Origin of the sequence: Ralstonia mannitolilytica, from assembly GCF_905397375.1 — a bacterium.
GTDB classification, from domain to species: domain Bacteria; phylum Pseudomonadota; class Gammaproteobacteria; order Burkholderiales; family Burkholderiaceae; genus Ralstonia; species Ralstonia mannitolilytica.
The window spans coordinates 1-56,460 of the sequence record NZ_CAJPVG010000006.1 but is presented as its reverse complement, the minus strand read 5'-3'; the positions used below and the strand labels follow the sequence as shown (position 1 = coordinate 56,460).

Sequence of the window (56,460 nt, the reverse complement as noted above, 5' to 3'; positions counted from 1 at the left end):
TTTCTCTTCAGCGGCTTCCAGCTGACGGCGCAGTTCGGCGACATCCACGTCCGCCACGGCTTCGGCCACCGCGGCTTCATCACCGGCGACGGCTTGGGCCTCGGCGCTCGCGCGCTCTGCCTGGCTCGAATAGGCGTTGGCGGCCTGGCTGGCCGGGTCGGTCGGCTGGGCTTGCGTGTCCGGTTGCGATGGGGTTTCCGAAGTGTGTTTCATAGCGCTGGATAGAGGGACCGACGCACGGCACGTGCCGCGACAGGATCCACTGGATTTTTATGAACAATTTCTCCCCGATATGGGGCATTTGAGGCGCCTTTCAAGGGCGCAGGATGCCCGGCATCTGTGCGCCGTGCATCACGAAATACCGCGTTACAACTTTCATCCGCCTGCAACGGCACGGCAATTGCGGCACCACAATCGGCTGCCTATGATGCAAGAAAAAACTGGGGGGCGCGAGCTTCTACGAGGGTTCGTACCATGCATAACAAACTGCCTGTCCTGACCGTGCTCCTGCTGTTGACCCTGACCGCAGCCACGACGTTCATCTGCCTGTCTGGCGCCGTAACGCCGCGCTATACGGAATACGGCAGCGGCAAGGCGTTCTTCAAGCACTACATCGTCAAGCCGCCGCAGATGCAGCAGTTGCCGCGCGCCCTGAGCCTGTCAAGTTAGCACACACTCGCGCCGCATGCGTTATTGCCCGCCGAGCTTGTCGATGCGGCGCCGGTCCCGCTTGGTCGGGCGGCCGGCGATCTGCGTGGCCGGCTCACGATACAGCCGGCGCCTGTCGGCATCGGCTTCACGTTTGAGGCGGCTCGCGTCGGTCTCGGCGTAGAGCGTTTGCGCAACGGACGCGGGGCCGCGCACTTCGGCCAGCGCCAGCACCTGCACTTCCCACTGCTGTTCATGCGCGTGCACCCGCACGTGGTCGCCAATCTTGACGTCCCTGGACGGGCGGACCGGCTGGTCATTGATGTGCACGCGGCCGCGCTCCACGGCGTCGGTGGCCTGCGAGCGCGTCTTGAAGAAACGCGCCGCCCAGAGCCACTTGTCGATGCGCACGCGGTCTGCGGCGTCGGTGCTCACCTTCATGCCGCGGCTCCCTTGCTCTGGGCGCGCGTGCGGCTCGCTTCCAACACATGCGGATGTGTCAGCTTGAGCGGCCAGCCCTGCAGATGCGCCAGCGCAATATCGGCCATGCCGGCAATCCACGCCTCGTTGTCGTTGAGGCACGGGATGTAATGGAATTCCTTGCCACCCGCGACACGGAATGTCGACTGCCCTTCCATGGCGATCTCCTCCAGCGTTTCGAGGCAGTCTGCAGGAAAGCCTGGGCAGAACACATCGACGCGATGGGTGCCGACGCGGCCAAGCTCTTCGAGCGTGGGCGCGGTATACGGCTGCAGCCACTCGGCGCGGCCAAAGCGCGACTGGAACGTCACGAGGTACTGCCCCGGCTGCAGGCCCAGCGCTTCGCCCAGCAAACGGCCGGTCTTCAGGCACTCGCAGTGATACGGATCGCCCAGTTCCAGGGTCCGTCGCGGCACACCATGGAACGACAGCAGCAGCTTGTCGCCGCGGGCAAAATCCGGTGCGCCGTGCTGGGCCCAGTACGCGCCCACCTGCTGGTGCAGCGCGTTGATGTAGGCCGGGTCATCATGGAAATGCTTCACGAGCCGCAGTTCAGGCTGATTGCGCATCTGGCCCAGCACGCGAAACACCTCGTCGAACGCCGTGGCCGTGGTGGTGCCGGAATACTGCGGGTACATCGGCAGCACCAGGATGCGCTCCACGCCCTGCTTGCGCAGCGCCTGCATGACGGATGGAATCGACGGATTGCCATAGCGCATCGCACAGGCGACCACCACATCGTGGCCCTGCGCGTTCAGCAGCTGCTGCAGCGCATGCGCCTGGCGCTCGCTGTAGACGAGCAGCGGCGAGCCCGTCATGTTGGCCTCGCGCAGCCAGATGCTTTCGTATTTGTGCGCCGACGTGCGCGAACGCAGCGGCACGATCAGTCCGTTGAGGATGAACCACCACGCCGCGCGCGGAATTTCCACAACGCGGGGGTCGGACAGGAACTGACGCAGATAGCGGCCGACCTCGCGCGGCGAAGTGCCGTCAGGCGTGCCGAGATTGACGAGCAGGATCGCCGTGCGATCGGGCTGGCCGTGCTGGAACAGGGGTTCGGGCAAGAAGGGCATTGGGCGCGGTTCGCGGTAGACCGGTCGATTATACGAGCCGGTCCGCCGCGTCTGGCTTACGCCACTGCCACGCCATCCTTGACCACGCCCACGCTGGGGTTGAAGCCCATCGCATAGGCGAGGTCGGCGGGGCGGTCGATGCGCCAGAGTGCGAAATCGGCGGCGTAACCGGGGGCCAGCACGCCGCATGTGCCGGACAGCCCGAGCGCGGCGGCGGCATGGCGCGTGGCGCCCGTCAATGCCTCAAGCGGCGTCAGGCGGAACAGCGTGCAGGCCATGTTCATTGCGAGCAACAGCGACGTGAGCGGCGACGTGCCGGGATTGCAGTCGGTGGACACGGCCAAGGGCACGCCTGCCTCGCGCAGGGCGGTCACGGGCGGCAGACGCGTTTCGCGCAGGCAGTAGAACGCACCGGGCAGCAGCACCGCCACGGTACCGGCCCGCGCCATGGCGGCGATGCCCTCGGCGGTCAGGCATTCGAGGTGGTCCGCAGAGAGGCCGCCGTAGCGCGCCACGAGCGCGGCACCGCCCTGGTCGGAAAGCTGCTCCGCATGCAGCTTGACCGGCAGACCGAGGCGCTGGGCCGCGTCGAACATGCGCGCCGTCTGCGCCGGTGAAAAGCCGATGGTTTCGCAGAACGCGTCGACCGCATCGACGAGGCCGTCGGCGGCGAGTGCGGGCAGCACGTCGGCGCAGAGGTGGTCGATGTAGTCGTCGGCGCGACCGGCAAATTCGGGCGGCACGGCGTGTGCGCCGAGGAACGTCGTGCGTACGCGCACCGGCAAGGTCTGGCCGAAGCGGCGCGCGACACGCAGCATGCGGCGCTCGGTTTCCAGATCGAGGCCGTAGCCGGATTTGATCTCGACGGTGGTAACGCCTTCGGCGCGCAGGGCATTCAGGCGCGGCAGGCTGGCCTCGGCCAATGCCTCTTCGCTGGCCGCACGCGTGGCCCGCACCGTGGAAACGATGCCGCCGCCCCCGCGCGCGATCTCCTCATACGGCACGCCGTTCAGGCGCGCTTCGAATTCATTGCTGCGGTTGCCGGCGTAGACGAGGTGCGTGTGGCAATCGATCAGCCCCGGCGTCAGCCACGCGCCGCCGCCGTCGTGCTCGCCTGTGGCGCGGGCATTCGGCGGCAGATCGGCGCGAGCACCGAGCCACGCGATGCGGCCATCCTTCACGGCGATGGCGCCATCGCGGATTTCGCCGTAACCGTCGGCATGGGCTGCCAGCGTGGCGAGGTGGACGTTGGTCCAAAGCGCATCCCAGTGCATGTCAGTCACGCGCCGCTCCTTGCAGGCCAATGCCGTCGGCCACCCGCGCGACGAGGCGCGCCGCCACGCGTGCGGTGTGGTTGTCGATGTCGAGCGATGGGTTCAGTTCCGCCACATCGGCCAGGCGCAGCTTGCCGGAACTGATGGCGCGGTCAACGATGGGCTCAATCACGTCCATCGACACGCCGCGTGCCGACGGTGCGCTCACGCCCGGCGCGATGCTGGCCGGCAAGACATCCAGGCACATCGTCAGGTAGACATGATCGACCTGGCTCAGGAACAGCTCGACGACCTGCAGCACGTGGCCGAGCTGGAGGATGTCCATCTCGTCGTCATGCATCCAGCGCACACCGAGCTGGCGGGCGCGGGCAAACAGTGCTTCGGTGTTCGCGTACGTGCTCACACCGAGGCACGCGTAATGGAATGGCCAGCCGCGTCTTGCGCAGTCTTCTGCGATCTGGCGGAACGGTGTGCCGGAGCTGCCGCGCTCGCCCGCGCGCAAATCGAAATGCGCGTCAAGATTCAGGATGCCGATGCGCGGCGGCGGTTCCGATTGGCCAGCCAGATGCCGCGCCAGGCCGTTGAACGACGCCCATGCAATCTCATGTCCGCCGCCCAGCGCGATCGGGAACGCACCGCGGTCGAGCAGGTCGTGCAGCACGCCCGACAGTTCCTCCTGCGCGGCTTCCAGCGCATCGCCCTGGCACGTCACGTCGCCCGCATCGACGACTACCCTGCCCGCCCGCGCAGGCAGGTTGGCCAGCATCTTGCGGATGGCGTTCGGGCCTGCCTGCGCACCGGTGCGCCCATGGTTGCGCGCGACACCCGCGTCGCAGGCGAAACCCGCCAGCGCAACGGTATTGGCCAGCGGCGTCGATGCATCGATGCGGCGCACCGTCTGGTGCCAACGCAAGCCGAGCGGGCCTTCCTCCGCATCGACACGGCCTTGCCAGACGGTAGGTTCGGCTTGGACGAGCATGGTCAGGCGAGCGAAAGATCGGCGAGGTGGTCGCGGCACGAATCGCCCAGGTCGCCATCGAGCACGAGGCGGCGGGCGGCTTCGATGTCGGGGGCGAACAGGCGATCTTCACCGTAGTACGCCACACGCGCGCGGATGCAGCCATGCGCACGCTGCAGCGTGGCGGACGTCGCCAGTGGCTTGTGGAAATCGATGCCCTGTGCCGCCGCCAGTGCTTCGATGCCGACGATGGTGGCGGTGTTCTCGGCCATGTCCTGCAGACGGCGGCCCGCGAAGGTCGCCATGCTGACGTGGTCTTCCTGGTTGGCCGAAGTCGGCAGGCTGTCGACGCTGGCCGGGTGGGCGAACGTCTTGTTTTCCGAAGCCAGCGCCGCAGCCGTGACGTGCGCGATCATGAAGCCCGAGTTCAGGCCCGGCTGCTCGACCAGAAACGGCGGCAGGCCAGACAGCGTGGAGTCGATCAGCAGCGCGATGCGGCGCTCCGACAGCGCACCGATCTCGGCGATCGCCATGGCGAGCATGTCGGCCGCAAACGCCACCGGTTCGGCATGGAAGTTGCCGCCCGAGATCACCTCACCGGCGTCGGCGTAGACCAGCGGGTTGTCGGTGACTGCGTTGGCTTCGGTGAGCAGCGTGGCGCCGGCCTGGCGGATCAGGTCGAAGCACGCGCCCATGACTTGCGGCTGGCAGCGCAGGCTGTACGGGTCCTGCACGCGCTTGTCGCCCACAAGGTGCGACTGGCGGATGGCGCTGCCGGCCAGCAGGTTGCGGTACACGGCGGCGGTGGCAATCTGCCCCTGCTGTCCGCGCACGGTGTGCACGCGTGGGTCGAACGGCGCGTCGCTGCCCTTGGCGGCGTCCACCGACAGGGCACCGGCCACGGTGGCAGCCTTCAGCAGGCGCTCGGCCAGGAACAGGCCGTTCAAGGCGAGCGCGGTCGACACCTGCGTGCCGTTGATGAGTGCCAGGCCTTCCTTGGCGGCCAGCGCGATGGGCTCGATGCCAGCGGCGGCCAGGGCTTCCCGCGCCGGCGTGCGCACACCGTTTACGCGCACATGGCCCTCGCCCAGCAGGGCCAGCGTCATGTGCGCCAGCGGCGCCAGATCGCCCGAAGCGCCGACCGAACCCTTGGACGGGATGCACGGCACGATGCCGGCGTTCAGCAGTGCCAGCAGCGTGTCGATCACGACACGGCGCACGCCGGAGTAGCCCCGCGCGAGGCTCGCCGCCTTCATCAGCAGCACGAGGCGCGCAACGTTGTCGCTCAGGTCTTCGCCCGTGCCGACGGCGTGCGAGAGGATCAGGTTGCGTTGCAGGCGCTCCAGCTCGTGCGTGGGGATCTGTGTCCTGGCCAGCAGGCCGAACCCGGTGTTGATGCCGTAGGCCGGGTCGCCCTTGGCGACGATGGCCTGCACCGTGGCGGCCGATGCCTCAATGGCCGCTGCGCAATCGCCCGACAGCACGACGGGCGTGGGCGCGAGCCACACGCGGCGCAGGTCATCGAACGTCATCGCGCCGGGTTGCAGCGTGAGGATGGGGGGCGTGGTCATGGTGTTCATGGAAATCTGCGTACGTCTGTGTCTTTAACTTAGCCGATCATCGGGAGGTTCAAACCGTTGCGCTTGGCGCAGGCGATGGCGGTTTCGTAACCGGCATCGGCATGGCGCATGACGCCCGAGCCCGAATCGTTGACGAGCACACGGCCCAGGCGCTTGGCCGCCGCGTCGGTGCCGTCGGCGACGATCACCACGCCCGAGTGCTGCGAATAGCCCATGCCGACACCGCCGCCATGGTGCAGCGACACCCACGTCGCACCGCCGGCCGTGTTGAGCAGCGCGTTGAGCAGCGGCCAGTCCGACACGGCGTCGGTGCCGTCGCGCATCGCTTCGGTTTCGCGGTTGGGGCTGGCGACCGAGCCCGTGTCGAGGTGGTCGCGGCCGATCACGATCGGCGCCTTCAGCTCGCCATTCTTGACCATCTCGTTGAAAGCCAGACCGGCCAGGTGACGCTCGCCCAGGCCCAGCCAGCAGATGCGCGCGGGCAGGCCCTGGAAGGCGATGCGATCACGCGCCATGTCGAGCCAGCGATGCACGTGCGTGTTGTGCGGGAAGAGTTCCTTGATCTTGGCGTCGGTCTTGTAGATGTCTTCCGGATCGCCCGACAGCGCCACCCACCGGAACGGGCCCTTGCCCTCGCAGAACAGCGGACGGATGTAGGCCGGCACGAAGCCCGGGAAGTCGAAGGCGTTCTTCACGCCCTGGTCGAACGCGACCTGGCGGATGTTGTTGCCGTAGTCGACCGTCGGGATGCCCATGGCCTGGAAATCCAGCATGGCCTGCACGTGCACGGCGCAGGACTTGGCGGCCTCGTCGGTCAGGCGGGCGTGCTGCGACGGGTCACGTTGCGCAGCACGCCATTGCTCGACCGTCCAGCCAATCGGCAGATAGCCGTTGACCAGATCATGCGCCGAGGTCTGGTCGGTCACCAGATCCGGCTTCAGGCCACCGGCGCGGGCACGCTTGACCAGCTCCGGCAGGATTTCCGCCGCATTGCCGAGCAGGCCGATGGACACGGCCTCGCCGCGCTCGCAATGGTGGCGAATCAGGTTGAATGCGTCGTCGATGTCCTTGGCCTGCTTGTCGAGGTAGCGCGTACGCAGGCGGAAATCGATGCTCGATTGCTGGCACTCGATGTTCAGCGACACGGCGCCGGCCAGCGTGGCGGCCAGCGGCTGGGCACCGCCCATGCCGCCCAGGCCGGCGGTCAGGATCCACTTGCCGGCCAGCTTGCCGTCGTAATGTTGGCGGCCGGCTTCGGCAAACGTCTCGTACGTGCCCTGCACGATGCCCTGGCTGCCGATGTAGATCCAGCTGCCGGCAGTCATCTGGCCATACATGAACAGGCCCTTGCGATCCAGCTCGTTGAAGTGTTCCCAGTTCGCCCACTTCGGCACGAGGTTGGAGTTGGCGATCAAGACACGCGGCGCATCGGGGTGGGTCTTGAACACGCCCACCGGCTTGCCCGATTGCACGAGCAGCGATTCGTCGTCGTTCAGCTCGCGCAGCGTTTCCAGGATCTTGTCGAAGCAGGCCCAGTCGCGCGCGGCGCGGCCGATGCCGCCATACACGACGAGGTGCTTGGGGTTCTCGGCCACATCCGGGTCGAGGTTGTTCTGCAGCATCCGGTAAGCCGCTTCGGTCAGCCAGCTCTTGCAGTGCAGCTCGGTGCCGCGCGGGGCGCGGATCTCCCGCGAAGCGTCGTAGCGCGGGTCGTTGGTCAGGTGGACAGCGTCGATGGGGGCGTTCATGTGAGGTCTCCTGCAAACTCCAAAGGCATGCCGCACATCCTATGTTGTATATACAAATAAAGCAAGAAAACTTTACAACCTGGAGGCAAACCCCGATCATGGCTGCCATGCCTCCATCACATCGGTCCGCCATGCCGCGCCCCAAGGTCGCCCCCATGTCACAAGACGCACCCGCCAGCACCCCTGCCTTCCAGCGCATCAAGGAAGACATCCTGTTCCGCATTCGCAGCGGGGAATGGAAAGAGGGCGAGATGATTCCCGCTGAAGTCGCGCTCGCGCAGACGTTTGGCGTCTCGCGCATGACGGTCAACCGCGCGCTGCGCGAGCTGACCGCCGAGCAGATCCTCACGCGCGTGCAGGGGCTCGGGACGTTCGTCGCGCAGCAGAAGTACCAGGCGACGCTGGTGGCGATCCGCAACATCGCCGAGGAAATTGCCGCGCGCGGCCACCGGCACCGCGCCGAGCTGCATCAGCTCGAACGTGCGCGCGCCAATGAAGCGATGGCCGCGGCGTTCGGCGTGTCCACCGGGACGCTGCTGTTCCATTCCCTGATCGTGCACTTTGAAAACGACGTGCCGATCCAGGCGGAAGACCGCTGGGTGAATGCCGCGCTGGCGCCCGAGTACATGGAGCAGGATTTCACGCAGACCACGCCCAACGCCTACCTGATGCGGGCCGCACCGCTGCAGGGCGTGGAATACGGCATCGAGGCGCGCCTGCCCCCGCGCGAGATCGCCGAGATGCTCCACATGGACGCGCGCGAGCCGTGCCTGATGCTGCGGCGCAAGACGCTTTCCCAGGGCCAGGTCGCCTCGGTGGCGACCATGTGGCACCCGGGCGGGCGGTATCAGTTCACGGGGAGTTTCTGAGGCCTGGGCGGCCTAGGTGCGGCCCTTCCAGGGCACCACGCGTGCTTCGATGGCGCGCATGGCAAGGTCGAACGCCCACGCAATCGCACCGATGAGGACGATGCCCATCACCACGAGGTCGGTGCGCAGAAAGCTCGACGCGTTGAGCACCATCTGCCCGAGGCCCACCGTGGCGGCTACCATCTCGGCGGCCACCAGCGTGGTCCAGCCGAACCCGATGGCGATGCGCAAGCCGGTCAGGATCTCGGGCAGCGCCGCCGGCAGGATCACGTGGCGCACCACTTGCGTGAAGCTTGCGCCGAGCGCATATGCGGCGTTGATCTGCTCAAGCGTGGCGCTGCGTACGCCGGCACGCGCGGCCATGGCAATCGGTGCGAAGCAGGCAAGATAGATGACGACAATCTTCGCCCGCTCATCAATGCCCAGCCAGATGACCACGAGCGGCAGGTATGCCAGCGGCGGCAGCGGGCGATAAAACTCGATGGGCGGATCCAGTAAGCCGCGCGCGGTGCGGGAAACGCCCATCGCGAGGCCGATCGGTATGGCCGTCACGGCAGCCAGCGCAAACGCGCCGAAGACGCGCAGCGCGCTCCAGCCCAGATGCGACGCCAGCGGCTGGCCGCCTTGAATATCGCCATGCCAGGCATCGATGAACGCGCGCCCGACGGCCTGCGGTGAAGGCAGGAACAACGGCGGCACCCAATGGAAGGTGGTTGCCGCCCACCAAAGCACGACCAACGCCGTCACCGACAACACACTGAGCCGCAATGCGCTGCCCTCGCCCGGCAGACGATAGCCGCGCAGCCTGTGCGCCGGCCTGCTCGAAGGCGGCGCTGCAACGACGGAGGCGCGCTGCAGCACGGGAGTTTCGAGCGCGCTCATGCGAGCAGCTCCTCGGGGGCATGGTGGATCAGCGCCAATACACGCTCGCGCCAGGCAATGAATTCCGGCGACGATTTCACCGCGCGGGCGTCGCCGCCTGCCAGCGCCTGCCGCGAGAACGGCAGATCGAATGTCTGCACGATGCGGCCCGGCGATGGCGACATCACGATCAGGCGCGTCGCCAGGAACAGCGCCTCCTCCACGTCGTGCGTGATGAAGAAAACGGTCGTGCCGGTGCGCTGCCAGACATCGAGCACCAGCGTCTGCATGGTCTCGCGCGTCAACGCGTCGAGCGCGCCCATCGGTTCGTCCATCAGCAGAACGCGGGGCTCCGTCGCCAGCGCGCGGGCGATGCCGACACGCTGCTGCATGCCGCCGGACAAGGCATACACCGGCGACGCGGCATGCGCTTCCAACCCGACCAGCCGCAGCAGCTGCAGCGCCCGCGCATGCCGCGTCCTGCGATCGACACCGCGCAGCTTCAGGCCGAGGGCCACGTTGTCGCGCACGTTCAGCCACGGCATCAGGCCGTAGCGTTGGAAGACCACGCCGCGCTCGGCCCCCGGTCCATCGACCTCGCGCCCGTCGAGCAGAATCTGCCCGGCCGTGGGCGCAACGAAGCCGGCCAGGCAGTTCAGCAGCGTCGTCTTCCCGCATCCCGACGCGCCGAGCGCGACGACGAATTCGCCAGCCTGGATCGACAGGTCCACGCCGCCGAGCGCCTGCGTCGTGCGGCCTTGCGCATCGGAGTAGTCGACACGCAGGCGGCGTACTTCAATGCGGCTCATCGCGCTGCCGTCGCCACGGCCTTCGCCCCACCGGCGACGCGCTGCACGAAACGCGCATCGACAACCGGGCCGTAATCCGGCAGCACGGCCTGGATCGTGCCCTGCGTCTTCAGGAACTGCGCGGTGGCCAACAGCGATTGCGCCGCGCCCGATTGCGCGCCGCCGCCCAGCCACCGGTTAGACGCCTGTTCCGCCGCATCCGGGAACGCATACAGCGCCAGGCTTGCCGGCACGTCAGCGGCCGTCGCGCCAGAAGTCTTGGCCACTGCCGCCACTTGTGGCGAAGTGGCCGTCCACGCTGCCTTGTTGTCACGATAGGCCGCATCGGCCTTGGCCAGCACCTCGACGAACTTGGCGAGGAAGTCGGCATGGTCGCGCGCGAACTTGCGGTCGGCCACGAAGCCGTCGAAGGTGGACTTGCCGGTGGCGGCGGCGATCCTGCCGGAGGTGGTCAGCACCGTGCCGGTCTTCTTTACCTTGGCGAGCACCGGATCCCAGATGAACGCGGCATCGACGTCGCCCCGATCCCACGCGGCCGACAACTCCTGCGGCCGCAGGTTGACGACCTTCACATCGCGCGGGTCCAGGCCGGCCTGCTGCAGCGCCACCAGGGCGTGGAAATGCGACGTCGACACATACGGCACGCCCAGCGTCTTGCCCTTCAGGTCGGCCACGCGCGAGACGCCGCTGCCGTTGCGCGCGACCAGCGCCTCGGCGTCGTTGATGTTGTCGAGAATCCAGAACAGCGACAGGCCAACGCCCTGCGACACGCCGGCTGCAATCGGGCTCGATCCCGCCTCGCCAATCTGCACCGAGCCCGCCGCAATGGCGCGCACGACATCCGCGCCGCTGGCGAGCTGGCGGTAGGTCACCTTGTAGCCGGTGGCGCGCTCCACTTCGCCGGTAGCCTGGGCGTAGCGCCACGGCAGCACCATGTCCTGATACGCGATGACGACCTCGCGCTCGGCCGCACGCGCCGGGGCGGCGCCGAGCAAGGTCAACGAAACGGCCGCGGACAGCGCCGCGGCAAGCCAACGGAAACGGGAAGAACCAGCCATGAAAGACTCCGGCAGAAGAGAACCGCGCACATGCGCCGGAGTCGATTGTGTGAGACGGCAGACCGCGCTGTCGTCGAAGAAAATCGGCTGAGCTTATGCCTCTGGCTAAGAAGCCGCTTCAGGGCCGTTCTTGGCAGGCGTGCAGCCGCGGACGGTCCAGCCCTGCAGCACCTCCGAATCAATACTGGCTGAGCGTGCTGGACAGCAGCTTGGCCGTGATGTCCACGATCGGGATCACGCGCTCGTACGCCATGCGCATCGGCCCGATCACGCCCAGCGTGCCGACGATCTTGCCGTCCACCTCGTACGGCGCGGTGATGACGGCCATGTCTTCGTGCGGCACGAGGCTGCTCTCGCCGCCGATGAAGATCTGCACGCCTTCCGCGCGGCTGGACACATCCAGCAGCTGCAGCAGGCCGGTCTTCTGCTCGAACACGGCGAACAGGCGGCGCAGCTTGTCCATCGAAGACGACAGGTCTTCCACATCGAGCAGCTTGCGCTCGCCCGAGATGACCACCGGGTCCTCTTCCGACACGGCGCTGCTGCCGGCTTCCACCGCCGCCTGCATCAGCGTGGTCATGTCGGCCTGCAGCGCGGACAGCTCGCCGCGCAGGCGTTCGCGCACGGCATCGAAGGTCATGCCGCCGTAATGCGCATTGATGTAGTTGGCCGCCTCCACGAGCTGCGACGGCGTGTACGGCGTCTCGGTATGGATGATGCGGTTCTGCACGTCGCCCTCGGGCGTGACGACGATCAGGAGGATGCGCGTCTCCGACAGGCGCAGGAATTCGATCTGCCGGAACGCATGCGTGCGGCGCGGCGTCATCACGATGCCGGCAAACTGCGAGAGGTTCGACAGGGTCTGCGCGGCCGCCGCAATCACCCGCTGTGACGATTCGGAGCCATGCGAGGCGAGCTGCGCACGCACCTGCTCGGCAATCGCGCCCGCCATCTGCTGTGCCATGCGGTCTTGCGAGCTGAGCACATCCAGCGGACTGGCCGTCAGCATGGTGTCGACGAAGAGCCGGTAGCCCCGCGGCGTGGGCACCCGCCCGGCCGAGGTGTGCGGGCTGGCGATGAAGCCCATTTCCTCCAGGTCGGCCATCACATTGCGGATGGTGGCCGGCGACAGATCAAGCCCCGAATACTTCGACAAGGTGCGCGAGCCGACAGGCTGGCCCTCGGCGATATACCGTTCGATCAGGGTCTTGAGAAGGATGGTGGCGCGCTTGTCCATGATTCTCCAATTTTACGCAAAATCGCCCCCAGACAACCGGTGACGTTGGCGTTTCCCGCCAAACTTCCTCAGACGTGGCGGGGGTCATATCGATATGGTGTAATGCGCGCATGTCGATTCCCCCGTCCGCCGTGGCCCCGCAAGCTCCCGCCGCCTCGCCCGCCTCCCCGTTCAAGACCGTCGCGCTGGTCGGCCGGTATTCGGCCGCCAACATCGCCGGGCCGCTCATGGAGCTGGCGTCATGCATTGCGGCGCGCGGGCATGACATCGTGTTCGAGCGCGATACGGCACTCAACATCGGCGTCCAGGACTACCCTGCCCTGCCGCCCGAACAGATGGCGCGCCAGGCCGACGTGGCGGTGGTACTGGGCGGCGACGGCACGCTGCTGGGCATCGGCCGCCACCTGGCCGGGGCGAACGTGCCCGTGATCGGCGTCAACCACGGGCGGCTCGGCTTTATGACCGACATCCCGTTCGAAGACGTCCACACCGTGCTGCCCGACATGCTGTCCGGTCGCTACGAGGCGGAAATCCGCACGCTGCTGCAGGCCCAGGTCGTGCGCGACGACGACATCATCTTCTCGGCGCTGGCGTTCAATGACGTGGTGGTCAACCGTTCGGGCTTCTCCGGCATGGTGGAGCTCGCCGTGTCGGTCGATGGCTTCTTCATGTACAACCAGCGTTCGGACGGCCTGATCGTCTCCACGCCCACCGGCTCGACCGCCTATGCGCTGTCCGCCGGCGGGCCGATCCTGCATCCGGCACTCTCGGGGCTGGTGCTGGTGCCGATCGCGCCGCACTCGCTGTCGAACCGGCCGATCGTCATTCCGCACGATGCCGAGGTCGTCATCCAGGTGACGAGCGGGCGCGACGCCAGCGTCAACTTCGACATGCAGTCGCTCACGTCGCTGCTGCCCGGCGACCGCATCGTGGTGCGCCGCTCCGAGCGCACCGTGCAATTGCTGCACCCGGTCGGCTACAACTACTACGCCACGCTGCGCAAGAAGCTGCACTGGCACGAGTATCCGACCGAAGACAACCGTCTTTAAGACCTGCCCATGATCCTGCTGCGCGGACCGATCCTGAACATGCGATGCTCGCCGTACCCTTGTGCGGCAGCGTCGTCCACTTCACCGTCGGCCGCTCGCTACGGGTCCTGAGCCGGTTCCAGCCACAACCCTTCCCGCCATGCTGCGCAGTCTCACCATCCGCGATTTCGTCATCGTCCATGCGCTGGATCTCGACCTGGCCGACGGCTTTACCGTCTTTACCGGCGAGACGGGCGCGGGCAAGTCCATCCTGATCGACGCCCTGGCCCTGACCCTGGGTGAGCGCGCCGATGCCGCCGTGGTGCGCGAGGGCGCGCCACGCGCCGACATCACCGCCGCGTTTGACGTGCAGCCCCACGTGGCCGCCTGGCTCGAGGCGCACGAGCTTCATGATGACGACGGCATGATCCTGCTGCGCCGCACCGTCGATGCCGCCGGCCGCAGCAGGGCGTTCATCAACGGCGCGGCCGTCACGCTAGCGCAGTTGCGCGAGGTGGGGGAGCAGCTCGTCGATATCCATGGTCAGCACGCGCATCAGCTGCTGCTCAAGACCGACGCGCAGCGCAGCCTGCTTGACGCCCACGCCGGCCTCGAAGACGACGTGCGCGCGGTGAGCGAACGCTATCGCGCCTGGCAGACCGTGGTGCGCCAGCGCGAAGCGGCCGAGCAGCAATCGCGCGAAGCGCAACTCGAACGCGAGCGCATCGAATGGCAGGTCAATGAGCTGCAGAAGCTCGCCCCGCAACCCGGCGAGTGGGAAGACGTGCAGGCCGAGCACCATCGCCTGTCGCACGCGGCAAGCCTGATCGAAGGCACGCGGGCGGCGCTCGATGGCCTGTCGGAATCGGAAGGCGCGGTGCTCACGCAGCTCGGCGCGACGCTGCATACGCTGCGCGAGCTCGCCGAGATCGACCCGTCCCTCGCCGACGTGCTGGCGGCGCTGGAGCCGGCCGAGGTGCAGATCCAGGAAGCCGTGCATACGCTTGCCCGCTACGCCGATCGCGCCGAACTCGACCCGGAGCGGCTCGCGGAAGTCGATGCGCGCATGCAGGCGCTGCACACCATGGCGCGCAAGTACCGCGTGGCGCCCGAGACCCTGCCTGCGGAGCTCGCAGACCGCGAGGCACAGCTCGCTGCGCTGCAGGCCGCCGCAGACCTCGACGCGCTGCAGGCGCAGGAAGCCCAGGCCCGCGCCGCCTACATGGAAGTCGCACAGGCGCTGTCACGCGCCCGCACCAAGGCTGCGCGTGAACTGGCCGAGGCGGTGACCGGCGCCATGCAGGGCCTGTCGATGGCCGGCGGGCGTTTCGACATCGCGCTGCATGCCCTCGAACATGGCGGTGCGGCAGGGCTGGAGCAGGTGGAATTCCTCGTCGCCGGGCATGCAGGCGTTTCGCCGCGGCCGCTGGCGAAGGTCGCGTCGGGGGGCGAACTGGCGCGTATCAGCCTGGCCATCTCGGTGATTGCCAGCGAGGCCAGCCCGACGCCGACGCTCATCTTCGATGAGGTCGACTCCGGCATCGGTGGGGCGGTTGCCGAAGTCGTGGGCCGCCGTCTGCGCGAGCTTGGTACGCGCCGCCAGGTGCTGTGCGTGACCCACCTGCCGCAAGTGGCTGCGCTGGCCAACCACCACATCCAGGTGGCCAAGCGCACCGTGGCCGGCAGCACGCGTTCGGACCTCGTCGTCCTGGACGCCAGCAGCCGTGTCGACGAGATCGCGCGCATGCTGGGCGGGGCGTCACTCACCGACACCACGCGCCGCCACGCCGACGAGATGCTCGCCGCGGGCCGCGCACAACCCGCGCCGGCCGCTGCGGCGCGCAAACCCCGCCGCGTGGCACAGTGATCGCCTATACCGGAGACAAGGGCGTCGACATGGGCGCCCACGCGCGTGCGCTGCCGCGTGCCAATTCGATCCAACACTTCCTAGGAGAACCGCATGGCCCAACCGGCTGCTCGACCCCGATCCCTGCTGTCACGTGCCAAGCCCGCGCTGGCGGTGGCCGTCGGCCTTTGCCTGCTGGCCGCGTGCAAGTCGGTGCCGGCCATTGATCCGGGCAAACCGCCCGCCATGGACCCCACCTCGGCCAACACCCAGCCGCCCGCTTCGGTCTCGGCCGCGCATCCCCTTGGCGACATCATCGTCGGCCTGAGCACGCCGACGACGGCCTCCACCACCGTGCAGAGCGTGGTGGACGCAGCCGGCGCGCGCGCCACGCCGCGCCTGGCGTTTGCCGTCGTGCGGCCGATGTCGGGCGGCTTCTGGGTCGTGCGGGCCAGCTCAGGCGATGCCTCGGCCACTCTGGACGGGGCCGTCGCAGCGCTGCGTTCAGCACCAGGCATTGCCTCGGCCGATGCGGATCGCGTCATGAAGCTCCAGCGCCAATAGGTGCCTTCCCACTGTGAATCAACAAGGGCGCTCGGGGCGCCCTTTTTTGTGCCCACGGCCTGCAGGCGGGTCCGTTTTCTGCTGATTCCACGGCGGCGCGCTGGCCATCCCCGCCATGCACTGCATACGACGACGTGATGGCATCAGGACAGGCTGCGTGCTACCTTTGGTTTTGTGTAACGTTCTGTCAACGATTGCATCGAGCCAGCGTTTCACAACAGACCCAGATGCCACGGAGCGCGCACCGATGACCCCTTCCCTCTTCCGGCTGAAGTCCTGGCTCCGTGCAGGCGCCAGCGCCATGTGCATCGCCGCGGTGCTGGGGGCCCAGCCGGCCACGGCGGCCACGCCGCAGCCGGCGTACACCGGCGACGTGATCATCAAATGGCGCGACGATACCGGTGGCACGCGCAAGACGCTGTCCGCCAGCGAGGCCGGCAACCGGCTGCTGTCGGTCGCACAAGCGGCGGGCAGCACGCTGCAGGTCAAGCGCACGCTTGGCACCAACGCGCAACTGCTGCGCACCGGCCTCACCGATGCGGCCAGCATCGAAGCCACGGCGGCAAAGCTCGCCCAGGACGCGCGCGTGGCGTACGCCGTGCCGGATCGCATCCTTCGGCCCAATGTCATCCCGAACGACACGCGGTTCGCCGTGCAGAACAACCTCGCGTCGCCCACCGTCGTGCCGGGCGGCATCAACGTGGCCTCGGCCTGGGACATCACGCAGGGTTCGTCCAGCATCGTGGTCGCGGTGGTGGACACCGGCTACACCGACCACCCCGATCTGACGGGAAAAATCCTGCCCGGCTACAACTTCATCTCCGACCCCGTGCGCGCGGGCAACTCGTCCGGGCGCGGGTCGGATGCGCATGACCTTGGCGACGGGGTGACCAGCGCAACGCAGTATCCGAGCCTTGGCTGCTCGACGTCGGACACGTATCCGCAGCCCAACAGCTGGCACGGCACCGAGGTCGCCAGTGTGCTTGCCGCCGCGACCAACAATGGACGCGACATCGCCGGCGTGGGCTGGAACACGCAGTTCGTACCGGTACGCGTGTCCGGCAAATGCGGCGCGCTGCTCTCCGACACCGTGGACGGCATGCTGTGGGCCGGTGGCCTTGCCGTTGCCGGCGCTCCCACGAACAACCACCCGGCGCGTATCGTCAACGTCAGCCTTGGGAGCACGGGCCAATGTTCGGCGGCAGAGCAGGATGCGGTGAACCAGCTCGCCGCGCGCGGCACGATCGTTGTGGCAGCCGCAGGCAATGAGGCGGCCCAAAGCGTGGACGCGCCAGCCAACTGCACGGGCGTCATCGCCGTGACCGCGCACGTCGACAGCGGTGAAAACGCCAGCTACGCGAATGTCGGATCGCAGGTTGCACTGTCCGCCCCGGGTGGGGGCTGCGGCAACTCCAAGGTCATCACCGCCACCGATCCGCCAACCTGCGCCGAGGCGCAATCGGTCATTCAGGCCGATTCCAATGACGGCACGCAGAGCCTTGGCAACTACGTGGTCAAACAGGTCGCCGGCACCAGCTTCTCGACGCCGGAAGTCGCCGGGACCATCGCACTCATGCTGAGCGTGCAGCCGCAGTTGTCGAATGCGCAGGTGCTGGCCGGGCTGCAGCAGACAGCGCGGCCGCATCCGAGCGGCACGTTCTGCGCCAACAACCCCGGCGTCTGTGGGGCGGGGCTGCTCGATGCGGCCGGTGCGGTGGCCTATGCCCAGCGCACGGCGGGGGCAGGGATCGGCAGTGGTGCGGTGGTGAGCGGTTCTGGTGGGTCGGGCGGAGGTGGGGGCACCGTCCCGCTCGTCGGTGCGGCATTGCTGCTGGCGGGTGGCATGGCCTGCGGCAGGCGTCGCCGGACGGCCACTTAGGCGCACACCGCTGCACCCGGCGAGGCGCTCACCGTTGAGCCCCCCGAAAGTTGGGGATGAATAGAGATATAAAAATTACTAAACAGCGCACTTAGCCTGTTTAAGCAGAAAAACGCGGGAATCTTGGGATAATTCCGGCTCATTTTTCTACAACAACAGGGTTCATTCAATGAAGTCGATCGCCCAGGGGGGTATCGTCCGCGCGCTGATCGCGCTCGGACTCGTTTCGTATCAAGCTGCGCCAGCGCTGGCCGGTGACCGCACAGCCAACTCAAGCACTCAGACGCAATGGGTGTCGCAGTTGATCGTCAAGGAAAAAAGCGGCACGAATGGCCCGCTCCAATTGCAGTCCGCAGACACAGACGGGCGCACGATGCGCGTCGACGTTGCGACCGTACAACGCTGGTCTGCCGCTGCTCAGTTGCCCGTGACGTACAAGCGCGCCATGTCGGGCGATGCCCATGTGGTCGCGCTGCCCACCACCATGACGCTGCAAGACGCCCAGACAGTGGCGCAGCGCATGGCCGCGACGGGTCAATTCGAATACGTCGCGCCGGATCGCATCCTGCGCCCCGCGTTCACGCCGTCCGCCACGGGCTTTGGCTTTCAATGGAACCTGATGGCCAAGGATGCCGCCATCACGAACATCATTACCTCCGGCGGGGTAACGCAGTCGAGCACCCCAACCGCCGTGGGCGGTGCCAACCTGACGACTGCGTGGAACACGACCACGGGTTCCAGCGCGATCAACGTTGCCGTGGTGGACACGGGCATTCTTAGCCACGCCGACCTTGCGGGCGCCACAATCCACACTGGCGCCAACTTCATCACCAACGCCTTCCGAAACAACGGCGGCGACAGCGTCGGAACGGATCCGGGCGACGCGACCACGCAAGCCGACATCACCGCGAATCCAGCGGTGTGCGGCGGGGCAACGGCTTCCGATACGTCCTCCTGGCATGGCACCTTCGTCACGGGTCTCATCGCCGCGCAACACAGTGGGACGGGTGTGGCAGGCATTGCACCGCGTGTCGGCGTGCAGATGGCGCGCGCCCTCGGGCGCTGTGGAGGCACGGAGTCGGACGTGATCGATGCGCTCACATGGGCCACTGGCGGCACCGTGGCCCGCGTGACACCCAGCAGCAATCCGACGCCGGCCAAGGTCGTCAACTTGAGCCTGGGCGGCTCCGGGCCCTGCGATTCGGCCATACAGACCGCCATCACCAACGCGCGTAACCGCGGCGCGGTGGTCGTTGTGGCTACCGGCAACGAAGGGCGCACGAACATTGACGCCCCCGCAAACTGCACGGGCACGATCGCCGTCACCGCGCACACGCTCGATGGCGACAAGGCGAACTATGCCAATGTGGGCGCCGGCACCACAATCAGCGCGCCCGGCGGCGGCAATGGGTCGACCGTGAGCGGGCAGGGGGCGCTGGTTCTGTCGCTTTCGAACAGCGGTACCACCGCACCGGACGCCGACAGCTATGCCGGCGAGGCTGGCACATCGATGGCCACGCCGCACGTGGCAGGCGTCGCCGCGCTGATGCTGTCCGTCAACAATCGCCTGACGCCGGATCAGATCAGCACGATTCTCCAGCAGACGGCACGCCCCTTCCCGGCAGGAACGTACTGCGCATCCCAGTCCGGCCTCTGTGGCGCCGGCATGCTCGATGCGGGCGCCGCCGTTGCAGTGGCGAAAGGCAATCCGAGCGTGCATGCCTCGGCTTCGGCAAGCACGGTTGTCGCCAACAACGCCGTCACCCTGACGGCGAGCGGCAATGCGGGCGTCTTCAACACCATCAGTAGCGTGCAGTGGGCGCAGACTTCCGGACCGTCCGTCAGCCTCACGACCTCCGGTCCCGATAGCAACGGCAATTACACTGCTACGTTCACGCCGTCGGCTGCGGGCACGTATGCCTTTACGGTCACGCTGACGAGCAACACCGGCGCGACGGCCACCGATGCGGCCACTGTGACAGTCACCCCGGCTGCAACCGGTACCGCAGACACGACCAGCAGCAATGGCAGCAGCAGCAGCAGCGGCGGCGGCGGTGCCCTCCCCCTGTGGCTCGCAGGCCTGATGCTTGCAGCCGGCGCGCTTGCAGGCGGCCGTCGTCGGAGTCGATAACGGACCACCGACACCTCGGCAACACCGCTGAACAGACGCGCCGGCTTTCATGCCGGCGTGTCTGTTTTTACGGGCCATCGGACCCGCTCGGCCTCACGTCGATCGCCCTTTCACCCGCCACGCCCCCAACACCCAAATCAACAAACCACTCCCCGCCCCGAACGCATGCGCGATGCGCACCACGCCAAACCCCCAATGCGGGTCAAAGGCGATGGGCGACAGCCACGATTGCTCGAGCCACACCTTCACCAGCACACCCACACAAAGCGCCACGCCGAGCCAGCGCGAGATGCGGTCGTCCTCCCCCTCGGCGGCGGGTTTCAGCAGCCGCAGCCCGCCCCATGCGGCCAAGCCGTGCAGCGCGCCGGAAAGCCCGCCATACCACTGCACCGCCGGCTGCGTGAGCAGCGCAAGCTGCACCAGCACGCCGCACGTTAGCAGCGCCCCGACGATGCGCTGGGGCTGCAGCACACGGGCCAGCAACAGGATGAGCCCTGCGCCCGCCATCGCATCGGCCAGCCAGTGCCACACGTCCAGATGGGCCCACATGGCGGTGACGATGCGCCACCACTGCCCCGCCCGCACGGCGTCACGCTGATACAGCCCCGCGGCATGCAGCCACGGCACAAACGAAAACGCCGCCGACAACACGGCCACACCCACACAGGCGCCCCCGACGGAGACTGCGTACCGATGCCCCCTCATTGCGCCGGCCCGAACACCTGCTGCCACAACGCCCGCACCTGCGCGGCCTCGTGCGCGCACGTACCGGCCGGCACGCGGGCGGCGGATTGCCCGTCCAGCCGCAGCTTGTGCTGGCGCGCACGGAAGTCGCGGTAGGCATCGGCCACCTGTGCGGCCCGCGCGGCATCGATCAGGCCGAGCTCGCCCGCCATGTGCAGGAGCGCAATGTTGCCCTTGTTGCGCGTGAGTTCGGGATGCACCGCGCTGTGCAGCAACACCAGGAACTGCACGGTAAATTCGATATCGACCATGCCGCCGCGATCGTGCTTCAGGTCGAACAGGTCGGTCGGGTTCGCATGCCCTTCCGCGACGCGCTCGCGCATCGCCACGATCTCGTCGCGCAGCGGGGCCGGCTCGCGTGGCTGGCGCAGTACCTCGGTGCGCAGCGCCTCAAAGCGTTGGCCGATCTCGGCGTCGCCCGCGCAGAAGCGCGCGCGCGTGAGGGCCTGGTGCTCCCACACCCACGCGGCGTTGTCGCCCTCGCGCATCTGGTAGCGGCGGAACGCTTCGAAGTGCGTGACCATCAGGCCGGCCGCGCCGTTCGGGCGCAGGCGCGTGTCCACGTCGAACAGCATGCCTGCGGCGGTGTGGCTGGTCAGCCAGGTGATGAGCTTGCGCGCAAACGACGCGTATACATCGGGCGCGCGTTCGTCGTCATCGTCGTAGAGGAAGATGATGTCGAGGTCCGACGCATAGCCGAGTTCCTTTCCGCCCAGCCGCCCGTAGGCCACCACGGCGAAGCGCGGCACCTCGCGGTGACGTGTGCCCACCTGCTGCCAGACCGTCTCCAGCGTCAGGTCCAGCATCGCATCGGCCAGGTCGGAAAGCCGGTCGCTGATGTGTTCGACGCTGAGCATGCCCTGCAGGTCCTGCAGCAGCACGCGGAACGTTTCGGCATGGTGCTCCTGGCGCAGGATGTCCATCTGCATCTCGACGTGGTCGGCGGCGGCGCGCAGGCGGTCGCGCACACGCTCCTTGAAGGCCGGCCAGTCGGGCTCGGCCGACAGCGCCTCCACGTCGAGCAGTTCGTCGAGCAATTGCGGATGGCGCGTGAGGTAGTCCGCTGCCCAGCGCGACGCGTGCAGCGTGTGGGCCACGCGCTCCATCGCCTGCGGGTATTCGCTCAGCAGCGACAGGTACGACGCGCGCCGGCTGATCGCATCGAAGAAATCGAGAAAGCGCGCGATGGTGACATCGGCATCGGTCTGCCGCGACGCCTGGTCGATCGCCCGGTTGATGAGCAGGTCGAAGCGCTGCCGGCTTACTTCGGACAGCGCCCGGTAGCGCGGCGAATTGCGCGTCGCGCGCAGGCGCTCGAGCACGCTGTCCGGGTCCGCATAGCCGAGCTCCGCGAGCTGCGTGCGCGCCGTTTCGGTGTGCTCGTCGTCGAGCAGATCGGCATGCCACACGGCGGCGCACGGCGGCTGGCTGTCCTGCTTGTCGGAGAAGGTCTGCTCGAACTGCTGCGCGACTTCGTCCTGGTAAGCCTCCAGCCTGGCCACCAGCGCGGCGTAGTCGTCAAAGCCCATCATGCGCGCCACACGCAGCTGGTCTTCGGGCGAGCCTGGCAGGTTGTGCGTCTGCGCGTCTTCGATGTACTGCAGGCGGTGTTCGAGCTGGCGCAGGAAGCGGTATGCCTCGGTCAGGCGCGCCACGGCCTCGGCGTCGATCAGGCCGCGCTCGGACGCCGCACGCAGCACCTGCAGCGTCGGCCGCACGCGCAGTGCAAAGTCCTGCCCGCCGCGGATGAGCTGGAACACCTGCGCAACGAATTCGATCTCGCGGATGCCGCCGCGCCCGAGCTTGATATTGGGCGAGCGGGCCTGCACGTGGCCCTGGCCATCGCGCTGTTGATTGGCGCCATTGCTGCGCTTGGCCGCCTCGTTGCGGATCTGCGCATGCAGCGACCGGATGGCCGCGATCACGCCGTAGTCCAGATAGCGCCGGAACACGAACGGCCCGGTCACGCGGTCGAGCTGCTGGATCACGCGGGCCGCATGCGGGCTCGTCGGGTCGGTGATGACGCGGCCCTTGATCCACGCGTAGCGCTCCCATTCGCGGCCCTGCACGACGAAGTACTCCTCCAGCATGCCGAGGCTGCACGCAAGCGGCCCGGCATCGCCGTTCGGGCGCAGGCGCATGTCGACGCGAAAGACGTAGCCGTCCTCGGTCACGTCGGCCAGCGCGTTGATGAGGCGCCGGCCGAGCTTGGTGAAGTATTCGTGGTTCGACAACGGCCGCGGGCCGCCGTGCGTGTCGCCGTCTTCGTCGTAAAGGAAGATCAGGTCGATGTCGGAGGACACGTTGAGCTCGCGCCCGCCGAGCTTTCCCATGCCGACCACCACCAGCTCCTGCACCTCGCCGGAGGATTGCCCCATCGGCTGCCCGTGCAGCGCCTCGAGCTCCCGCCCGATCACGGAGATGGCAGCGCGCACGGCGAACTCGGCCAGGTCGGTCATCGTGCCGGTCACTTCGTCAAGCGTGGCGGCGCCGGACAGGTCGCGCTCGACCAGCGCGCCGAACACTTCGTTGCGCAGCAGGCGCAGTGCGCGCTTGAGCGCGGTCTCCGGCTCGGCGGCCGTCGTATCGAACAGTTCAGCAAAGCGTGCCGACAGCCACGCCACGTCGATCGGGCGGCCAGCGGCGGCGTGCACGCGGTCGGCCCAGCCCTCACGCGCCTGCGCCAGGCGCTGGATGTAGCGCGAATAAGCCAGCGCGAACGGCAGCGCGGCGAAAGGGGCCTCTGGCGCGCGGGCCGGCGCCTGCAGGAACGGCTGCGTGGACAAGGCGGAATCAGTCATGCGAACCCAATCAAGCGTTGGCGGAAACGTCCATTCTCGCTGAAATGCGCGCGGGGCCGGTCGGTGACCACTGACTTTCGCGGGCATCCGGCGTGCTTGCCGGTCGGCAGGGCAGCAAATGTGGCGCCGCCTGCCGAATATCGGATAATCCGCATCATGCCCCGCCCGCCCCAGTTCCCTGAATCGCCGAAGTCCGATGGTGGACACACCAGCACCCTGTCCCCGGGCGGGGCAGGACGGCCTACGGCCTGGGCGCGTCTGATGGGGCTGGCAGGCAGGGCGGGCGCCGGCATGCGCTCCGTGGCCGGCGCGCGCGTCTGGCGCACACTGTGGCGCCTCGTGTGGAGAACGGCGGTGGCGCTGGTGGTCCTGGCCGTCATCGGCATGCTCGTGGTGCGCTTTGTCCTGTGGCCGCGCGCAAGTGTCGCGCGCGAATGGATGGAGCGCGAGGCGTCGAGCGCACTGCACGCCACGGTGGGCATCGGCTCGCTCGAGACCTTCTGGGAGGGCTGGCATCCCGCCTTCCGGGCCCAGCGCATCGAGGCGCGCGACCCCGCCGGGCGCCGCACGTTTGCCGTGCAGGATGTACAGGCGCGGTTGTCCTGGCGCTCGCTGCTGCGGATGCAGATCACGTTTGCCGTGCTGCATGCCGATCGCGCCGACGTGCTGGTCCGCCGAGACGCCAAGGGCAGGCTCATCGTCGCCGGCATGCCGCTCTCGCCCGACACCGGCGGCGACAGCGACTTCTTCGACCAGCTGCTCTCCCAGGGCGACATCGACTTCCGCGAAGGCGCCGTGCGCTGGCTCGACGAGCGGCGGAACCTGCCCGAGGTCGCGCTGGGCAACGTGCGCATCCGGCTGCGCAGCGGCCCCACGCGGCACCGGGTCGACGCCAGCGGCACATCGCCCACACTGTTCAACGGTCCCATCAAGTTCCACGCCGACTTCCGCCACGACCTGCTGGCCCGGCCCGGCGACTGGCGCCATTGGCACGGCCAGGCCTCATGGCAGGTCGACACGCTGCAGCTGGCGGCCGTGCAACGCTACGTACCGGTTCTGGCCGCCGCCAACAGCGGCACCGTGTCGTCCGACGGCTCGGTGGAGTTCGCCGATGGCGCCTTCACGCGCAGCCAGGCGCGGCTGACCGGACAGCAGCTCGATCTGCAAGTGCGCAAGGATCTCGACCCGCTCCAGCTGCGCAGCCTTCAGGCGCTGGCGACGCACCAGCGGGATACGCGCGGCGAGCACACCGTGCGCTTCGATACGCTGCTCTGGCAGCCACTGAATCCGCCGGCGCAACCGCCGTCGATGCCCGAACTGGCCGGCCCCGGCATCGAGGCGCCGGCCAACCCCGCCGGCACGCCGCGCGGCCTGCGCAATGTCACCGTCGGCTGGGCACTCGACAAGCGCGATGCGCTGCGCGTACTGAAGATCAAGGCCGCCACGCTGGACCTGGCCGACCTGCGCAGCATCGCCACCGCGCTGCCGCTGCCGGCGAGCGTGCTGCAACCGCTGCGCACCAGGCAGCCCACCGGCCGCGTCGACGATCTCGACATCCACTGGCAGCGCGATGTGTCGCGCTGGCGCCCGCAGGCCTCGGCATCGGCGCCGGTGCACTTTACCGGCCGCGCCACCATGCGCCAGGTCTCGTTCGGCCCGGGCGAGCTGCCCGCCGTGCCGCCAGGGCACCACCCGGAGCCGGCCGTGCCGGGCGTCGAGAACCTCTCCGGCAACGCAACGTTTTCGGATGACAAGGGCACGCTGCGCATCGATTCCGCCGACGCCGCCCTGCTGCTGCCCGGCACCTTCGCCGAGCCGCGCGTGCCGCTCGATCGCCTGCAAGGCACCTTCAACTGGACGTACCGCAAGCAGGAACTCGTCCTCGCCAGCGACAACGTGACCTTCTCCAATGGCGACCTCGCGGCGCACGTCGGAGGCACCTACCGCCATGCGCCGGACACCAGCCGCCTCGGCAGCCTCGACCTCAAGGGCACGCTCGAGCGCGCCGAAGTGGCGCGCGTGCCGCGCTACCTGCCGCTGTCCATCAGCCAGCATCTGCGCGATTACCTGGGCGGCGCACTGCTGGCCGGCAGCGCGAGCAACGTCAGCTTCGCGCTGGCGGGTGACCTGCACGACTTTCCGTTCCGGCCGCCGCACCAGGGCGCGTTCCGGGTGGAGGTCCCGGTGCAGAACGTGACGTATCAGCCGGCCCCGGCGCAGGCGGCCCACAGCCCGCCGGGGCGCACGCCGACGCACCCCGGCGAATGGCCCGCATTCACCAACATCGACGGCACGGTGATCTTCGATCGGTCGTCGCTTGCCTTCAAGGTGGCGCGCGCCAAGGTGATGGGCGTGAACCTGCAGGACGTAGGCGGCAACCTGCCCGACATGGAAGACCACAACCCGGTCCTCACCATCGAAGGCAAGGGCGACGGGGCGACACAGAACTTCCTGCAGTACGTCGAGGCCAGCCCGGTCAGCCAGTGGATCGGCCACTTCACCAAGGAGGCGCGCGCGCAGGGCAACGCCACGCTGGCGCTCAAGCTCGAGCTGCCGCTGCACGAGATGCATTCGACGCGCGCCCAAGGCAGCGTCTCGTTCCTGCGCAACGATGTCACGCTGATTCCGCAGGCCCCGCCACTGACCGATGTGACCGGCGCGCTGACCTTCACCCATAAGGGCATCGGCTTCGACAACCTGCGTGCACGCTTTGCCGGCGGCGAGATCCGCCCCACCGGCGGGACCGCGCCCGACGGCACGATCCGCATTCAGGTGGCGGGTACGGCGTCGGCACAGGGCCTGCGCGAAACCACGCCGGAAGGCAGCCCGGTCGCCGCGGTAGCGCGCGCACTGGAGGGCAGCGCGCCCTACAGCGCGACCATCAGCGTCAAGCAGCATCGGCCGATCATCCAGGTGCAGTCCGACCTCACGCCGATGACCGTGCGCCTGCCGGCGCCGCTGAACAAGGCCGCGGGCCAGCCGCTGCCGGTGCGCTTCGAGATGCAACCGCTGGCCGCCAACAACGCCCTCGACGAGATCACGCTGCAGCTTGGCAACGTTGCCACCGCGCGCTATGAACAGCGCAGCGGCGCCGGCGGCGTCGAAGTGCTGCGTGGCGGCATTGGCGTGCGACAGCCGGTGCCGCAGCCGGCCGAAGGCGTCCAGGCCAATCTGGCACTGGACCAGCTCGACATCGACGCCTGGCGCCACGTCTTCGCCGCTCCCACCGCTGACAAGAGCGCCGTGCAGATTGCCACCGAACACGCCGCTGCCGCCTCGGCCCCCAAGACGTCTGCCAGCCACAACGCCTATCTGCCGAGCCGCCTGAGCGGGCGTGCCCAGACGCTGCGCATCCTGGGCCGCGACTTCAACGCGGTGCGCATCGACGCCACGCGCGACGGCGCGAACTGGCAATCGACCATCGAATCGCGCGAGATTGCCGGTGCCGCGCGCTGGCACGCCGAAAGCGCAGCCGTGCCGTTCGGCGAGCTCACGATGCGCCTGTCGCGCATGAGCATCCCCGATGCGCAGGAAGAGACGGCGCTGACGGAATCCCTGGCGCGCAGCTCGCAGGAGATGCCGTCGCTGGACCTCGTGGCCGACAAGTTCGATCTGCGCGGCAAGGCCCTCGGCAAGCTCGAGATCAAGGCGCGCAGCCAGATCAGCGACGGGGCGCCGGTCTGGACGCTCGAGACGCTCAAGATCGAACAGCCTGCCGCCACGCTCACCGCGCACGGCACCTGGCGCATTCCACGCCGCCTGCGCGGCAGCGACGACCCGGAACGCCGCACGCTGCTCGACTTCAACCTCGATCTGCGCGACTCCGGCGACCTGCTGCAGAAAATGGGCTTCGCCAAGGTGCTCGACGGCGCCAAGGGCAAGCTCGAAGGGCGCGTGGTCTGGCGCGGCTCGCCGATGTCGATCGACTACCCGACGCTCAACGGCCGCATGGCGCTGAACCTGGAGCGGGGCCAGTTCCTGCCGGTCGATCCGGGGCTCGCCAAGCTGGCCGGCGTGCTGAGCCTGCAGGGGCTGCTGCACTTCGCCACCGACCTGCGCAGCGCCACGGGGCGCGGCACGCCGTTTGACAGCGTCGTGGCCACCGGCACCATCACCAACGGTGTCGCGCGCACGGAAGATTTCGCCGTCCGCGGGCCGCAGTTCCAGGTCGCCATGCAGGGGTCGGCCAACATCCTCGATGAGACGCAGGATCTGCGCGTGAAGGTCACGCCCAAGGTCGATGCCACGTCGGCCTCGCTGGCCGCCGCGTTCATCAATCCGGCGCTGGGGCTCGGCACGCTTGCGGCGCAGCTGATCCTCGGCGACCAGGTCTCGAAGGCGTTCGCCACGCAATACCACGTGACCGGAAGCTGGGCCGACCCGAAGATCGAGAAGGTCGCGTCCAGCGCCGGCGCAGGCAGTCATTCCGAAACCTCGGCAAAATAGGCCCATGACTTCCGCTACCGTTGCCCCCGCCCCGTCCGCGTCCCATGCGGCCTTTGATGCACCTTTTCGCGTTGCCGCCGTCCAGACCGTGACCGGCATCGACGTGGATGCCAACCTGGCCCGCGCCGATGCACTGCTCGCCGAGGCCGCCGCGCAGGGCGCACAGCTGGCGCTGCTGCCCGAGTACTTCTGCATGATGGGCCGCAAGGACAGCGACAAGGTCGCCATCCGCGAGGACGACGGCAACGGCCCGATCCAGGCGTTCCTGGCCGATGCCGCGCGCCGGCACCAGTTGTGGCTCGTCGGCGGCACCCTGCCGATGTGGTGCGAAGACGCGCAGCGCGTGCGCAACACGTCGCTCGCATTCAACCCCGCCGGCCTGCGCGTCGCACGCTACGACAAGATCCACCTGTTCAACTTCGTGCGCGGTGAAGAGCGCTACGATGAGGCCCGCACCATCGAACCCGGCGCCGCGCCGGTCGCCTTCGATGCGCCGTGCGGCCGCGTGGGGATGTCGGTGTGCTACGACCTGCGCTTTCCGGAGCTGTACCGCGCGTTGTCGGCGGGCGGAAGCCTCAACTTGATTCTGATGCCGGCTGCCTTCACCTATGTGACGGGCGCCGCGCACTGGGACATCCTGCTGCGCGCCCGCGCCATCGAAAACCAGTGCTACGTGCTCGCCGCTGCACAGGGCGGGCGCCATGAAAACGGCCGCCGCACGTGGGGCCACTCCATGCTGGTCGATCCGTGGGGCGAGATCATCGCCTCCGTGCCCGAGGGCGAAGGCATTGCCATCGGCGACATGGACCCGGCCCGGCTTGCGCAGGTGCGCCAGGATCTGCCGGCGCTCAAACACCGTGTGATGTAGCCCAACCGAATTTCAAAGGACCACCACCATGAACGCAGGCGACATCGCCATCCAGAACCTGTCCATCGCGCGCCGCGTGCTGCTCGATCCGTACGGCCTTGACGAAGCGCACCTGCAGCGCGCGCTGGCCGACATCTTCACGCACCGCGTCGACTATGCCGACCTCTATTTCCAATACACCCGCAACGAGGCGTGGAGCCTGGAAGAAGGCATCGTCAAGTCGGGCAGCTTCAGCATCGACCAGGGCGTGGGCGTGCGCGCCGTCTCGGGCGACCGTACCGCGTTTGCGTATTCCGACGACATCAGCCTGCCCGCACTGATGCAGGCCGCGGGTGCCACGCGCACCATCGGCCGCGTCGGCTCGGGCCGCGTGAAGGTGGCGAGCAGCCTGGCGAGCGGCCCCGGCGGCCATGCGCTGTATGCCCCGAACGACCCGCTCGACTCGATGACGGCCTCCGAAAAGGTTGCCCTGCTCGAGCGGATCGAAAAGCTCGCCCGCGCCAAAGACCCGCGCGTGGTGCAGGTGATGGCCGGCCTGGCCGGCGAGTACGACGTGATGCTCGTCGCACGCAGCGACGGCGTCATCGCCGCGGATGTGCGCCCGCTGGTGCGCATCTCCGTCACCGTCATTGCCGAGCAGAACGGTCGCCGCGAAATGGGCAGCTCCGGCGGCGGCGGCCGCTATGCCTACGGCTACTTCACCGACGAGCTGCTGCGCGAATACGTGGACGAGGCGGTCTCTTCCGCGCTCGTCAACCTGGAAGCCAAGCCGGCACCGGCCGGCACGATGACGGTGGTGCTCGGTCCGGGCTGGCCCGGCGTGCTGCTGCACGAGGCCATCGGCCACGGCCTGGAAGGCGACTTCAACCGCAAGGGCTCGTCGGCGTTTTCCGGCCGCATGGGCGAGCGCGTGGCGGCCAAGGGCGTCACCGTGGTCGACGACGGCACGCTGGCCAACCGCCGCGGCTCGCTGAACCTCGACGACGAGGGCAACCCCACGCAGTGCAACACGCTCATCGAAGACGGCATCCTGACCGGCTACATGCAGGACACGCTCAACGCGCGCCTGATGAAGATGCCCGTAACCGGCAACGCCCGCCGCGAGAGCTACGCCGCCCTGCCGATGCCGCGCATGACCAACACCTACATGCTGGGCGGCGACAAGGACCCGCAGGAGATCATCGCCAGCGTGAAGAAAGGGCTGTATGCGGTGAACTTCGGGGGCGGCCAGGTCGACATCACCAACGGCAAGTTCGTGTTCTCCGCCAGCGAGGCCTACCTGATCGAAGACGGCAAGATCACCGCGCCGGTCAAGGGCGCGACGCTCGTCGGCAGCGGCCCGGAATCGCTCAAGCACGTGACCATGATCGGCAACGACATGCGCCTCGATTCGGGCATCGGCGTGTGCGGCAAGGAAGGCCAGAGCGTGCCGGTGGGCGTCGGCCAGCCGACGCTGCGCATGGAAAACATGACGGTGGGCGGCACGGTTTGATTGCCGCGGCACCGTCGTTTGGATGCCGCAGGCCCGGAAACTCCGCGCTTGCGGCCCTCAAGAAAAGCGTTTATAAAGACGGTTCGATTGGTGCGGCGCAGTAGCGCTTCCCTGATTTTTGCTGCAGTCCTTCGCATTCTCTCCATGTCCTTCGCCAAGTTTTTTTACTTTTACTTTTGGCATCTCGCACCGCTGGCGGAAGGAGAGGGGCGCTTGCAGCAAAAATAAAAGCACCCAGCAGATACCGAAAACCGCCAGCGACCCTGGCGGTTTTTTTTCGTCCTGTCACCTGCCCCACCCCGGCACCGACGCGAAACATGATCCGAACACAGTAGACGTTTCCAATAGAACTCAAGACACATCCCCGGAGCTTTCCATGCCGAAGAACACCGACGATTTGCGCATTCGCGAACTGAAAGAGCTGACGCCGCCGGCGCACCTGATTCGCGAATTCCCGTGCAGCGACACCGTGTCGGAACTGATCTACCAGAGCCGCAACGCCATGCACCGCATCCTGCACGGCATGGACGACCGCCTGATCGTCATCATCGGCCCGTGCTCCATCCACGACACCAAGGCAGCGATGGACTACGCCCGCCGCCTGGTCGAGCAGCGCGAGCGCTTCAAGAACGAGCTCGAAATCGTCATGCGCGTGTACTTCGAGAAGCCGCGCACCACGGTCGGCTGGAAGGGCCTGATCAACGACCCGTACATGGATGGCAGCTTCAAGATCAACGACGGCCTGCGCACCGCGCGGGAGTTGCTGATGAACATCAACGAGCTGGGGTTGCCGGCCGGCACCGAATACCTCGACATGATCAGCCCGCAGTACATCGCGGACCTCGTGAGCTGGGGCGCCATCGGCGCGCGCACCACCGAAAGCCAGGTGCACCGCGAACTGGCCTCGGGCCTGTCGTGCCCGGTCGGCTTCAAAAACGGCACCGACGGCAACGTGAAGATCGCCGTGGACGCCATCAAGGCCGCGTCGCAGCCGCATCACTTCCTGTCGGTCACCAAGGGCGGCCACTCGGCCATCGTGTCGACGGCCGGCAACGAGGATTGCCACATCATCCTGCGCGGCGGCAAGGCGCCCAACTATGACGCGGCGAGCGTGCAGGAAGCGTGTGACGCCATCGCCAAATCGGGCCTGGCCGCGCGCCTGATGATCGATGCATCGCACGCCAACAGCAGCAAGAAGCACGAGAACCAGATCCCGGTGTGCGAAGACATTGCCCGCCAGATGGCCGCGGGCGACAACCGCATCGTCGGCGTGATGGTGGAATCGCACATCAACGCCGGGCGCCAGGACCACGTCCAGGGCACGCCGGTATCCGACCTGGCTTACGGTCAGAGCGTGACCGACGCGTGCATCGGCTGGGACGATTCGGTGAAGGTGCTCGAAACGCTGGCCGACGCCGTGCGCAAGCGCCGTCTGGTACCGGGCAGCGGCAACTGAGTGAACTGAGCCTCACTGCTTCACGGAAGGGCGCCTGCGGGCGTCCTTTTTGTTTCGGTGCGGCCCGCGCCGATCTACAACAAATGTGAGCAAAAGGCGCCAAAGTCACACAAGTGCGTTGCCTTTGACATATCGTAGGTGAGTTCCCCCTGCTCACCTCCCGGAGGCAACCATGGCAGACAATCTGGTGGAAACCGCCACCAACACCGCAAGCAAGTACCAGGCGCTCGTCGCGCAATACGCGGCCGACGTCGGCATGAAGATCCTCGCCGCCATTGTCTTCTGGGTGGTGGGCCGCTGGCTCATCAACCTGGCCGTGCGCATGGTCGAAAACTCGCTTGGCAGGCAGAAGGTCGATCCGACCGTGCTGCGCTATGTGGGCTCGATCATCACCGTCACGCTGAATGTGCTGCTGGTGATCGGGATCCTCGGCTATTTCGGCATCCAGACGACGACGTTCGCGGCGCTGATTGCCGCAGCCGGTGTGGCGATCGGCATGGCCTGGTCGGGCCTGCTGTCCAACTTTGCGGCGGGCGCGTTCCTGATCGTGCTGCGGCCGTTCAAGGTGGGCGACTTCGTGACGGCCGGTGGCGTGACGGGCACGATCAAGGAGATCGGCCTGTTTGCCACGACCATCAACACGCCGGACAACGTGGTCACGATTGTCGGCAACGGCAAGATCTTCGCCGACACGATCCAGAACTACACCTCCAACCCGTTCCGCCGCGTCGAGCTGAAGGCGCAACTGGCCGGCAGTGCCGATCACCGCGCCGCCATCGCGCTGCTCAAGGAAAAGGTGGCCGCCATTCCGAACGTGCTGACCGATCCGGCGGTCGATGTTGAGATCCTGGAGTTCAACCTGGTCGGACCCGTGCTGGCGGTACGCCCGTACACGCACAACGACCACTACTGGCAGGTCTATTTCGACACCAACCGCACCATCAAGGAAGCGCTGGCCGAAGCGGGCTTCCCGGCGCCGACGCCATCGCAGGCGCTGACCATCACCACGCCGGGGCAATTGGCGGGACTGGCCGCCGTGGCGCAAAGCACGACGACGCCGACAAGTGTGAACTGATTCTGCGCACCGCAGAAGCAAAAGCAAACGGCCCGGCGAGGCAACGTCACCTCGCCGGGCCGTTTTGTTTGATGCGGGCAGCGATTACGCCGGCTTGTGCTCGTCGCGCTTCCAGAGGACGTCCGTGCCGCCGTCTGCGCGATTCAGCACGCGCGCCAGCACGAACAGCAGGTCCGACAGGCGGTTGACGTATTGGCGCGGCGCCTCGCCAATGGCCTCTGCGCGGCCGAGTGCGACGATGCTGCGCTCCGCGCGGCGCGCGACGGTACGGCACACATGCGCCTGTGCCGCGGCGCGGCTGCCGCCCGGCAGGATGAATTCGGCCAGCCGCGGCAGATCGGCGTTGTAATCGGCCAGCCATTGGTCGAGCCGCAGCACGTGCGCGGTGGTCACCATCGTGTACCCGGGAATGCAGAGTTCGCCACCCAGATCGAACAGGTCGTGCTGGATGGCGGTGAGCGCCGCGCGCACGCCGTCGGGCAGCGATTCCGTCAGCAGCACGCCAATGTGCGAGTTCAGTTCGTCGACATCGCCGATGGCGGCGATGCGCAGGCTGTCCTTGGCCGTGCGGCTGCCGTCGCCGAGGCCGGTGGTGCCGTCGTCGCCGGTGCGGGTGGCGATTTTGGATAGGCGGTTGCCCAAGATGCGTCTCCTGTTGCTGTATTGGCGCGTTGCAAGCCGCCATTATCGCAAGCGGCGTGCAACCCCGGCGTTAGAATGATCCATTGGCCCGCCGAGAGCCGCACAACATTGCGAGACCCCCATGAACCACCCGATGCCCCATCCCGGATTGGTGCGCAAGCCGATCCCCCCGGTCATGCTCGACGCGCTGCGTGCCCGCTTCGGCGACCGCGTCTCCACCACCGAAGCCGTGCGCGCCCATCACGGCCGCGATGAATCCGCCTACGACCCGATGCTGCCCGACGCCGTCGTCTTCGCGCAGACCACCGAGGAAGTCGCTGCCGTCGCCAAGCTTTGCTTCGAACACGAAATTCCGCTGATCCCGTATGGCGCCGGCTCGTCGCTCGAAGGCCATCTGCTGGCGGTGGCCGGCGGCGTGAGCCTCGATCTCTCGCAGATGAACCACGTGCTGTCGGTGCACCCGGAAGACCTGACGGTGACGGTGGAGCCGGGCGTCACGCGCAAGCAACTCAATACCGAGATTCGCGATACCGGTCTGTTCTTCCCGATCGACCCCGGTGCGGATGCGTCCATCGGCGGCATGTGCGCGACGCGCGCGTCCGGCACGAACGCCGTGCGCTACGGCACGATGCGCGAGAACGTGCTGAACCTGACGGTCGTCACGGCAGACGGCCGCATCATCAAGACGGCCAACCGCGCGCGCAAATCGTCGGCGGGGTATGACCTGACGCGGCTCTTCATCGGCAGCGAGGGGACGCTCGGCATCATCACCGAAATCACGCTGAAGCTGTATCCGCAGCCGGAAGCCGTGTCCGCGGCGGTATGCGCCTTCCCGAGCATGGGGGATGCGGTGTCCGCCGTGATCGACACCATCCAGATGGGCGTGCCGATTGCGCGCGTGGAGTTTGTCGATGCGCTCGCCATCCGGGCGATCAACCAATACGACAAGCTGACGCTGCCCGAAATGCCGACGCTGTTCTTCGAGTTTCACGGCTCGGAGCATGGCGTGCAGGAGCAGGCCGAGACCGTCCAGCAGATCGCCGCTGAACATAAAGGCCAGGGCTTCGAATGGGCAACACGCCCCGAAGACCGCAGCCGCCTGTGGAACGCCCGACACAACGCGTACTTCGCGTTCCTGCAACTCAAGCCGGGCTGCCGCGCCGTCACGACCGACGTGTGCGTGCCGATCTCGCGCCTGGCCGAGTGCGTGGTGGAAACGGAAAAGGACCTGCTCGCCAGCGCGCTGCAACTGCCCGCCCCCATCGTCGGCCACGTGGGCGACGGCAACTTCCACGTCGCGCTGCTGATCGATCCGAACAAGCCCGAAGAACTGGAAGAAGCCGAGCGCATCAACCAGCGCATCGTCGCGCGGGCGATTGCCATGGACGGCACCTGCACGGGCGAACATGGCGTGGGCCTGCACAAGATGGACTTCCTCATCGCCGAACACGGCAACGATGCGATCGACCTGATGCGCAGCGTCAAGCAGGCGCTGGACCCGAAGCACATCCTCAACCCCGGCAAGATCTTCCACCTGTAATGGCCTCCGTCTTCAAGCGCGTTCCTCCGCTGCACCTGCTGATTGCCTTTGAAGCCGGCGCACGCCATGCGAGCTTCGCGCGCGCGGCCGAGGAGCTGTCCGTCACGCCCAGCGCGGTCTCGCACCGCATCAAGAACCTCGAGGAGCTGTGGGGCGAAGACCTGTTCGTGCGCACCGGCACGGCATTGCGGCTGACCGCCGCCGGCACGCGCTACCTGCGCAGCGTGCAGGACGCGCTCAAGAGCCTGCATGAGCTGGCCCGCCCGGAATTCAGCAAGCAGCGCGCGCGGCTGCGGGTGGCAATCCCGCCCACGTTCGGGCGTCAGCACCTGGTGCCGCGCATTCCGGAGTTCAACGCGCTGTATCCGCACATCGACGTGGAGCTGCACCTCGCCATCCCGTTCCTCGACGTGAAGGCCGAAGACACCGACGTCGAGATCCGCTACGGCACCGGCCGCTACCCCGACCTGAAGACCACGCTGCTGCTCAACGAGCCGGTGTTTCCCGCATGCGGACGCGGCTACTTCGAGCAGATCAGCGGCAGCACCATCACCGAGGCATCGCAACTGCTGAACCTCACGCTGCTGCGCAGCCCGCTGGAGCCGTGGCGCCCGTGGTTCGAGGCAGCGGGGCTCGATGCGCCGGAGCCTGCCACGGGTTCGCTCTTCAACGACATCGGGCTCATGCTGGAAGCCGTCGCCTCCAACCAGGGCGTGGCGCTGGTGCGGCAGGCGATGGCGCGCAACTGGCTGGCCTCGGGGCAGATCGTGCGGCTGCTGGACATCGAATCGACGTCGCCACATGCTTATTACATCGTGCAGCGCGAGCAGGCGCCGATGAAGCCCGAGGCGCAGCATTTTGTGGACTGGTTGCTCGGGCTGGATTGGTAAGCCGTCAGCCACCACCCGTGGGCAGTGGAGGCGCGTCGCCGGGCCTCAAACCGCCGGATTCGAAACTTTTAGTATCGACGTTGACGTTCGGAACCCCACCGTTGATGAAAAAAGCAGCAACGTCGGAGCAAAAAGCGTCATGGATCGACCCTCTGAGCCTCGAAGTCGACGTTCCGAACGTCATCGTTGCTGTTTTTTTCATCAACGCCGACTGTATTTGCCTCACGCGTGAGGTATCCGAACCTCAGATTCGAAACTTTTAGTGTGAAGGTCGGTGTTTTGAACCCCGCCGCTGGTAGTCAAAGGCTCGATCGTGAAGATCGGACCTCCACCAACGGGCGGCGAAACCCTGCTGCACCGCGATGAACCGGATTGGCCGCCCCGGCGAGCCAAATTCATCGCCGCAAAAGTCCTTAACACGCCGCGCGGCGCGGCGGCCGGGCTATAGTGCCTCCCACCCCGGCCACCGCTGGCGGGCAGAACCATGAGAGACACCCCATGAATGCGCCATCGTCGTCGTCCGCCACCGCCCGCGATCTGACCGCCCTGCAGGCCGAGCTGACCGCTGCGCTGTCCCAGATCGTGTCCGACGACGCGCTGCTCTGGGAGCGCGAAGACACCACCCCGTATGAATGCGATGGCCTGGCCGCCTACCGCCAGGTGCCGCTGGCCGTGGTGCTGCCGGATACCGAGGCGCAGGTCGTCGAAATCCTGCGCGTGTGCCACCGCATGGGCGTGCCCGTGGTGCCGCGCGGCGCGGGAACGAGCCTGTCGGGCGGCGCGATGCCGACCCCAGGTGGGCTGGTCCTCTCGCTGGCCAAGTTCAAGCGCATCCTGAAGGTCGATCCGTACACGCGCACGGCCGTGGTCCAGCCTGGCGTGCGCAACCTCGCCATTTCGGAAGCCGCCAACCCGCACGGGCTGTACTACGCGCCTGATCCGTCGTCGCAGATCGCCTGCACCATCGGCGGCAACGTGAACGAAAACTCGGGTGGCGTGCACTGCCTGAAATACGGCCTGACCGTGCACAACGTGCTGCGCGTGCGCGCCGTGATGATGGACGGCGAGGTCGTCGAATTCGGCAGCGAAGCGCCCGACGCCCCCGGCTTCGACCTGCTGGCCACGGTGATCGGCTCCGAAGGCATGCTGGCCGTGGTGACCGAAGTGACCGTACGCCTGATCCCCAAGCCGCAACTGGCGCAGGTGATCATGGCGAGCTTCGACGATGTGGAATCGGGCGGCAACGCCGTCGCCGCGGTGATTGCCGCGGGCATCATCCCGGCCGGGCTGGAGATGATGGACAAGCCCGCCACCGCCGCCGTGGAGGAATTCGTCTGCGCCGGCTACGACCTGGACGCGGCCGCCATCCTGCTGTGCGAATCCGACGGCACGCCCGAAGAAGTGGCCGAAGAAATCGCGCGCATGAGCGAAGTGCTGCGCGCCTCGGGTGCCACGCGGATCCAGGTCTCGCAAAGCGAGGCCGAGCGCCTGAAGTTCTGGAGCGGACGCAAGAATGCCTTCCCGGCAGCCGGGCGCATCTCGCCGGACTACTACTGCATGGACGGCACCATCCCCCGCAAGCACATCGGCACGCTGCTGCGACGCATCCAGCAGATGGAGCAGAAGTACGCCCTGCGCTGCATCAACGTGTTCCACGCCGGCGACGGCAACATGCATCCGCTCATCCTCTTCAACGGCGAAGACCAGGACGAATGGCACCGTGCGGAGCTGTTCGGCGCAGACATCCTGGAAACGTGCGTGGAACTCGGTGGCACGGTGACGGGCGAACACGGCGTGGGCGTGGAGAAGCTCAGCTCGATGTGCGTGCAGTTCTCTGCCGAGGAGCGTGACGCCTTCCTGCGCGTGAAAGCGGCGTTTGACCCGGCGCGCCTGCTGAACCCCGACAAGGCCATCCCCACGCTTGCGCGGTGTGCCGAATACGGCAGGCTGCACGTGCGCAACGGGCTGCTGCCGCATCCGGACCTGCCCCGTTTCTGAACACATGACGGCCATGAGGAACCCGCCCCGCACCAGCCGCAACCGCTGGCACGCCCACAACGCGCGGCTTGGCGAATATCTCGGCAAACCCGAGAGCGGCTGGCGCGCGCGTTGGTACACCATCATCTTTGAAGCCGAAACATGGTCGGGCAGGCTGTTCGACCTGACCCTGCTGGGGGCCATCCTCGCCAGCGTACTGGTGGTGATGCTCGACAGCCTGCCGAGCGTAAGCGGCCGCGCGGGCACGCTCTTCACGGTGCTCGAGTGGCTCTTCACGCTGCTGTTTACGGCGGAATATGTCATGCGCATCCTCGTGGTGCGCAAGCCCTGGCGCTACGTGCTGAGCTTTTACGGCGTCATCGACTTCATCTCGATCCTGCCAACGTGGCTGGCGATCTTTGTGCCCGAACTGGCCTACCTGGTCGATGTGCGGCTGCTGCGCCTGCTGCGGATCTTCCGGATCCTGAAGATCACGGTGTACTTTGAAGAGGCGCAGATCCTGCTGCGTGCGCTGCTGAACGCCCGGCACAAGATCTTCGTGTTCCTGGGCACCGTGTTTATCATCACCATCATCCTCGGCACGGTGATGTACGTGGTGGAAGGGCCGCAGCATGGCTTCACCAGCATTCCGGTCAGCATGTACTGGGCCGTCGTCACGCTCACCACCACGGGCTTCGGCGACCTGGTGCCGCGCACGCCGCTGGGCCAGTTCATCACGTCGATGACCATCCTGCTCGGCTACAGCATCATCGCGTTCCCCACCGGCATCATCGGCGCGGAACTGGTGAACACCATGCGCGACGGTTCGTCCTCAACCCCGAGCCCGACCCCACCCTCGCCGTCGACACGCGCCTGCACAGGCTGCACGTTCGACCGTCACGACATCGACGCCGCATTCTGCAAGCGCTGCGGCACCAGGCTTCCGCTTCACCCCACCGAGACCGCGCCCAGCCAGTGAGCTGCGCACCCGAAGGTTCGCCATGCCAAGCACGCCAGACACCGCCCTTTCGCCAACGCTCGCACGTTTTCGCGACGCCATCGCGCACGCGGCCGACAGCCACACGCCGCTGACCTTGCGCGGCGGCGGCACGAAAGATTTCTACGGCCGCGCCCCGCAGCCCAACGGCACGGTGCTCGACACACGCGAATGGTCCGGCATCGTCGACTACGACTGCGCTGAACTCGTCGTCACCGCGCGCAGCGGCACGCCGCTCGTCGAGATCGAAGCCGCACTGGCCGAGCACAAGCAGATGCTGGCGTTCGAGCCGCCGCACTTTGCCGCAGCCGGAAAACAGGCAACCGTGGGCGGCGCGTTTGCATCGGGCCTGTCCGGGCCGCGCCGGCAGTCGGTGGGCGCATTGCGCGACTTCGTGCTCGGCGCCGTCGTCATGGATGGCCGCGGCGACATGCTGAACTTCGGGGGCCAGGTCATGAAGAACGTGGCCGGCTATGACGTTTCGCGCCTGATGGCCGGTGCGCTCGGCACGCTGGGCCTGATCGTGCAGGTGTCGCTCAAGGTGCTGCCGATGCCGTTCTGCGATGCAACGCTGCGCTTTGCCATGGCGCAAGGCGAGGCCATCGATACCCTGAACCGCTGGGGCGGCCAGCCGCTGCCGATTGCGGCGTCAGCGTGGATCGACGGTGCGCTGTGGGTGCGCCTGAGCGGTGCCGATGCGGCGGTGCGCGCAGCCATCGCCAAGCTTGGCGGCGAGCGTGTTGACGACGCCGAAGCGGCGGCGTTCTGGCGCGACCTGCGCGAGCAATCGCATGCGTTCTTCGCGCGCGCCGTGCAAGGCAGCCTCCCGCTGTGGCGCATCGCCCTGCCCCCCGCCACGCCGCCGCTGGCGCTGGGCCATGCGTCGGCCGATGAGCAACTCGTTGAATGGGGCGGCGGCCAGCGCTGGTGGATCGACACCGCCAACACCTCCGCGGATGTCATCCGCAATGCAGCACGCAAGGCCGGCGGCCACGCCACGCTGTTCCGCAACGGCGACCGCGCCAGCGACATCTTCACGCCCGTCGCTGCACCGTTGATGGCCGTGCACAAACGCCTGAAAGACAGCTTCGATCCGCACGGCATCTTCAACCCGGGCCGCCTGTATTCAGCGTTCTGACTGCCGACTTCTCACGCAAGCCCATCATGCAAATCACGCTCGCGGCGTTCCTGCGCAACACTCCTCATGGCGAAGAAGCCCAAAGCATCGTGCAGAAGTGCGTGCACTGCGGCTTCTGCACCGCCACCTGCCCGACCTACCAGCTGCTCGGCGACGAACTGGACGGCCCACGCGGGCGCATCTACCTGATGAAGCAGGTGCTGGAGGGCCAGCCCGCCGGCGCCGCGACGCGCCTGCACCTGGACCGCTGCCTGACCTGCCGCAACTGCGAATCGACGTGCCCGTCCGGCGTGACCTACGGGCGCCTCGTGGAGATCGGCCGCAAGATCGTCGAAGACCAGCTCGATGCGAAGGGCCAATCGCGGCCGCTGGGCGAGCGCGCCGTGCGCTGGGCACTGCGCGAGGGCCTGACCCGTCCGGCCTTGTTCGGCCCGGCGCTGAAGGCTGGGCAGGCCGTGCGCGGGCTTCTGCCGCCGGTGTTGCGCAACAAGGTGCCGGCCAGGCAGCCGCGGGCCGGTGCACGGCCCCGCACCGCGCATGCACGCAGGATGCTGCTGCTCGAAGGCTGCGTGCAGCCGGCCATGTCACCGAACATCAACGCGGCCACGGCGCGCGTGTTCGACAAGCTTGGCGTGCAGCTCGTCAGCGCAGACCGCGCGGGCTGCTGCGGTGCCATCCGGTATCACATGAACGACCACACGGGCGGCCTCGACAACATGCGCGCCAACATCGACGCGTGGTGGCCGCACATCGAAGCGGGCGCCGAGGCCATCGTCATGACGGCCTCCGGCTGCGGCGCGATGGTCAAGGAATACGGCCACCTGCTGCGCGACGACCCGGCCTATGCCGGGCGCGCGGCACGCGTGTCCGCCATGACGCGCGATCTGTGCGAGGTGCTGCCGGCGTTTTCGCAGCAGCTTTTGCAGAAGGCCAAACCCGAAGCGCAAGGCCCGCGCGTGGCGTGGCACCCGCCCTGCACGCTGCAGCATGGCCAGCAGATTCGCGGCGCGGTGGAAACACTGCTCGGCTCGCTGGGTGTGGACGTCAAGCTCTGCGCCGACAGCCACCTGTGCTGCGGCTCGGCGGGGACGTATTCGGTGCTGCAACCGGAACTCGCCTACCGGCTGCGCGACGACAAGCTCGCCAAGCTGCAAGCAACGCAGCCCGAGCGCATCGTCACCGCCAACATCGGCTGCGTCACACATCTGCAAAGCGGCACCGACACGCCGGTCGAACACTGGATCGAGCTGGTCGACCGCATGCTCGTCTGAAACGAACGCACCCAGTTCTATACTGGCCGCTTCGTTTGTTCCGGAGGCCCCATGCTGCAAACCTTCGCGATCCTGTTGACGTTCCAGTCGGTGGGAGAGCTGTTGACGTATTCCCTGCACCTGCCCGTGCCCGGCCCGGTGATCGGCATGGTGCTGCTGGTCATTTACCTGCTGGTGGACAAGGGCCGCGTGCTCGAAGTCATGCAGGGCACCGTGAGTGAACTGCTGCGGCACCTGACCATCCTGTTCGTGCCGGCCGGCGTAGGCGTCATGACGCAACTGAACCGCATCGGGCAGGAATGGCTGCCGATCGTGGTGGCGACCGTCGTATCGACATGGCTGGCGATTGCCGCCGGGGCGCTGGTCACGCGCGCGCTGATGCGCCGCATCGGAGACCACGGCGAATCGCACGAGGAGCTCGCCCCATGAGCGCGATGGCCCCTAACCTGCACCAGCTCTGGGTGTACCTCGCTGCGAGCCCACTGCTGGGCCTGACCGCCACGCTCATCGCCTATCTGATCGGCGTGCGTCTGCATGAGCGCAGCCGCTTCAACCCGATGGTCAATCCGCTGCTGATTGCGGTCGTCATCCTCGGCACGCTGCTGACCGTGACAGGCACGCCTTACAAGACCTACTTTGACGGCGCGCAGTTCGTGCACTTCCTGCTGGGGCCGGCCACGGTGGCGCTGGCGGTGCCGCTGTTTCAGCAATGGGCGAAGCTGCGCCGCCACGCGTTGCCGCTCATGGCCGGGCTGCTTGCGGGATCGGTCGTGGCGGTGGTGTCTGCCGTGGGCATCGCGTGGCTGTTGGGTGCATCGCCGGAAACGCTGCGCTCGATGGCGCCGAAATCGGTGACGATCCCGATCGCCATGGGCATCTCGGAGAAGATCGGCGGCGCGCCGACCATCACGGCAGTACTGGTGCTCATTACCGGCATTGTCGGCGCGACGACCACGACGCGGCTGCTGAACCTGCTGCGCGTGCGTGAGTACAGCGTGCGGGGCTTTGCCACCGGCATTGCGGCGCATGGCATTGGCACCGCGCGAGCGTTTCAGGTCAATCCGGAAGCCGGCGCGTTCTCGGCGCTGGGCATGGGCCTGAACGGCGTGCTGACAGCGGTGCTGGTGCCGCTGCTGGCGGGCTGGATTCCCCACTGAGCCGCCTTCCCCTCCGCCCCGGCATTCACTGCCTGGGCAACCTGAAACACGATCCTCAGTCCTCCTGAATGCTCCTGACAGAACGCTGTCAGGAGCCCCCCGCCAGAATCGCTCCACCTCAACCGGCAACGGCACTCCCAACCGCCTGCGCCACCTACTGGAGCGAACATCATGGCAAGCGTCATCAACTGGTTTGAAATCCCCGCCAACGATTTCCCGCGCGCGGTGAAGTTCTACGAGAACGTCTTCGACACGCAGCTCAAGCAGGAAGACATGGGCGACATGACCATGGGCGTGTTTCCGGCAGGTGAGACGACGATTCACGGCGCGCTGGTCAAGGGCGAAGGCTTTGCACCGTCCGACAAGGGCAGCGTGGTCTACCTGAATGCGCCGGACCTGGACGCCGTGCTCGAGCGCGTGAACGGCAGCGGCGGCCAATGCGTGTTCGGGCCGATGACGCTGCCCGACCACATGGGCCGCATCGCCCACATCGTCGACACCGAAGGCAACCGCATCGGCCTGCATGAGCCCGATGCCAAGACGCAGGCGTACCTGCTGCAGCAGTAACGCCGCTTTCCCCAAGGCCGGCGCGCCGGCGTCGGCCGACTCACCAAGACAGAGAAGAACACCATGCCGAGTCAATCGCCGTACCTCATGCGCGCTGCCGACATTGCCGCGCGCACGCAGTCGTTTTCACACCCCTGGAACAGCCTGTCGGAAATCCACGGCACCATGATGGGCCGGCTGCTGGGGCTCAAGCGCACCGGCGTGAATTTCGCCCGCGTGCCGCCGGGCAAGGAGTCGTTCGTCTACCACTCGCACCAGCGCGAGGAGGAGTGGATCTACATCCTCTCCGGCGAGGCGCAGGCGGAGATCGATGACAGCGTCTTCATCGTCCGCCCCGGCGATTTCATGGCCTTCCCCACAGGCGTGGCGCACCACCTGCGCAACTGCGGCAAGGAAGACCTGCTCTACCTGTGCGGCGGCGAGCATCTGAACATCGAGATTGCCGATTTTCCGCGGCTCGGCAAGCGGATGCTGCGCTGTGGCGAGCAGGTGGACGTGGTGGACCTCCACCCGCAGCGCGAGCTGACGCCCTTCGGCGCGTAGGGGAAAGACTGTGCGGATTGCGCGCGGCAAGAAGCCCACTACAATGCCGCGCATGACACGCCGCGCCGACCGCCTCTTCCAGATCGCCCAGATCCTGCGAGGCCGCCGTCTGACCACGGCGGCGATGCTGGCCGACCGCCTGGGCGTGTCCGAGCGCACGGTGTATCGGGACATCCGCGATCTGTCCGTCTCGGGCGTGCCGATCGAGGGCGAGGCCGGCATCGGCTACCGCATGCGCGCCGATTTCGACCTCGCGCCGCTGATGTTCACGCCGGATGAGGTCGAAGCGCTGGTTGCCGGCGCGCGGATGATCAAGGCGTGGGGCGGCGGCGCCATGGCCGGCTCCGTGGAAGCCGCGCTCGAGAAGCTGATGGGCGCCCTGCCCGCCGAGCGCCGCACCGAAGCGGAAACGACGCGCATCTTCGCGCCCGGCTACGGCATGGGCAGCGAGGTCAAGCAGATCTTCGATACGCTGCATGCGGCGCTGGGCCGCCACGCCGTGGCGCGGCTGTCCTACCGCGACGCCCAAGGCCAGCTGACGGACCGCTGCATCCAGCCGCTCGGGCTGTTCTTCTGGGGCCAGGTGTGGCTCGTGGCCGCATGGTGCGAGCACCGCCAGGACTACCGCACGTTCCGCCTCGACCGCTGCGTGAAGGTCGACATTCTCGAACGCCACTTCGCCGAATCCGCCGAGCGCTCGCTGGCGGATTTCATGCGCAAGGTGCGCGGGTCGTCGGACTGACGTTGAAGCCGGCGCGTCAGGCCGGATCCGGCTCGGCCAGCAGCATTTCGATGTCGCCGACGATCTCGTCGGGCTTGGTCAGCGGTGCATAGCGCTTGTAGACCGTGCCGTCGCGGCGCAGCAGGAACTTGGTGAAGTTCCACTTGATCGCCTGGGTGCCGAGCACGCCAGGTTTTTCCGACGTGAGCCACTTGTACAGCGGATGCGCATTCGCCCCGTTCACGTCGATCTTGCCGAACATCGGGAACGACACGCCGTAGTTCTTCTCGCAGAACGCGCCGATCTCATCTGCGCTGCCCGGCTCCTGCTTGCCGAACTGGTTGCACGGGAAACCGAGCACTTCCAGCCCCTTGTCGTGCAGGCGCTTGTACACCGCCTCGAGCCCGGCGTATTGCGGCGTGAACCCGCATTGGCTGGCCGTGTTGACGATCAGCAGGACCTTGCCCTTGTACTGCGACAACGGCACGCGCTGGCCGGTCAGCGAATCGGCTTCGAAGGCGTAGATGTCGGTCATGGGCGTCTCCAGATACGCTTACACCACGTTCAGATGTTCGGTGCCGGCCGCCAGGTCGGTCTGCCCGGCGCGCTTGCTGTGCAGCTTGATCTGCAGGCGCAGGTCGTTGAGCGAGTCGGCGTTGCGCAGGGCGTCTTCGTAGGTGATCTTGTCCGCCTCGTACAGCTCGAACAGCGCCTGGTCGAAGGAAATCATGCCCTGCTCGCGCGATTTCTTCATGACCTCCTTCAGCTCGTGCACCTCGCCCTTGAAGATGAGGTCCTGCACCAGCGGCGTGGCCAGCATGATCTCCACGGCCGGCACGCGCCCCTTCTTGCCTTTGCGCGGCAGCAGGCGCTGCGCAATCATCGCGCGCAGGTTCAGCGAGAGGTCGATCAGCAACTGCTGGCGCTTCTCTTCCGGAAAGAAGTTGATGATGCGGTCGATGGCCTGGTTCGAGCTGTTGGCGTGCAGCGTGGCGAGGCACAGGTGGCCGGTTTCCGCATACTGGATGGCGTATTCCATCGTGTCGCGATCGCGGATTTCGCCGATCAGGATCACATCCGGCGCCTGGCGCAGCGTGTTCTTCAGCGCCACGTGCCACGACTCGGTGTCCACGCCGACCTCGCGCTGCGTGACCACACAGTTCTGGTGCGCGTGCACGTATTCGACCGGGTCTTCGATCGTGATGATATGGCCGTACGAATTGGCGTTGCGATGCCCCACCATGGCCGCCAGCGAGGTCGACTTGCCCGAGCCGGTGGCGCCCACCACGATCACCAGGCCGCGCTTGCTCATCACGATGTCGTTGAGGATCGGCGGCAGGTCAAGCTCGTCCAGCGAGGGGATCTTCGTGTTGATGGTCCGCAGCACCATGCCGGCGCGGCCCTGCTGCACGAAGGCCGACACGCGAAAGCGCCCGGCACCCGGGGCCGTGATGGCGAAGTTGCACTCAAGGGTCTGTTCGTACTCGCGCAGCTGCTTCTCGTTCATGATCGCCTTGACCAGGCTCATGGCCTGCGTGGCGTTCAACGGCTGCTGCGAGATCGGCGTGACCTTGCCGTCCACCTTGATGGCGGGCGGGAAATCCGACGTGATGAACAAGTCCGAGCCACGGCTGTTCACCATCAACTGCAGGAGTTCGTGGATGTATTTGGTGGCGGCTTCGCGGTCCAGCATGGCGTGCCCCTCCTTGAAGTCGGTGAGTGGTCGCCGCAGCGACCGTCAATGCGTCAGTTCGCGAACGCGTCGGGGTTCTTGGCGATGGCGCGCGCATCCGCGTAGTTGATCGCCGAGCGCTTGATGAGGTCGGCCAGGCACTGGTCGAGCGTCTGCATGCCCATGCCGCTGCTGGTCTGCATCATCGAGTACATCTGCGAGATCTTGTTCTCACGGATCAGGTGGCGGATGGCCGGCGTCGTGATCATGATCTCGTGCGCCGCAATCCGCCCCGAGCCGTCGCGCGTCTTGAGCAGCGTCTGCGAGATCACCGCCTCCAGCGATTCAGAAAGCATGGTCCGCACCATGTCTTTCTCTTCCGACGGGAACACGTCGACCACCCGGTCGATCGTCTTGGCCGCAGAACTCGTGTGCAGCGTGGCGAACACCAAGTGGCCGGTTTCAGCGGCCGTCAGCGCCAGGCGGATGGTTTCCAGGTCACGCAATTCGCCGACGAGGATGACGTCCGGGTCTTCACGCAGCGCCGACTTCAGTGCATTGGCGAACGACAGCGTGTGCGGCCCGAGTTCGCGCTGGTTGATCAGGCTCTTCTTCGATTCGTGCACGAATTCGATCGGGTCCTCCACCGTGAGGATGTGGCCCATGTCGTTTTCGTTGCGGTGGTTCACCATCGCGGCCAGCGTGGTGGACTTGCCCGAGCCGGTCGGGCCGGTCACGAGCACCAGGCCGCGCGGCTTCATCGCCAGCTCGGCAAACACGGGCGGCGCCTTCAGGTCGTCCAGCGAGAGCACCTTCGACGGAATCGTCCGGAACACGGCCGAGGCGCCGCGGTTCTGGTTGAACGCGTTGACCCGGAAGCGGGACAGGCCCGGAATCTCAAACGAGAAGTCGACTTCCAGGTTTTCTTCGTAGACCTTGCGCTGCACGTCGCTCATGATGTCGTACACCATGGCGTGCACATCCTGGTGCGTGAGCGGCGGCACATTGATCCGGCGCATGTCGCCGTGGATCCGGATCATCGGCGGCAGGCCGGCCGACAGATGCAGGTCCGACGCCTTGTTCTTGGCCGAGAAGGCCAGAAGCTGCGCGATGTCCATCTTATAATGACCCCCGACTTTTTTATGTCGCCCGGGCGTCGCAATGGCGCTCCGAGACGCGCTCCGAGCCGTCGATTCGACGTGCCGGAACCCTTGTTTATTTGTAACAAACGTCGCCGGATTATGTCTGTAATCGCCGCCAACTTGCAAGCCGTGCGTCAGCGGATCACAACGGCCTGCACACTGGCTTCGCGCGATGCTGCGGGTGTCACATTGCTGGCCGTTTCCAAGACGTTCGACGCCCACGCGGTGCGTGCAGCGCACGCCGCCGGTCAGCGCCTGTTCGGCGAGAACTACGTGCAGGAAGGCGTAGCCAAGATGGACGCGCTGGCCGATCTGCGCACCGGTCCGGACCCGATCTCCTGGCATTTCATCGGCCCGCTGCAAAGCAACAAGACCCGCGCGGTGGCCGAGCGCTTTGACTGGGTCCACAGCATCGACCGGCTCAAGATTGCCGAACGGCTGTCTGCGCAGCGCCCCGAGCACTTGCCGCCGCTGCAGATCTGCCTCGAAATCAACATCAGCCGTCAAGCCAGCAAGCATGGCCTGCTGCCGGACTTCGACGGCGTGCTTGCGGTGGCGCGCGCCGTCTCGGCCCTGCCCCGTCTGCAATTGCGCGGCCTGATGGCGGTGCCCGAGCCCACCGACGACCCCGCCGCGCGACGCCGGCCCTTTGCCGCCTTGCGCGCCCTCGCCGATCAGCTGCACGAGGCGGGCATCCCGCTCGATACCCTGTCGATGGGCATGTCCGCCGACCTGGAAGACGCGATTGCCGAAGGCGCGACCATCGTCCGCGTCGGCAGTGCCATCTTCGGGGCGCGGCATTATGCCAACGCCTGAATTCCTGTTTTCTCTCACACCACAACTCTCATGCTCGACACTCTGAAACTCGGCTTCATCGGCGGCGGCAACATGGCCGCGGCCCTCATCGGCGGCCTGATCGCCAAGGGCGCGCACGGCGCCAACATCGTGGTGGTAGACCCGACCGAACCCGCGCGCAGTCGCGCCGAGCAGACCTGGGGCGCCCGCACGGCCGCCACTCCGGGCGCAGAACTCGCCGACCGCGACGTGATCGTGCTGGCAGTCAAGCCGCAGCAGATGCGGGAGGTATGCGCACAACTGGCGCCGCACCTGGGCGACAGCCTGGTGCTGTCGGTGGCGGCCGGCATCCGCATTCAGGATCTGTCGCGCTGGCTGAATGGCCACGCTCGCATCGTGCGGGGGATGCCCAACACGCCGGCGCTCTCCGGCCTCGGCATGACAGGCCTGGCCGCGAACGCCGGCCTGTCGGAGGACGACCGCGCCACGGCCAGCGCCATCGCCAACGCCGTCGGCAAAAGCGTCTGGGTGCCGAGCGAAGCGCAGATCGACGCCGTCACGGCCATCTCGGGCAGCGGCCCGGCGTATGTGTTCTATTTCATCGAGGCGATGCAGCAGGCTGCGCAGGAGCTGGGCCTGTCTGCCGAAGACGGCCGTACGCTGGCGGTGGAAACGTTCCTCGGTGCGGCCACGCTGGCGGGCCAGTCGGCCGAACCCGTGGAACTGCTGCGTGAGCGCGTGACGTCCAAGGGCGGGACGACGTATGCAGCGCTGACGTCGATGGAGGGCGCCGGCGTCAAGGCGGCGTTTGTGCGCGCCATGCACGCTGCGGCCGCGCGCGGCAAGGAAATGGGCGAAGAATTGGGCCGCGACTGATCGACACTGCAACGAACGGACGGCATCAGCGCATGGACGCCGGTCTCTTCGTCATCGAACAGCCGGGGCTGTTCAAGGCAGCGATGGTGCTTGCTTTGCCACTGGCGTACTGGCTGTGGCGCCGGTTCTTTGAAGATGGCCACGGTTTTCTGCGCAGCCTGCGCATGGCGCTGCAGCCTGACATCGTGTCGGCGCTGCGCGGCGAATATCCGGATGCCTTCTGGGAGATGCTGCGCGTACTCGCCCTTGCGGCGGGCTGCGCAGCCGGCCTCACGCTCATTTACAAGGGACTGTGCCTCGTCCTCTAGCGCAGCGCATACGCCGCCGCAACGCCCGCAAACAGGCAGGCGCCCAGCCAGTTGTTGTGACGGAAGACAAAGAAGCATTTCATCCGGTCACGCGTCTGCAGCATCGGGTAGTACCACAGCGCCAGCGCCACCGCTGCGGCAAACCCGATCCAATACGCCACACCCAGCGCCATCACATGGCCGGCCCAGGCCATGATCCCGAAGAAGCCGGCATAGCACAGCATGATCGCCGCCACATCGAAGCGGCCAAACGTGATGGCCGACGTCTTGATGCCGATGAGCAGGTCGTCATCCCGATCGACCATCGCATAGGCGGTGTCGTAGGCGACGGCCCAGAACACGTTGCCGACGAGCATCAGCCACGCCAGCACGGGCACGTGGTCCTGCACCGCTGCGTAGGCCATCGGAATGCCGAAGCCGAACGCAATCCCCAGGTATGCCTGCGGAATCGCAAAGAAGCGCTTGAAGAACGGGTACGTGCCGGCAATCAGCACCGCCGCCACCGACATCCACTTGGTCAGCGCATTGAGCGGCAGGATCAGCGTGAAAGCGGTGATGGACAGCACGGCTGCCAGGGCCAGCGCCTCCCACGGCGCGATGAGGCCGGCGGTGATCGGCCGCTCCTTGGTGCGCTTGACGTGCTTGTCGAAATCCCGGTCGGCCCAGTCGTTCACGGCGCACCCGGCCGAGCGCATCAGGAACGTGCCGACCGTGAAGATCACCACCAGCGAGACCGGTGGATGTCCCTCGGCGGACATCCACAATGCCCACAGCGTCGGCCACAGCAGGAGCAGCGTGCCGATCGGTTTGTCCATGCGCATGAGGCGCGCGTAGAGCACGGGGCGGCTGGGCTGGGCAGCAGACGATTGCATCAGAATCACCAAGGAAAAATGGCGCCTGCACGAGGCAAGGCGCCATTTTAGTCCCGACGCGCGGTCAGGCCGCCAGATCGAAACGGTCCAGGTTCATCACTTTTACCCAGGCCGCCACGAACTCGCGGAGGAAGCGGTCCTTGCCGTCGGCGCTGCCGTACACCTCGGCCAGCGCACGCAGGATCGAATTCGAACCGAACACCAGGTCCACACGCGTGCCCGTCCACTTCAGCTCGCCGGTCTTGCGGTCGTAGCCTTCGTAGATGTCACCGGCGGGCTTCCATTCGGTGCCCATGTCGAGCAGGTTGACGAAGAAGTCGTTCGTCAGCGCGCCAGGGGTCTTTGTGAAGACACCGTGCTGGCTGCCGTCTGCGTTGATGTTGATGGCGCGCAGACCGCCGATCAGCACGGTCAGCTCGGGCGCCGTCAGCGTCAGCAATTGCGCCTTGTCGAGCAGCAGTACTTCGGCCGGCACCGCGAACTTCGTCTTCTCGTAGTTGCGGAAGCCATCGGCCACCGGTTCCAGCACCGAGAACGACGCGGCATCTGTCTGTTCCTGCGTGGCGTCGACGCGGCCCGGCGTGAACGGCACGGTGAGCGTCGTGCCGGCGGCCTTGGCGGCCAGCTCAATGCCCACGCTGCCAGCCAGCACGATCACATCCGCCAGCGATGCCTTGCCCGAGGCGCGCTGGATCGCTTCCAGCCTGGCCAGCGTCCCGGCCACGGCCTGGTTGACGGCCCAATCGTTCTGCGGCGCCAGGCGAATGCGTGCACCGTTGGCCCCGCCGCGCTTGTCCGAGCCGCGGAACGTCGAGGCCGAAGCCCAGGCCACCGCCACCAGTTCCGAGGCCGACAGGCCGGATTCCGCAATCTTCGCCTTGAGGTCGGCGATATCGGCGTCGGTCGGCTGGTGCACGGCTGCCGGCAGCGGGTCTTGCCAGATCAGGTCTTCGCGCGGCACTTCCGGGCCGAGGTAGCGCGACTTTGGGCCCAGGTCACGGTGCGTGAGCTTGAACCACGCACGCGCAAAGGCTTCGGCAAAGGCCTGCGGGTTGTTCAGGAAGCGGCGGGAGATCTTCTCGTAGGCCGGGTCGAAGCGCAGCGACAGGTCGGTCGTCAGCATCGTGGGCTTGCGCTTGGGCGAGTCCGGCGTCGGGCCGGGGATGACCGCTTCCGCGTCTTTGGCGACCCACTGCAGCGCGCCGGCCGGGCTCCTCTCCTGCACCCATTCGTACTTGAACAGATTCTCGAAGAAGAAGTTGCTCCATTGCGCGGGCGTCTGCGTCCAGGTGACTTCCAGCCCGCTGGTGATGGCGTCCGCGCCCTTGCCGGTGCCATACGTGCTGGCCCAGCCCAGGCCTTGCGCTTCCAGCGGCGCGGCCTCGACATCGGCGCCAACGTGGCTGGCCGGCCCGGCACCGTGCGTCTTGCCGAACGTGTGGCCGCCGGCGATCAACGCCACGGTTTCTTCATCGTCCATCGCCATGCGGGCGAAGGTTTCGCGGATGTCCTTGGCCGCCTCGAGCGGATCGCCAGGGGCGTGCTCGGGGCCTTCCGGGTTCACGTAGATCAGGCCCATCTGCACCGCCGCGAGCGGGTTGGCGAGGTTGCGCTCGCCCGAATAGCGCGTGGCTTCCAGCCACTTGGTCTCGTTGCCCCAGTAGACGTCGTTGTCCGGTTCCCAGGTGTCTTCGCGACCGCCGGCAAAGCCGAACGTGCGGAAGCCCATGGTTTCGAGCGCGACGTTGCCTGTCAGGATCAGCAGATCGGCCCACGAGATGGCCTGACCGTACTTCTGCTTGATCGGCCACAGCAGGCGGCGCGACTTGTCGATGTTGACGTTGTCGGGCCACGAGTTGAGCGGCGCGAAACGCTGCTGGCCGCGTCCTGCGCCACCGCGGCCATCGCCCGTGCGGTAGGTGCCGGCAGCGTGCCACGCCATGCGGATGAACTGCGGGCCGTAGTGACCGAAGTCGGCCGGCCACCAGTCCTGCGAGTCAGTCATCAGTTTGCGCAGGTCGGCCTTGAGGGCGTCATAGTCGATCGACTTGAACGCCTCGCGGTAATTGAACTGCTTGCCGAGCGGATCCGACTTCTCGGAATGCTGGTTCAGCAAATCAACGCGCAGTTGATTGGGCCACCAGTCCTTGTTGGACGTACCGCCACCGAAGGCGTGGGAAGCAGCGGGGCCATGGCCGGAAAACGGGCATTTAGCTTCAGTCGTCATCATTCTCTCGTTGAGGTCTGGGGAGTGATGTGCCCCACCCCGGCAACCGTGCCGGCCGCCGGAGGGAGCCCAGTTCGCTGCTGTTGAAACGCCCGTCAAAGGCGTGGCGATACGGCCATCAAGGCATTACGCCAGCAGGGAGCGCAGCATCCACGCGGTCTTCTCGTGAATGTCCATGCGTTGGGTGAGCAGGTCTGCCGTCGGTTCGTCGGCGGCCTTGTCGACATCCGGGAACAGGCTACGGGCGGTGCGCGTCACGGCTTCGTGGCCGGCCACCAGCTCGCGCACCATGTCCATCGCCTCGGGCACGCCCTTCGATTCGGGAATCGACGACAGCTTGGCGAACTCCGAATACGAACCCGGCGCCGGATAACCGAGCGCACGAATGCGTTCGGCCACCGGGTCGACGGCATTCCACAGCTCGTTGTACTGCGTCTCGAACATCAGATGCAGCGTGTTGAACATCGGACCGGTGACGTTCCAGTGGAAGTAGTGCGTCTTCAGGTAGAGCGAATACGTATCGGCCAGCAGGCGCGACAGGCCTTCAGCGATCTTCTTGCGGTCCTTGTCGGCAATACCGATGTTGATCTGGGCTGCGGCCACTGCGCCGCCGTTCTTCTTTGCCATCTGAAATCCCCTGGAAAAGTGGTGTGCAAAATCGCGAGTGCCGACCGAAATCAGATCAGCCACGCGAGCGTCCAGCCTTGCTTTCGGTTGCCAGGCCCGCTGCGAGTTCCGAGCATGGCATCGCCCTGTGACGAAACCACGCGCGAACGGCAACCGGACGGTCAGGCCGTCAACTGCACCATGCTGTGCAGGAGGACGATCATAGCGCCCGCCGCCACAATGACCAGGCCAATCTGCTTGCGCACCCACTTGCGTTGCAGGCGGGCAGATTCCGCCAGGCGCGTGCCCCGACCACCGGCCGCGCTTCCCGGCATGCCGGACAGCATCGGCACCTCGGCCTGCGCGGCGCGCACCGTGTGAGCAAACCCCTGCCATTCCGAAACGAACATCCGCACCATTGCCACGATCTTTCCTCCTTGCAGTCCAGCGCCCTTTCGCGAACCTCAGGTCAATGCGATTCACCGTAGACGGCCAGCCACTCCAGCACGGCTGCAATGGCATCTGAGGCAAGGCGGGTGGACATGACTGGCTCCAGTAATCAGCGGCGAGCCGGCTGGCTCACAATGGAAAGCACTCTACCTTGGCGCTATGGATTCGTGAATTTGATTGTTTTTATCTATGAATTAGACGTGCGCTATGGCCGTCATGCAAAAAGCATGGTGTCCGCGTAGCGAAGATAATTAGAAAATAGCGAAGTAGATTAGAAAATATCGAAGTTTGGATTGGGTGCTACCCAGCGAGAAGCCGCACTACAGAGCCATTCCCCTCACTTTTTCGGCTCTACGAAATGATGCGCCGCACCATTTGATGCGCAGCGCATCCGCCCATCACGTCGTCCGACCACAACGTTCGCGGCTGCGAACCAAGTCCAGTACTTCGCCGGATAGCCTCAGCCTACCTGGTGTTGTATGGTTCAAGAACGTGGTTACACGAGCCGCATCACACCTTTCATACCTCCATGGCTGCCAAAGACACCTGCCGTCACCAATCGACCCCAGCGGTCGATGTCGGCAGCCGCGCGTTCGCTCCGTCAGAGCGAACTCACTCGCGAATAGCTGACTGACCTCGGGCTTCTTCGGCTCCCGGCGTTGCCGGGTTCGATGGCTGCGGCTGCAAGCCATTGATTCGCGTATGGAGAATCATCATGTCTGCTCCCCGGCAACCTTCGGAGCACCCACCTGGATTTGTTCCTTTAGGGGATCTGTCCGAGCAGCGTAGTGCGGCGGCATGGCATCTGCTCATCCCCTCGAACACGCACACCGTCCTTGAGGCTGCCCGACAAGCCAAACTGGACCTTGCGGTGATAAAAGAAGATGAGCATGAATCCTCATCTGCTGGACCGGCTGTGGCGACGCCGGCAGAAGTGGTTCCCGCTCCTCGCCGTGCTCGGCCCCGGCATATTCAGGTTTTTGGGCCTGAAGCGCTGGCGCTCGCCAACGAGCACATGCAAGGTGCAGACCGCAGCCAGCGGCGGTGCGCCGAGACATTGTTGGAGCGAGCCGGGAGCAATGAGGGCTACCGCGCACTACCTCGTGTTCGATCTGCCCTGAAGAAGCTCGAAACGGCGCGGAGCGTGTTCGGCAACCTGAGTGAGCCGATTGAGAAGCTCAGGATTGATCTCACGTTGAACAGTGCGATGCGGACAAAGGATTTCCGGATTCGGCCGATCCTGCTGACAGGACCACCAGGCATTGGAAAAACGCACTTTGCGCTGAAGTTGGCAGAGCTTCTGAATGTGCCAATGCGGAAGTGGTCCGCTGGAAGTGCCCAGGCAAGCTTCCAACTGACGGGCGGCGATAGCGCCTGGCACAGCGCTCGACCTGGGATGGTTATTGAGATGCTCGCCCGTGGCAGCTCGGCGACGCCTGTGCTCATCTTGGACGAAGTGGACAAGATTGGTAGCGATGTCCGCTACCCGGTAACTCCTGTACTGCTGGATCTACTTGAGTCCGAGACAGCAAGCACATTCCAAGACATGTTCTTGCATATGGCGTTTGACGCCAGTCGGATCATCTACGTCCTGACGGCCAATGATCTCAACGCTGTGCCTTCCCCGCTATTGAGCCGCGTAGAGGTGTTTGACATCCCGGCACCTGAGCCCGAGCAGCGGTTGCTGCTTGTTTTGGCGGAGGTGCAGCGGCTGCAGCGTGCCACCGGCAAGCGCATTGAGTTGGACGCCAGCGCGGCAGAAGCCTTGGCAGGACGGAGCGACCTAGATCTGCGCGCAACACATCGTTTGGTCCAGGATGCTTTTGCGACTGCGATGGCATCAGGAAAGCACGTCGCCGCGCCCAAGATGCCGCGGCGCGCCGGGCGGCAGGCGATCGGCTTCGTGGCAGACCGACAATCTGGTGAGCGGGCCTAGGGGCAATGAATCACCATGCCCGCGACCTACGCTATTGCAATCGCCCTGTGGAGAGACGCGCTGCCGCGAAGGCGTGGACGGAGTAATCTGGGGGGCAGGACAAATGGAGCAAGCCATGCCGGCAGACAAATTCGGCCGATTCATGACCAGCGATACATTTTTGACGCGCGCGGACGCGGCAGTTGCCGCGGCAGTACGCCGCCTCGAAAAGCAAGGCATCGTACCGGCTTACATCCGACGCCAACCAGAGCCGCAGGCAAAATCTGAAGCGGCCCCAAGCGACATCCCTCCTGATGTGAGCCAGGACGTCACGAGTAAGCATGAATCTCCTGGTTCTAAGTGACCTGCACCTCGAATTCACTACCCTCGACATCGACACGACGGGCGCTGATGTCATCGTGCTTGCTGGTGACATTCATATAGGCAAGCGAGGAATGCCTTGGATTGAAGCCCAGAGTCGTGGCCTGCCGGTCATCTATGTGCCTGGCAACCACGAGTTCTACAAAGGCGAGCACAGCAGAGTGCTGCGAGATCTGCGGGCGGCATGCGCGGCAACGTCGAACGTTCATCTCCTCGACATGGATAGATTCGTGATCGGGGACGTAGAGTTCCTAGGTGCCACGCTCTGGACAGACTTCGCTTTGTACGGGGGTACAGAAGAAAACGTGCGTACCGCCGAAGGCTACGCTGGTCGAGGCATGTCCGACTTCACCGGGGCCATTCGTTTTGAATCGCACGGGGTGTTCAGAAAGTTGCAACCGCGGGATACGACACGGATGCACCACGTCGCGCGCGACTGGCTCCGCACGGAACTAATGTCCCCTTCACAGCACAGGCGGGTGGTCGTTACCCATCACGCCCCTTCGGCCAAGAGTGTCTCGTCGCGCTATCAAGATGATCCGCTGACGTCTGCATATGCCAGCCGCATGGATGATGTGGTCCAACTGGCCGATCTATGGATTCATGGCCATATGCACGACAGCTTCGACTACAGCGTCGGCGCATGTCGCGTTATATGCAATCCACGGGGATATGCACCGAAAGGACACCCAGCGGAAAATCAGGCCTTCAGTACTGGATTAGTGCTTGAGATATAGGTAAGCACCCGGTGAACCCGTCTTGCCAGCTAGGTGGCGCTGGGCGTCCAGCGATGCGGGAGCAGTTCGGCGATGTCGGCCGCCTTGTGGGTCGGCAGTCGCGTGAGGACG

At 66.5% G+C, this 56,460-nt stretch carries 50 protein-coding genes (1 of these 50 only partly in view); 29 read left to right on the top strand and 21 right to left on the bottom strand.

Annotated elements, in window-relative coordinates:
- Positions 1-213: the start of a nucleotide exchange factor GrpE gene (grpE, locus tag KHN96_RS13100; protein ID WP_062737915.1), read on the bottom strand. 417 nt of this gene lie to the left of the window's left edge; 213 of the gene's 630 nt are visible here — the first part of the coding sequence; its start codon is at positions 211-213; the stop codon falls past the left edge of the window.
- A 261-nt stretch (positions 214-474) separates the two neighbouring features.
- On the opposite strand from grpE, the gene KHN96_RS13095 reads away from it, so the two are divergent.
- Positions 475-669 (top strand): hypothetical protein, encoded by a 195-nt coding sequence (locus tag KHN96_RS13095; RefSeq protein ID WP_045787617.1) that lies wholly within the window; start codon positions 475-477, stop codon positions 667-669.
- A 21-nt stretch (positions 670-690) separates the two neighbouring features.
- Here the strand turns inward: KHN96_RS13095 and KHN96_RS13090 are convergent, their stop codons facing one another.
- From KHN96_RS13090 to hutU, 6 genes are read right to left on the bottom strand one after another with little or no spacing between them, the layout of a single operon-like run.
- The gene (locus KHN96_RS13090) at positions 691-1,089 is read right to left on the bottom strand and encodes an RNA-binding S4 domain-containing protein (RefSeq protein WP_045787618.1); all 399 of its coding nucleotides are present in this window, start codon (positions 1,087-1,089) and stop codon (positions 691-693) included.
- Positions 1,086-2,201 (bottom strand): ferrochelatase, encoded by a 1,116-nt coding sequence (hemH, locus tag KHN96_RS13085; protein WP_062737916.1) that lies wholly within the window; start codon positions 2,199-2,201, stop codon positions 1,086-1,088. The genes KHN96_RS13090 and hemH overlap by 4 nt, the downstream gene beginning before the upstream one ends.
- 56 nt (positions 2,202-2,257) lie before the next feature.
- Positions 2,258-3,475, bottom strand: a complete 1,218-nt coding sequence (hutI, locus tag KHN96_RS13080; protein WP_373994664.1) for an imidazolonepropionase — start codon at positions 3,473-3,475, stop codon at positions 2,258-2,260.
- Position 3,476: 1 nt separating this feature from the next.
- The gene (gene hutG, locus KHN96_RS13075) at positions 3,477-4,454 is read right to left on the bottom strand and encodes a formimidoylglutamase (RefSeq protein ID WP_045787621.1); all 978 of its coding nucleotides are present in this window, start codon (positions 4,452-4,454) and stop codon (positions 3,477-3,479) included.
- Between the two features lie 2 nt (positions 4,455-4,456).
- Positions 4,457-6,013 (bottom strand): histidine ammonia-lyase, encoded by a 1,557-nt coding sequence (gene hutH, locus KHN96_RS13070; protein WP_045787622.1) that lies wholly within the window; start codon positions 6,011-6,013, stop codon positions 4,457-4,459.
- A gap of 29 nt (positions 6,014-6,042) precedes the next feature.
- Entirely contained in the window at positions 6,043-7,761 is a 1,719-nt protein-coding gene (gene hutU / locus KHN96_RS13065; protein ID WP_062737918.1) for a urocanate hydratase, read from the bottom strand.
- A gap of 155 nt (positions 7,762-7,916) precedes the next feature.
- On the opposite strand from hutU, the gene hutC reads away from it, so the two are divergent.
- The gene (gene hutC / locus KHN96_RS13060; protein ID WP_045787935.1) at positions 7,917-8,630 is read left to right on the top strand and encodes a histidine utilization transcriptional repressor HutC; all 714 of its coding nucleotides are present in this window, start codon (positions 7,917-7,919) and stop codon (positions 8,628-8,630) included.
- A 12-nt stretch (positions 8,631-8,642) separates the two neighbouring features.
- Here the strand turns inward: hutC and KHN96_RS13055 are convergent, their stop codons facing one another.
- From KHN96_RS13055 to hrcA, 4 genes are all read right to left on the bottom strand, one after another.
- On the bottom strand, positions 8,643-9,512 hold the full coding sequence (locus KHN96_RS13055) for an ABC transporter permease subunit (protein WP_062737919.1): 870 nt from the start codon (positions 9,510-9,512) through the stop codon (positions 8,643-8,645).
- Positions 9,509-10,300: a taurine ABC transporter ATP-binding protein gene (locus KHN96_RS13050; RefSeq protein WP_062737920.1), complete on the bottom strand. Its 792-nt coding sequence runs from the start codon at positions 10,298-10,300 to the stop codon at positions 9,509-9,511. The genes KHN96_RS13055 and KHN96_RS13050 overlap by 4 nt, the downstream gene beginning before the upstream one ends.
- Positions 10,297-11,358, bottom strand: coding sequence for a taurine ABC transporter substrate-binding protein (gene tauA, locus KHN96_RS13045; protein WP_045787626.1), 1,062 nt, complete (start codon positions 11,356-11,358; stop codon positions 10,297-10,299). The genes KHN96_RS13050 and tauA overlap by 4 nt, the downstream gene beginning before the upstream one ends.
- 178 nt (positions 11,359-11,536) lie before the next feature.
- Positions 11,537-12,595, bottom strand: coding sequence for a heat-inducible transcriptional repressor HrcA (gene hrcA / locus KHN96_RS13040; protein ID WP_045787627.1), 1,059 nt, complete (start codon positions 12,593-12,595; stop codon positions 11,537-11,539).
- A 110-nt stretch (positions 12,596-12,705) separates the two neighbouring features.
- Here hrcA and KHN96_RS13035 point away from each other — a divergent pair, with 110 nt between their 5' ends.
- The 5 genes from KHN96_RS13035 (at position 12,706) to mprA (ending at position 20,043) form a co-directional block, all read left to right on the top strand.
- A complete protein-coding gene (locus KHN96_RS13035) occupies positions 12,706-13,644 on the top strand; it encodes an NAD kinase (protein ID WP_045787628.1) in 939 nt (312 codons plus the stop codon).
- 139 nt (positions 13,645-13,783) lie between these two features.
- On the top strand, positions 13,784-15,490 hold the full coding sequence (recN, locus tag KHN96_RS13030) for a DNA repair protein RecN (protein WP_062737921.1): 1,707 nt from the start codon (positions 13,784-13,786) through the stop codon (positions 15,488-15,490).
- A gap of 93 nt (positions 15,491-15,583) precedes the next feature.
- Entirely contained in the window at positions 15,584-16,033 is a 450-nt protein-coding gene (locus KHN96_RS13025; RefSeq protein WP_062737922.1) for a hypothetical protein, read from the top strand.
- Between the two features lie 247 nt (positions 16,034-16,280).
- Complete coding sequence (locus KHN96_RS13020; protein WP_045787631.1) at positions 16,281-17,912, top strand: S8 family peptidase; 1,632 nt, start codon at positions 16,281-16,283, stop codon at positions 17,910-17,912.
- A 169-nt stretch (positions 17,913-18,081) separates the two neighbouring features.
- Positions 18,082-20,043, top strand: a complete 1,962-nt coding sequence (gene mprA, locus KHN96_RS13015) for an MprA protease, GlyGly-CTERM protein-sorting domain-containing form (protein ID WP_062737923.1) — start codon at positions 18,082-18,084, stop codon at positions 20,041-20,043.
- A 93-nt stretch (positions 20,044-20,136) separates the two neighbouring features.
- Here mprA and rrtA read toward each other — a convergent pair whose 3' ends face one another.
- Complete coding sequence (gene rrtA / locus KHN96_RS13010) at positions 20,137-20,748, bottom strand: rhombosortase (RefSeq protein ID WP_062737924.1); 612 nt, start codon at positions 20,746-20,748, stop codon at positions 20,137-20,139.
- On the bottom strand, positions 20,745-23,588 hold the full coding sequence (gene glnE / locus KHN96_RS13005; protein WP_062737925.1) for a bifunctional [glutamate--ammonia ligase]-adenylyl-L-tyrosine phosphorylase/[glutamate--ammonia-ligase] adenylyltransferase: 2,844 nt from the start codon (positions 23,586-23,588) through the stop codon (positions 20,745-20,747). Before glnE ends, rrtA begins: the two co-directional genes overlap by 4 nt.
- Before the next feature lie 156 nt (positions 23,589-23,744).
- On the opposite strand from glnE, the gene KHN96_RS13000 reads away from it, so the two are divergent.
- The 5 genes from KHN96_RS13000 to KHN96_RS12980 all read left to right on the top strand — a co-directional run bounded on the left by KHN96_RS13000 (position 23,745) and on the right by KHN96_RS12980 (position 32,925).
- A complete protein-coding gene (locus tag KHN96_RS13000; RefSeq protein WP_062737926.1) occupies positions 23,745-28,034 on the top strand; it encodes a YhdP family protein in 4,290 nt (1,429 codons plus the stop codon).
- Between the two features lie 4 nt (positions 28,035-28,038).
- On the top strand, positions 28,039-28,902 hold the full coding sequence (locus KHN96_RS12995) for a carbon-nitrogen hydrolase family protein (protein WP_045787635.1): 864 nt from the start codon (positions 28,039-28,041) through the stop codon (positions 28,900-28,902).
- A gap of 28 nt (positions 28,903-28,930) precedes the next feature.
- Positions 28,931-30,394 carry a metalloprotease TldD gene (gene tldD / locus KHN96_RS12990; RefSeq protein ID WP_045787636.1) on the top strand — a complete coding sequence of 488 codons (1,464 nt, stop codon included), beginning with the start codon at positions 28,931-28,933 and terminating at the stop codon, positions 30,392-30,394.
- A gap of 376 nt (positions 30,395-30,770) precedes the next feature.
- Positions 30,771-31,850: a 3-deoxy-7-phosphoheptulonate synthase AroG gene (aroG, locus tag KHN96_RS12985; protein ID WP_045787637.1), complete on the top strand. Its 1,080-nt coding sequence runs from the start codon at positions 30,771-30,773 to the stop codon at positions 31,848-31,850.
- Between the two features lie 172 nt (positions 31,851-32,022).
- Positions 32,023-32,925 carry a mechanosensitive ion channel family protein gene (locus KHN96_RS12980; RefSeq protein WP_062737927.1) on the top strand — a complete coding sequence of 301 codons (903 nt, stop codon included), beginning with the start codon at positions 32,023-32,025 and terminating at the stop codon, positions 32,923-32,925.
- 84 nt (positions 32,926-33,009) lie between these two features.
- Here the strand turns inward: KHN96_RS12980 and KHN96_RS12975 are convergent, their stop codons facing one another.
- Positions 33,010-33,567, bottom strand: coding sequence for a cob(I)yrinic acid a,c-diamide adenosyltransferase (locus tag KHN96_RS12975; protein WP_062737928.1), 558 nt, complete (start codon positions 33,565-33,567; stop codon positions 33,010-33,012).
- A 121-nt stretch (positions 33,568-33,688) separates the two neighbouring features.
- Here KHN96_RS12975 and KHN96_RS12970 point away from each other — a divergent pair, with 121 nt between their 5' ends.
- From KHN96_RS12970 to KHN96_RS12920, 11 genes are all read left to right on the top strand, one after another.
- Positions 33,689-35,107, top strand: a complete 1,419-nt coding sequence (locus tag KHN96_RS12970; protein WP_062737929.1) for an FAD-binding oxidoreductase — start codon at positions 33,689-33,691, stop codon at positions 35,105-35,107.
- Positions 35,107-35,997, top strand: coding sequence for a LysR substrate-binding domain-containing protein (locus tag KHN96_RS12965; protein ID WP_045787641.1), 891 nt, complete (start codon positions 35,107-35,109; stop codon positions 35,995-35,997). The genes KHN96_RS12970 and KHN96_RS12965 overlap by 1 nt, the downstream gene beginning before the upstream one ends.
- 498 nt (positions 35,998-36,495) lie before the next feature.
- Positions 36,496-37,995, top strand: a complete 1,500-nt coding sequence (locus tag KHN96_RS12960; RefSeq protein ID WP_045787642.1) for an FAD-linked oxidase C-terminal domain-containing protein — start codon at positions 36,496-36,498, stop codon at positions 37,993-37,995.
- A gap of 13 nt (positions 37,996-38,008) precedes the next feature.
- Positions 38,009-38,953, top strand: a complete 945-nt coding sequence (locus tag KHN96_RS12955) for an ion transporter (RefSeq protein ID WP_062737984.1) — start codon at positions 38,009-38,011, stop codon at positions 38,951-38,953.
- 22 nt (positions 38,954-38,975) lie between these two features.
- Positions 38,976-40,109, top strand: a complete 1,134-nt coding sequence (glcE, locus tag KHN96_RS12950; RefSeq protein WP_062737930.1) for a glycolate oxidase subunit GlcE — start codon at positions 38,976-38,978, stop codon at positions 40,107-40,109.
- A gap of 26 nt (positions 40,110-40,135) precedes the next feature.
- Complete coding sequence (glcF, locus tag KHN96_RS12945; RefSeq protein ID WP_062737931.1) at positions 40,136-41,380, top strand: glycolate oxidase subunit GlcF; 1,245 nt, start codon at positions 40,136-40,138, stop codon at positions 41,378-41,380.
- 51 nt (positions 41,381-41,431) lie between these two features.
- The gene (locus tag KHN96_RS12940; protein ID WP_045787645.1) at positions 41,432-41,809 is read left to right on the top strand and encodes a CidA/LrgA family protein; all 378 of its coding nucleotides are present in this window, start codon (positions 41,432-41,434) and stop codon (positions 41,807-41,809) included.
- Positions 41,806-42,537 carry an LrgB family protein gene (locus KHN96_RS12935; protein WP_045787646.1) on the top strand — a complete coding sequence of 244 codons (732 nt, stop codon included), beginning with the start codon at positions 41,806-41,808 and terminating at the stop codon, positions 42,535-42,537. Before KHN96_RS12940 ends, KHN96_RS12935 begins: the two co-directional genes overlap by 4 nt.
- 171 nt (positions 42,538-42,708) lie before the next feature.
- Complete coding sequence (locus KHN96_RS12930; RefSeq protein WP_062737932.1) at positions 42,709-43,104, top strand: VOC family protein; 396 nt, start codon at positions 42,709-42,711, stop codon at positions 43,102-43,104.
- Between the two features lie 63 nt (positions 43,105-43,167).
- Complete coding sequence (locus KHN96_RS12925) at positions 43,168-43,647, top strand: cupin domain-containing protein (RefSeq protein WP_115044073.1); 480 nt, start codon at positions 43,168-43,170, stop codon at positions 43,645-43,647.
- A gap of 43 nt (positions 43,648-43,690) precedes the next feature.
- On the top strand, positions 43,691-44,389 hold the full coding sequence (locus KHN96_RS12920; protein WP_045787649.1) for a helix-turn-helix transcriptional regulator: 699 nt from the start codon (positions 43,691-43,693) through the stop codon (positions 44,387-44,389).
- Positions 44,390-44,405: 16 nt separating this feature from the next.
- Here the strand turns inward: KHN96_RS12920 and KHN96_RS12915 are convergent, their stop codons facing one another.
- The 3 genes from KHN96_RS12915 to KHN96_RS12905 are packed head-to-tail and all read right to left on the bottom strand — an operon-like array spanning position 44,406 to position 47,158.
- Positions 44,406-44,903: a glutathione peroxidase gene (locus KHN96_RS12915; RefSeq protein WP_062737933.1), complete on the bottom strand. Its 498-nt coding sequence runs from the start codon at positions 44,901-44,903 to the stop codon at positions 44,406-44,408.
- Between the two features lie 18 nt (positions 44,904-44,921).
- On the bottom strand, positions 44,922-46,061 hold the full coding sequence (locus KHN96_RS12910; RefSeq protein WP_045787651.1) for a PilT/PilU family type 4a pilus ATPase: 1,140 nt from the start codon (positions 46,059-46,061) through the stop codon (positions 44,922-44,924).
- Positions 46,062-46,114: 53 nt separating this feature from the next.
- Positions 46,115-47,158 (bottom strand): type IV pilus twitching motility protein PilT, encoded by a 1,044-nt coding sequence (locus tag KHN96_RS12905; RefSeq protein WP_045787652.1) that lies wholly within the window; start codon positions 47,156-47,158, stop codon positions 46,115-46,117.
- Positions 47,159-47,281: 123 nt separating this feature from the next.
- Here KHN96_RS12905 and KHN96_RS12900 point away from each other — a divergent pair, with 123 nt between their 5' ends.
- Genes KHN96_RS12900 through KHN96_RS12890 form a run of 3 tightly spaced genes read left to right on the top strand, consistent with a single transcriptional unit; the run spans position 47,282 to position 49,161 of the window.
- Positions 47,282-47,998: a YggS family pyridoxal phosphate-dependent enzyme gene (locus KHN96_RS12900; RefSeq protein WP_062737934.1), complete on the top strand. Its 717-nt coding sequence runs from the start codon at positions 47,282-47,284 to the stop codon at positions 47,996-47,998.
- 30 nt (positions 47,999-48,028) lie between these two features.
- Positions 48,029-48,853, top strand: a complete 825-nt coding sequence (gene proC / locus KHN96_RS12895) for a pyrroline-5-carboxylate reductase (RefSeq protein WP_045787654.1) — start codon at positions 48,029-48,031, stop codon at positions 48,851-48,853.
- A 32-nt stretch (positions 48,854-48,885) separates the two neighbouring features.
- A complete protein-coding gene (locus tag KHN96_RS12890; protein WP_062737935.1) occupies positions 48,886-49,161 on the top strand; it encodes a hypothetical protein in 276 nt (91 codons plus the stop codon).
- Here KHN96_RS12890 and ubiA read toward each other — a convergent pair.
- From ubiA to KHN96_RS12870, 4 genes are all read right to left on the bottom strand, one after another.
- Positions 49,158-50,033, bottom strand: coding sequence for a 4-hydroxybenzoate octaprenyltransferase (gene ubiA, locus KHN96_RS12885; RefSeq protein WP_062737985.1), 876 nt, complete (start codon positions 50,031-50,033; stop codon positions 49,158-49,160). The two genes, KHN96_RS12890 and ubiA, sit on opposite strands and share 4 nt — an antisense overlap.
- Positions 50,034-50,097: 64 nt before the next feature.
- Complete coding sequence (katG, locus tag KHN96_RS12880; RefSeq protein ID WP_062737936.1) at positions 50,098-52,260, bottom strand: catalase/peroxidase HPI; 2,163 nt, start codon at positions 52,258-52,260, stop codon at positions 50,098-50,100.
- Positions 52,261-52,386: 126 nt separating this feature from the next.
- Positions 52,387-52,887 carry a Dps family protein gene (locus tag KHN96_RS12875; RefSeq protein ID WP_045787657.1) on the bottom strand — a complete coding sequence of 167 codons (501 nt, stop codon included), beginning with the start codon at positions 52,885-52,887 and terminating at the stop codon, positions 52,387-52,389.
- 161 nt (positions 52,888-53,048) lie between these two features.
- Complete coding sequence (locus tag KHN96_RS12870; RefSeq protein ID WP_045787658.1) at positions 53,049-53,291, bottom strand: hypothetical protein; 243 nt, start codon at positions 53,289-53,291, stop codon at positions 53,049-53,051.
- 740 nt (positions 53,292-54,031) lie between these two features.
- On the opposite strand from KHN96_RS12870, the gene KHN96_RS12865 reads away from it, so the two are divergent.
- From KHN96_RS12865 to KHN96_RS12855, 3 genes are all read left to right on the top strand, one after another.
- Entirely contained in the window at positions 54,032-55,252 is a 1,221-nt protein-coding gene (locus KHN96_RS12865; RefSeq protein WP_012435751.1) for an AAA family ATPase, read from the top strand.
- A 103-nt stretch (positions 55,253-55,355) separates the two neighbouring features.
- Entirely contained in the window at positions 55,356-55,595 is a 240-nt protein-coding gene (locus KHN96_RS12860) for a hypothetical protein (RefSeq protein ID WP_104610498.1), read from the top strand.
- Positions 55,573-56,349, top strand: a complete 777-nt coding sequence (locus tag KHN96_RS12855) for a metallophosphoesterase (RefSeq protein WP_012435749.1) — start codon at positions 55,573-55,575, stop codon at positions 56,347-56,349. The genes KHN96_RS12860 and KHN96_RS12855 overlap by 23 nt, the downstream gene beginning before the upstream one ends.
- Positions 56,350-56,460 lie beyond the last annotated feature (111 nt).

What these genes read in the sequence shown, in the direction of transcription:
- KHN96_RS13095 (WP_045787617.1), top strand. Translation starts at nt 475, where the DNA reads ATGCATAACAAACTGCCTGTCCTGACCGTGCTCCTGCTGTTGACCCTG.
- KHN96_RS13090 (WP_045787618.1), bottom strand. Translation starts at nt 1,089, where the DNA reads ATGAAGGTGAGCACCGACGCCGCAGACCGCGTGCGCATCGACAAGTGG.
- hemH (WP_062737916.1), bottom strand. Translation starts at nt 2,201, where the DNA reads ATGCCCTTCTTGCCCGAACCCCTGTTCCAGCACGGCCAGCCCGATCGC.
- hutI (WP_373994664.1), bottom strand. Translation starts at nt 3,475, where the DNA reads ATGCACTGGGATGCGCTTTGGACCAACGTCCACCTCGCCACGCTGGCA.
- hutG (WP_045787621.1), bottom strand. Translation starts at nt 4,454, where the DNA reads ATGCTCGTCCAAGCCGAACCTACCGTCTGGCAAGGCCGTGTCGATGCG.
- hutH (WP_045787622.1), bottom strand. Translation starts at nt 6,013, where the DNA reads ATGAACACCATGACCACGCCCCCCATCCTCACGCTGCAACCCGGCGCG.
- hutU (WP_062737918.1), bottom strand. Translation starts at nt 7,761, where the DNA reads ATGAACGCCCCCATCGACGCTGTCCACCTGACCAACGACCCGCGCTAC.
- hutC (WP_045787935.1), top strand. Translation starts at nt 7,917, where the DNA reads ATGTCACAAGACGCACCCGCCAGCACCCCTGCCTTCCAGCGCATCAAG.
- KHN96_RS13055 (WP_062737919.1), bottom strand. Translation starts at nt 9,512, where the DNA reads ATGAGCGCGCTCGAAACTCCCGTGCTGCAGCGCGCCTCCGTCGTTGCA.
- KHN96_RS13050 (WP_062737920.1), bottom strand. Translation starts at nt 10,300, where the DNA reads ATGAGCCGCATTGAAGTACGCCGCCTGCGTGTCGACTACTCCGATGCG.
- tauA (WP_045787626.1), bottom strand. Translation starts at nt 11,358, where the DNA reads ATGGCTGGTTCTTCCCGTTTCCGTTGGCTTGCCGCGGCGCTGTCCGCG.
- hrcA (WP_045787627.1), bottom strand. Translation starts at nt 12,595, where the DNA reads ATGGACAAGCGCGCCACCATCCTTCTCAAGACCCTGATCGAACGGTAT.
- KHN96_RS13035 (WP_045787628.1), top strand. Translation starts at nt 12,706, where the DNA reads ATGTCGATTCCCCCGTCCGCCGTGGCCCCGCAAGCTCCCGCCGCCTCG.
- recN (WP_062737921.1), top strand. Translation starts at nt 13,784, where the DNA reads ATGCTGCGCAGTCTCACCATCCGCGATTTCGTCATCGTCCATGCGCTG.
- KHN96_RS13025 (WP_062737922.1), top strand. Translation starts at nt 15,584, where the DNA reads ATGGCCCAACCGGCTGCTCGACCCCGATCCCTGCTGTCACGTGCCAAG.
- KHN96_RS13020 (WP_045787631.1), top strand. Translation starts at nt 16,281, where the DNA reads ATGACCCCTTCCCTCTTCCGGCTGAAGTCCTGGCTCCGTGCAGGCGCC.
- mprA (WP_062737923.1), top strand. Translation starts at nt 18,082, where the DNA reads ATGAAGTCGATCGCCCAGGGGGGTATCGTCCGCGCGCTGATCGCGCTC.
- rrtA (WP_062737924.1), bottom strand. Translation starts at nt 20,748, where the DNA reads ATGAGGGGGCATCGGTACGCAGTCTCCGTCGGGGGCGCCTGTGTGGGT.
- glnE (WP_062737925.1), bottom strand. Translation starts at nt 23,588, where the DNA reads ATGACTGATTCCGCCTTGTCCACGCAGCCGTTCCTGCAGGCGCCGGCC.
- KHN96_RS13000 (WP_062737926.1), top strand. Translation starts at nt 23,745, where the DNA reads ATGCCCCGCCCGCCCCAGTTCCCTGAATCGCCGAAGTCCGATGGTGGA.
- KHN96_RS12995 (WP_045787635.1), top strand. Translation starts at nt 28,039, where the DNA reads ATGACTTCCGCTACCGTTGCCCCCGCCCCGTCCGCGTCCCATGCGGCC.
- tldD (WP_045787636.1), top strand. Translation starts at nt 28,931, where the DNA reads ATGAACGCAGGCGACATCGCCATCCAGAACCTGTCCATCGCGCGCCGC.
- aroG (WP_045787637.1), top strand. Translation starts at nt 30,771, where the DNA reads ATGCCGAAGAACACCGACGATTTGCGCATTCGCGAACTGAAAGAGCTG.
- KHN96_RS12980 (WP_062737927.1), top strand. Translation starts at nt 32,023, where the DNA reads ATGGCAGACAATCTGGTGGAAACCGCCACCAACACCGCAAGCAAGTAC.
- KHN96_RS12970 (WP_062737929.1), top strand. Translation starts at nt 33,689, where the DNA reads ATGAACCACCCGATGCCCCATCCCGGATTGGTGCGCAAGCCGATCCCC.
- KHN96_RS12965 (WP_045787641.1), top strand. Translation starts at nt 35,107, where the DNA reads ATGGCCTCCGTCTTCAAGCGCGTTCCTCCGCTGCACCTGCTGATTGCC.
- KHN96_RS12960 (WP_045787642.1), top strand. Translation starts at nt 36,496, where the DNA reads ATGAATGCGCCATCGTCGTCGTCCGCCACCGCCCGCGATCTGACCGCC.
- KHN96_RS12955 (WP_062737984.1), top strand. Translation starts at nt 38,009, where the DNA reads ATGAGGAACCCGCCCCGCACCAGCCGCAACCGCTGGCACGCCCACAAC.
- glcE (WP_062737930.1), top strand. Translation starts at nt 38,976, where the DNA reads ATGCCAAGCACGCCAGACACCGCCCTTTCGCCAACGCTCGCACGTTTT.
- glcF (WP_062737931.1), top strand. Translation starts at nt 40,136, where the DNA reads ATGCAAATCACGCTCGCGGCGTTCCTGCGCAACACTCCTCATGGCGAA.
- KHN96_RS12940 (WP_045787645.1), top strand. Translation starts at nt 41,432, where the DNA reads ATGCTGCAAACCTTCGCGATCCTGTTGACGTTCCAGTCGGTGGGAGAG.
- KHN96_RS12935 (WP_045787646.1), top strand. Translation starts at nt 41,806, where the DNA reads ATGAGCGCGATGGCCCCTAACCTGCACCAGCTCTGGGTGTACCTCGCT.
- KHN96_RS12930 (WP_062737932.1), top strand. Translation starts at nt 42,709, where the DNA reads ATGGCAAGCGTCATCAACTGGTTTGAAATCCCCGCCAACGATTTCCCG.
- KHN96_RS12925 (WP_115044073.1), top strand. Translation starts at nt 43,168, where the DNA reads ATGCCGAGTCAATCGCCGTACCTCATGCGCGCTGCCGACATTGCCGCG.
- KHN96_RS12920 (WP_045787649.1), top strand. Translation starts at nt 43,691, where the DNA reads ATGCCGCGCATGACACGCCGCGCCGACCGCCTCTTCCAGATCGCCCAG.
- KHN96_RS12915 (WP_062737933.1), bottom strand. Translation starts at nt 44,903, where the DNA reads ATGACCGACATCTACGCCTTCGAAGCCGATTCGCTGACCGGCCAGCGC.
- KHN96_RS12910 (WP_045787651.1), bottom strand. Translation starts at nt 46,061, where the DNA reads ATGCTGGACCGCGAAGCCGCCACCAAATACATCCACGAACTCCTGCAG.
- KHN96_RS12905 (WP_045787652.1), bottom strand. Translation starts at nt 47,158, where the DNA reads ATGGACATCGCGCAGCTTCTGGCCTTCTCGGCCAAGAACAAGGCGTCG.
- KHN96_RS12900 (WP_062737934.1), top strand. Translation starts at nt 47,282, where the DNA reads ATGTCTGTAATCGCCGCCAACTTGCAAGCCGTGCGTCAGCGGATCACA.
- proC (WP_045787654.1), top strand. Translation starts at nt 48,029, where the DNA reads ATGCTCGACACTCTGAAACTCGGCTTCATCGGCGGCGGCAACATGGCC.
- KHN96_RS12890 (WP_062737935.1), top strand. Translation starts at nt 48,886, where the DNA reads ATGGACGCCGGTCTCTTCGTCATCGAACAGCCGGGGCTGTTCAAGGCA.
- ubiA (WP_062737985.1), bottom strand. Translation starts at nt 50,033, where the DNA reads ATGCAATCGTCTGCTGCCCAGCCCAGCCGCCCCGTGCTCTACGCGCGC.
- katG (WP_062737936.1), bottom strand. Translation starts at nt 52,260, where the DNA reads ATGACGACTGAAGCTAAATGCCCGTTTTCCGGCCATGGCCCCGCTGCT.
- KHN96_RS12875 (WP_045787657.1), bottom strand. Translation starts at nt 52,887, where the DNA reads ATGGCAAAGAAGAACGGCGGCGCAGTGGCCGCAGCCCAGATCAACATC.
- KHN96_RS12865 (WP_012435751.1), top strand. Translation starts at nt 54,032, where the DNA reads ATGTCTGCTCCCCGGCAACCTTCGGAGCACCCACCTGGATTTGTTCCT.
- KHN96_RS12860 (WP_104610498.1), top strand. Translation starts at nt 55,356, where the DNA reads ATGGAGCAAGCCATGCCGGCAGACAAATTCGGCCGATTCATGACCAGC.
- KHN96_RS12855 (WP_012435749.1), top strand. Translation starts at nt 55,573, where the DNA reads ATGAATCTCCTGGTTCTAAGTGACCTGCACCTCGAATTCACTACCCTC.